We start from the raw sequence: 57,474 nt of genomic DNA on the forward strand, positions 1-57,474 counted from the left end.
CCTCGCCGGACGAGCGGGAGTTGTGGATCCATGCTCGTCCGCATCCTGCCGATCGCTTGGGGGATGCCCTGGCGCCAGGGATGCCTCTGGGGCTCCTCGGTATCGAGCTCCATACAAGGCGCCGTAACCGGGTAAACGGACGGGTTTCCCGGTGCGGAGCAGATGGCTTTGGCGTTCGGGTAGACCAGAGCTTTGGCAACTGCCCCAAGTATATTCAGGCGCGGACCCTCGACGCAGACGCAGAGGGATGGCAGTTACGCGCTAATGTTCGTATCCATCGGTCGGCGGTACTGGATGCCGATATGTGCGGGATACTGAAACGGTCGGATACGTTCTTTATCGCGACGGCTCATCCCGGTGCGCGTTCGGCAAATGATGGGGTGGCGGGGGTGGATGTTTCCCATCGAGGCGGCAAGCCGGGGTTCGTCACGCTGGAGAGCTCGACAGAGCTGACGTTCCCTGACTATCAGGGCAATTTCTTCTTCAACACGTTGGGCAACCTGCTCTTGAATCCCAGAGCAGGGCTGCTATTTGTCGATTTTGACAGTGGAGACCTGCTATCCCTGAAAGGGGAGGGGTTTGTCGTCTGGGATGAGGCCGAGATCGCAACCGTTGATAAGGCGCTGCGTCTGGTGCGGTTCCGGGTGACGGAAGCGACGCGAATGGAAGCGGTCATTCCGTGGCATTGGAGCCCGCCTGTCATTTCGCCCCACCTGCTACCGTAAGGGTTTCACACACAAAAACGCCCGCGTTCAGCGGGCGTATTCAGGTGGAGTGCGATCTTACTGGCGGTTTTTGCGGGTGAGCCGGCGAAGGCCCAGACCGACCAAACCGAGACCCAGCAGAGCAACAGTGCCCGGCTCAGGTACCTTGGTGACGTTGCGTCCCCAGAGGAACATGTTCGACAGGCCGCCGCCACCACTGGTCAGACGGTCATAAGACCAAGTGCCGCTGGTGGAATCCGGCGTGATATACCAGGCGAAATAGTCGGGGTCGCCATTGCCGTTGCCAACGTGGATCGAAATAACTGCTTCGTTGTAAAGCGACCAGAAGCTGCTGTCGATACCCCAGATACCTTCAACGTTGTTGCCCCCCCACGAGCCGCTGGTCAGCTGAGCCGACAGATAGCTATCAGAGCCATTACCGGTCAGGCTGCCGATGCTGGTCCAGGGATCTCCCGGATAGGCTGCCAGGATCGTCGCTGCGCTGGGGGTGCCGGGAGAACCGGAAAGCGCACCCGTGACACAAGCGTCTGCAGGACCCAGCGTCGCTGTGCGTTGAGTGCTGCCGCAGGTGATCTGGGTAGACCAGGCTACGGATGCCAGGGTGCTCAGCAAGAGCCCTGCGAAGATTTTTACGATAGCGTTATACATGGCACGACTCCAAGGACTCTTTGACCACGTTTGGGTACGTTGACGTGTCCTCAGCAACTACCGGGCCAATTTAAGACGGAGTTTATGAAACAAGCAGATAGCTATAGGTGGGAAGGTTGCTTTGCTTTTGAGTGTAAATAATTCCGACAATACCGCGGTTAACGTGGCGAGTGGATAGCGCGGGGTGTCGAGCTTTTTGACAATGAGCGGAAAGAGCGTACGCGGTGACATGCCGTATTCGCCAGTCGTGGTGTCGCGGGCTTTGCTTGCCAGGGAAAATGACCGAAATGGTCAGTTTTCCGATTTGGTGACCGCAGGAAGCTGGTTATGCCGGGAGCGCTGCTGATACTGCCGCGGACTGACACCGAAGAATTGATGAAAGCGGCGGCTGAAGTGGCTCAGGTTCTGATAACCCAGGGCATAGCAGACCGTGGTTACCGGCTCTCCAAGGCGTAGTCGTGCGCAAGCCTGTTGCATGCGTAGTTGCTGCTGGAATTCGGCAGGTGAACAGCCAATGTGGCTTTTGAACGCCGCGAAGAAGCGTGTGCGGCTCATACAGGCGAGCTTGCACAGGTGGTCGATATCCAGTGGCTGATCGAGATTATTGCGAAGTTCGTTCAGCGCGGCCGTCAGCCCGTTGGCGTCCGGGGCTGCCTGGCAATAGCCCAGCAGGAAGGCTCTGGTCTGATGGCGCAGCATGCGTACGACCAGTTCGCTGACGCCGAGATCGATCAGCAGGTCGCGGTCGTCGGCATTTTCGAAGAAGGTTTCGACAAGGCGTTCCAGCAAGGATTGCGTGGCGTTGGAGTGGTGAGTGTGAATCAGACTGTCGGGTCGGTATTGCCAGCCCTCGAACTCACGCTCCAGCGGTGCAGCCTGATTCAGGTTGTCGCAGATCTGGGCAATGCGCTGACGGGAGATTTCGATCGTCAGGCAGGAGGTGGGTTGCTTGACGCTGGCGTCGGGAAAATCGATGGCAATGATCTCGCCCGGAGACATGACGAACGATTCCTGGGGCAGGAACTCGGTCTTGAAATCCTTGCCTCCATGCAGAATCTTACGTCCGGCAATCATGCCACAGTACAACAGCTCTCCAGACGTCAGGCAAACCTGACTTGCCGGGGAATAGGTGTCATAGATACTGAGTTCGGCATGCGGGCCCGCCCGGCAAATCCGGTTTTCCACCATGTCCCGCAATCGTTGTTCGCCGCCAACATTCTCGCCAAGCACGGCTGACATCCTCCACAGGAACGGAGTTTAGGCTCCGTTTTTATTTTATTCTTCAGTTCCTGAATTAACAGGCAACTGATACGTACTATCAGACAAGTATCTGCCTTGTCCAGTGAATAAAGTGGTCCCAAGAACGCTCAGAAACGACTCATGGTGCCATAGGGCATCGGGTGAGCCGCGTAGTGCAGCGTTTGTGGCTGGATACTTCGGAAAGATCCGGACCGGCCGAACGTCGACCGACAAGAACAAGAGGACGATCTTTATGATATACGCACAGCCTGGACAGCCTGATTCGGTTGTCAGTTTTCAGAAGCGTTACGGCAACTTTATCGGTGGCGAGTGGGTGGCGCCGGTAAATGGCCGTTACATGCCGAATATCTCTCCGGTAAACGGAGACGTCTTCTGCGAAGTACCGCGTTCCGATGAGGCCGATATCAATCTGGCCCTGGACGCCGCTCATGCCGCCAAGGCAGGTTGGGGTAGCACTTCTGTTACCGAACGCTCCAACATCCTGTTGAAAATCGCCGATCGCATCGAAGCCAATCTGGAGAAGCTGGCGGTCGCTGAAACCTGGGATAACGGTAAGGCTGTGCGCGAAACGCTGGCTGCCGATATTCCCCTCGCCGCTGACCATTTCCGTTACTTCGCGGGCTGTATCCGTGCCCAGGAAGGCAGTTTGGCGGAAATCGATGCCAATACGGTTTCCTATCATATCCATGAGCCGCTGGGTGTTGTCGGGCAGATTATCCCCTGGAACTTCCCCATTCTGATGGCTGCCTGGAAACTGGCGCCGGCCCTCGCCGCCGGTAACTGTGTGGTCTTGAAGCCGGCCGAACAAACGCCAGCCTCGATCCTGGTATTGATGGAGCTGATCCACGACCTGTTGCCCAAGGGGGTCATCAATATCGTCAACGGTATCGGCACCGAAGCGGGCCAGGCATTAGCGAGCAGCAAGCGGATTGCCAAGATTGCCTTCACCGGTTCGACGCCGGTCGGTTCCCATATCCTCAAGTGCGCTGCGGAAAACATCATTCCGTCGACAGTGGAACTGGGCGGCAAGTCACCCAACGTCTACTTCGCCGACATCATGCGCCATGAGGACAGCTTCCTGAGCAAGTGCGTGGAAGGCCTGGTGCTGGCGTTCTTCAACCAGGGTGAAGTGTGCACCTGTCCGTCGCGTGCACTGATCGAAGCCTCCATCTATGACGACTTTATCGGTATGGTCGTTGAGCGTTCCCAGAAGATCGTACGGGGCAACCCGCTGGACACCGAAACGCAGGTGGGTGCCCAGGCTTCGAAGGAGCAGTTCGACAAGATCCTCAGCTATATCGAAATCGGTAAGCAGGAAGGGGTCGAGGTACTGATTGGCGGCGGTGTCGCTTCGCTGGGCAATGACTTCGACCGTGGCTTCTATATCCAGCCGACCCTGCTCAAAGGTGATAACTCGATGCGGGTTTTCCAGGAAGAGATCTTTGGCCCTGTGGTGGGTATCACGACCTTCCGCGATGAGGAGGAAGCGCTGCGGATTGCCAACGACACTGAGTTTGGCCTTGGCGCCGGCGTCTGGACCCGGGATATCAACCGCGCCTACCGCATGGGTCGCGGCATCCAGGCGGGTCGCGTCTGGACCAACTGCTACCACCAGTATCCGGCCCATGCTGCCTTTGGCGGTTACAAGAAGTCCGGGGTCGGTCGTGAGACCCATAAGGTGGCGTTGGAACACTATCAGCAGACCAAGAACCTGCTGGTCAGCTACGACACCAACCCACTTGGTTTCTTCTGAGTACACTCTGTCTGGACACTAGTCCCTCGGGCCTTTAGCCCTTTTGGCCACAACCCTGCCAGTCCGGCTGGGTCGTGGCCCCTTTTGGAACCCCTCGGCGACGGTTATTCGGTGGTAGCCTGACTATTAGTCGTCTTCATAGTTTGCCATCAATACTGCGCATTCGATTTAGCGCCAGTCTCCCCCTATGCTCGATGAAGTCGTTATGAGTCTCCGGCCTCATGCGCGACCGACATCATTCCTCTCTGAATAATGCCAACAAGACGGGAACAAGCGAGCACTGCCGTATTTTAAGGGCACCTTGAGGGGTTGACCCTGAAGCATCGGCTCGGAATCGCTGACTCACCCCAACGAGGAGAACGCAATGCCCTATGCAGACGTGAATGGCCAGCACCTCTATTACGAAGATACCGGCGGTGACGGGCCCGTCGTGGTTTTCTCCCACGGCTTGATGATGGACCATGAAATGTTTGCGCCCCAGGTTGCCGCGCTACGCGACCGTTACCGCTGTATCACCTGGGATGAGCGAGGCCATGGCCTGACCGCTTCCGACGAACTCCCCCCTTTCACCTACTATGACTCGGCCGACGATCTGGCGGCACTGCTGGATTATCTGGGCGTCGAAGAAGCTGTCCTGGCGGGCATGTCCCAGGGGGGCTTCCTGTCGCTGCGCTGCGCCCTGACTCACCCGGACATCGTCCGGGGACTGGTCATGATCGACAGCCAGGCCGGACCGGAGCTGGCGGAAAAGATGCCGGCCTACACACAGATGATCGATACCTTCGTCAATAAGGGGCTGACTCCCGAACTGGGGAATGCCATTGCGTTTATTATCCTCGGCCAGAATTTTGCGCAGGCTGAAGAGTGGAAGGAAAAATGGCGGGGCTTTAAACCGGTTAATATCATGGGCACCTTCCAGGCCCTGGCCAGCCGTGACGATATTACCGAGCGTTTGCCGGAGATCGACAAGCCGACCCTGATCGTCCACGGCGACGCCGATGTGGCCATCCCGCTGGAGCGCGCCAGGGTCATGGAAGAGAAGCTGCCCAATGCGCATCTGGCGGTGATTCCCGGTGCAGGGCATGCGGCCAACCTGTCTCATCCCGAGCCGGTCAACCAGGCCTTGGCGGCGTTTCTGGAAAACGTTTACGCCTGAGGCTGGGGTCAAAACCGTTGGATCATCACGGAGAAACGCCGTCATGTACGACATTCCGGAAGGGTTTGAGCCGCTGTTCCGCACCAGTCCGTTCAGCGAGCTGTTGGGGCCGATCTTCAACAAGGCGGCCGACCGCGGCCTGCTGATCGGCATACGGGCTGAGGAAAAGCACTGCAATACCCGGGGAATCGTGCATGGCGGGGTTCTCAGCAGCCTTGCCGATATGGCGCTCGGCTTTAACGCTGCCCTGGCGGAAGGCGAGCAGATCCCCCTGGTGACCGTCAGTCTCACCGTCGACTATGCCGGCAGTGCGCATCAGGGCGACTGGATTACCGTCGAGACGGATGTCCAAAAGGTGGGGCGCCATATGGCGTTTGCCAATTGTTACCTGTTTGTGGAAGAGCGGCGCATTGCCCGTGGCAGTGGCGTGTTCAAGGTGTTGGCGGCTTGAAGCTTGGCTGTCGACCGTCATCGGGTAGGCAGGTGTTGAAGCCTTTGGGTGGTCTCAACTGACCGCTTCATGCCCTCATGCATCCAACGCCAGCAGATGACGCTCGATGGCAAACACGTGAGGGTCGTCTTCCGACAGGTCCCGTAGCGCCTTGGCCAGGTTGAGCAGGTAGTCCCGGTTAGGGCCGCTGGGGCCGGTGGAATGGGCGATCTGGTGGGCGATGTCCGCTTCCGGCGCGGGTCCCAGAAAGGCGGAATTGTCCTCGCCGGCGATATAGACCAGGCCGTCGGCCTGGGTGCCGTCGCGAAAGTACAGGGGCGTCTGAATGCGGATATAGCCGTTCTTTTCCCGGTAGTCCAGATGGGTGAACACATCCGCGGTGACCAGATAGGCCATGCCTTCACACTGTGTCCCGGCTTCAGCAATCAGGGTCACGACGCGACCGGGGGCCTCCGGTGTGCCCCGGTGGTCGTGTGATCCCTGCCAGAACCGTCGGGTCCAACCCTGGATCCTGGCGGGTCTGCGTTCGATAAAGGGGAAGTCGGCCTTGAAAATCAGGGACCCATAGCCAAACACCCAGACCCTTTCGTGGGCGGCAAAGCGAAAGCGGCTCTGATTGGTGTCGATGGTGTTGGCGGTCACTGTTATCTACTCCCGGTTAACTCAGTTTACGTTGATTCAGTGGTGGCGGTGAATACTGGTACACCCAGGTTTCCGTCAGCGGCTGGTCGCCCTGTTTCAGGTACAGACGGATATCGATCGGTTCGACCGAGTCGTCCGGCACCAGATCGAACATGGCCCGGTAGCCCTTGATCTCGTGCAAGGGGCGGGCGGAGGTGATTTCCACCTTGCCGCGGCTGACCGTGATGACGGGCTCGACCTTGGCGTTATCGCCGATCATCGACAACATACCCCCGGCAAAGTCGACGGCGAAGCGCCAAGAGAAGTGTGTATGTTTCTGACCGATGACACCGCCGATACCGGTGCGGGTGGCTTGTGTGGTCGCCAGTTCGAAAGGTCTTTGGGGAGCGTTTGCCCCCCAGGTCAGGCGATAGGACAGCAGGTGCTCCTGACCGGGCGGAATGGGTTTTTCCGGATTCCAGAAAGCGACGATGTTGTCGAAGGTTTCTGTCTGGGTGGGAATTTCCACCAGCATGACGGCGCCTTTGCCCCAATCGCCCTTAGGTTCGACCCAGGTACTTGGGCGTTCGTTGTAGAAGACGCCGTCGTCCTGATAATGATCGAAATTGCGGTCCCGCTGTAACAGGCCAAAGCCGCGCGGGCTGTGGTCGACGAAGGAGTTGACCCGGAGCGCCGGGGGATTGACCAGCGGTCGCCAGATCCATTCGCCGGCCCCGGTCCACATCGCCAGACCGTCGGAGTCGTGAATTTCCGGTCGCCAGTCCTCGTCGACGCGGCGGTCGTTCTCGCCAACCAGGTACATGCTGGTCAATGGTGCAAGCCCCAGACGCTTTATCGGTTTGCGCGGATACAGGGCTGCGCTGATGTCCATCACCATATCCCGGCCCGGAAACAGGTCGAACACGTAGGCGCCGGTGGTGCTGGGCGAGTCGAGCAGGGCGTAGACGGTCACCTTGTCCACGCCGGGCTTGGGTTTGACCAGCCAGAAGGCGACGAAATCCGGGAACTCCTCCCCGCTGGGCAGGGCCGTGTCGATGGCCAGTCCCCTGGCGGACATGCCGTACTGCATGGATTCGCCCACGGCCCGGAAATAGCTGGCGCCCTGGAACGCGGCCAGGTCCCGTTTGAAATCCGTATGGAACTGGAGACGGAAGCCGGCATAGCCCAAATCCTCAGGCAACTTACCGAGCGGCTCCTTACCGCTGTAGTCAAAATAGCGGGGATCGTAGCCCAGTTCCTGCGCCTCGCCGTCGATCACCTCGTACATGGTGACCGGGGTCTGGAAATACAGGCCCAGGTGGAAAAACTGCAGGTGGAAGTCGCTGCCCTTGTCCTGCCAGAGCGATTTATCCGGACGGAAACGAATGGCCTGGTAATCGTCCCAGGAGATGTCTTTTAAGGATTTTGGCAAATCACCTTTGTGCGAGCGGTAGGGCTTGGCGGATAGCTCGCGGGCATGGCCTTTCAGCCAGGCATAGTCGAAGGGTTTTTTCGGGCCGACGGGGCGGGCCTCGGCGCGAGGGCTGTCAAGCAATACTGAGAGCGGTATGCCGAAGGCGCCCAGTGCGGCGCTCATCTTGAGAAGGGTACGTCGATCCATCTGTCAGCCTTTGAAAGGTTTCCTGGGGCCAATGGTTCCTGGCGAACGGGTGCCGTTCGAACCGTTCATGGGAGCATATGTCCAAGGAGTATAAAGTGAAAGATGCGTCTGGATATTGTGGATTTGCGCAGTGGTGACAGGGCATAGGGCATGCTAGGGGACCCCGTGGCGTCCGATGCGGGTCGTTAGGACAATACGGGTTGTCGGACCTGTGTTGGACTATAAGAGTTTTAGACTATTAGGCTGTTTATAAAATGCAAATGGAAGCTATCAACCGCCATTGGTAAAACTCATCGGGTACAGATTAAGGTGCGTATTCTCCAGTAGGGATTCGCATGCACGGTGACAATGGTGATCAGCGTCGTCTTGATTCGACGCGTGTTGACGGAATGCAGCTATGAAGGAGCGTGATATGGACGGACAAAACAGCAATAGAAGCGGTGCAGGTAAATGCCCGGTTATGCATGGGGCGATGACCAAAATTGGTGATAAGGGGACGGCTAACCGGGATTGGTGGCCGAATCAGCTCAACCTCGGCATCCTTCATCAGCATTCTCCCAAGTCCAACCCCCTGGGCGAGGACTTCAATTATGCCGAAGCTTTCAAGGCACTTGATTTGGCGGCGGTGAAGAGTGACCTTCGCGCGCTGATGACGGATTCACAGGATTGGTGGCCGGCGGACTACGGGCATTACGGTCCCTTGTTTATCCGCATGGCCTGGCACAGTGCCGGTACCTATCGCGTCGGTGACGGACGCGGTGGTGCGGGTACCGGTTCTCAACGATTTGCGCCGGTCAACAGCTGGCCGGATAACGGGAACCTGGACAAGGCGCGTCGTTTGTTGTGGCCGATCAAGCAGAAGTACGGCAACAGCCTGTCCTGGGCGGACCTGATTATCCTGGCGGGTAACGTGGCCCTTGAATCCATGGGCTTCAAGACCTTTGGCTTCGGCGGCGGCCGTGAGGATATCTGGCAGCCGGAAGAAGACATCTATTGGGGCGCCGAGGACACCTGGCTCGGCAATAAGCGGTATAGCGGGGATCGCGATCTCGAGAACCCGCTGGCTGCCGTTCAGATGGGGTTGATCTATGTGAACCCCGAAGGTCCCGACGGCAACCCCGATCCTGTGGCGTCCGCGCGCGATATCCGCGAAACGTTCGCCAGGATGGCCATGGACGACTACGAGACCGTCGCCCTGGTGGCTGGCGGTCATACCTTCGGCAAATGCCACGGTGCCGGCGATCCGGCCAATGTCGGTCCCGAGCCCGAAGCGGCTCCCATCGAAGCCCAGGGCCTCGGCTGGAAAAACAGCCTGGGAACCGGCAGGGGTGGCGATGCCATTACCAGCGGTATCGAGGGCGCCTGGACCTATACGCCGACCCAGTGGGATATGAGTTACCTGGATATCCTGTTCGGCTACGAGTGGGAGCTGACCAAGAGCCCTGCAGGCGCCCATCAGTGGACGCCGAAAGAAGCGGCGGCTCAGGGTACGGTGCCCGATGCGGAAGACCCGAACAAACGCCATGCGCCGATGATGACCACGGCAGACCTCGCGCTGCGGGAAGACCCGGCCTACCGGAAGATTGCCAAGCATTTCCACGAAAATCCGGAAGAGTTCGCGGATGCGTTCGCACGGGCCTGGTTCAAGCTGACTCACCGGGATATGGGACCGCGTGCCCGTTACCTCGGTTCGGAAGTACCGGCGGAAGAACTCATCTGGCAGGACCCGCTGCCCGCCGTCGATCACGAACTGGTGAACGATCGGGATGTTGCCGAACTCAAGCGCGAGATCCTGGCGTCCGGGCTTTCGGTGGCCGAGCTGGTATCGACTGCCTGGGCATCGGCCTCAACCTTCCGGGGCTCCGACATGCGTGGCGGCGCCAATGGCGCCCGACTCCGGCTGGCGCCGCAAAAGGACTGGGCCGCCAACCAGCCCGAGCAGTTGGCGAAAGTCCTGCCGGTATTGGAAGGCATCCAGGCATCCTTTAATGCTGCGCAGACCGGCAACAAGAAGGTGTCCCTGGCCGACCTGATCGTGCTGGGCGGCGGCGCGGCCATCGAGAAGGCGGCGCATGACGCCGGTCACACCGTGACGGTGCCGTTCACACCGGGCCGTACCGATGCGACGCAGGATCAGACCGATATCGACTCCTTTGCGCCGCTTGAACCGGCGGCTGACGGTTTCCGCAACTATCGCCGTACCGCGTTCACGGTCTCAGACGAAGAAATGCTGCTCGACAAGGCCCAGTTGTTAGGGCTGGGTGCGCCGGAAATGACGGTGCTGGTCGGGGGGCTTCGGGTGTTGGACGCCAACCACAAGCACTCGCAGCATGGTGTGTTTACCGACAGGCCGGGGACGCTCACCAACGATTTCTTCGTCAATCTGCTCGATATGGGCAACGAGTGGAAGCCGACGTCGCGTGCCGCGGAGGAGTTCGAGGTTCAGGATCGTAAGACCGGCAGGGTGAAATGGACTGCGTCGCGTGTGGATCTGGTCTTTGGCTCCAACTCGCAGCTACGTGCGATTGCGGAGGTCTATGGCTGTGCCGGAAATGAGGCGAAGTTCGTGGGTGATTTCATCGCCGCCTGGAACAAGGTGATGAACGCGGATCGTTTCGACCTGGCCTGATCGGCTGCGGAAACGCAGACAGACGGCGGCACCTGTTGCCGTTTTCAGGTGCCTAAACAACGCCCGGATACGATGTCCGGGCGTTGCTTATTTCAGGGGGAGATTTTTGCCGATGCCTCAACTCGCCCACAGTTTTCGGGCCTTTCTGTTCGGCCTGACCTTGGCGGCTGGGGGCTCCGGGAAGCGCTGTCCTGACAGGGGTTAGTCGCGATAGAGATCAAGCATCGCGTTGGCCGTGTCGCGCAGGGCATCCCGCAGCTCCTTCGGTTCCAGCACTTCGATCTCCGCGCCCAGGCGCAGCAGTTCCAGGCTCGAGTGGCGGGGATCTCCCACGGGTATTGTGGCCCGGTGCCAGCCATCTGTATCCGGTTCGGGATCGATCTCGGTGGTGGCCCGGAAGGAATTCGGATACAGGTGTTCCAGTAGGCGCATGCCTCGCGGTGTCAGCCTGACCCTTGCCTGGTGGGAATATAGCTCCGATTCCAATCGCTGGAGACTGTCGTGCCAGTACTTCGCGAGGTCGAAATCCTCCGGTCGCTCAAAGCGGCCATCCAGGACGTTGAGTTCCTGGATGCGTGAGACGCGGTAGGTGCGAATGCTCCCTTCCACCTGGCCGACGATATACCAGGCGCCGCCCTTGAGCACGATGCCCAGTGGCTCAAGTTGCCTTTCGCGTTCGCCGTTCCAACTGGTGTAATGGACCCGTATCGGTCGCTGATCCCACACTGCCTTGGCGATGGTCGGCAACGACGGCGGCTGCTCCGAGTCGGTAAACCAGGCCGGGGCATCGAGGAGAAAGGTGGCTCGGATACGCTCGGCACTGGCGCGGACATCGGGCGGCAGGGCGGCCAGTAGCTTGAGTTCGGCCATCGGCATGACCGGCCCCAGACCGAGATCGGTGGCAGGACCGCTCAACCCTGCCAGGAAAAGCGCTTCGGCCTCTTCGGAGGACAGGCCGTTGAGGCGGGTTCGGTAACCGTTGAGCAGACGATAACCACCCTCTGGGCCGCGGTCCGCGTAGACCGGAATGCCCAGCTCGCTCAGTGTTTCAATGTCCCGGTAGATGGTTCTGTGCGATACGCCACAAGCATCGGCGAGGGCGGGTGCCGTCACCAGTTCGCGGGATTGCAGTGTCATGAGGATTTTCAGTAGTCGGCCAGCGCGCACGCCAAGAAACTCCCATCCGTGTGTGACCTGTCTCCGTTCCGCAGGCGGGAATGCCCCGGGCGGATTCAGCGCTTTCCTAATATGACAGGAACTGACAGGTAAGGGGGATTATGCTGTCGAGGTCGTACTGACGACAACCCAAGGACCCCGCGAATAAGGACCGATGCCATGAGTACCGACCAGAAACTGGTGTTGTTTCATTCCCCCCAGACCCGTTCATCCGGAACCCTGTTCCTGCTGGAAGAATTGGGTGCTGCCTACGATCTGCATATCCTGAATATGAAAGCGGGGGAAAACCGCGAACCGGCCTATCTGAAGATCAATCCGCTGGGCAAGGTACCGGCGTTGCTGCATGGCGAAGCACTGATTACCGAGCAGGTGGCGATTGCCATATACCTGGGCGACCTGTTCCCTGAAGCGGGGCTGACGCCGGCCATCGGCGATCCGCGCAGGGGACCCTATCTGCGCTGGCTGGTGTATTACGGCAGTTGCTTCGAGCCCGCCATCGTCGATCGTTTCCTGAAACACGAGCCTGCTCCGCCTTCAACCTCGCCCTATGGCGATTTCGACACCATGCTATCCACCCTTGTCGCCGAGATTACCGACAAGCCCTATCTGCTGGGGGACGCACCGACGGTGGCGGACATGTTGTGGGGGACGGCCCTCAACTGGGTAACGATGTTCGGGATGGTGGAGCGAACGGCGATCATCGGCCGCTATATCGACCGTATCACGTCGCGGCAGGCCTATGTCGATGTTATGGCAAGGGACGCCGTTTTAGCCGCCGAGCATGAGGCGGCGACCAACGCCGGTAAGGGCTAGAAAGCGTCGGCGATGACGATACGATTACGGCCCTGTGTCTTGGCTTCGTAAAGCGCCGAGTCGGCCCGGTTGATGGTGTTGTCTGGCTCTTCCTCGGGCCAGTGCTCGGCGACGCCAATCGATACCGTAATCCGGAAGGCGTTATCGATGGAAGGGAACCGCAGGGTCTCGATCTGCTGGCGTACCCGCTCGGCCTTGATTCTGGCACCTTCCAGAGAGGTCTGGGGGAGGATCAGCAGGAATTCCTCGCCACCGTAACGACCAAAGCAATCGATATTGCGCAGGTCGTTCATGACTGCTTCCGCGACGCGCTTGAGCACTTCATCGCCAGCGATGTGGCCATACTGGTCATTGACCTGTTTGAAGAAGTCGATATCCAGGATGCAGACGCTGAAGGGGCCATTGGCGCGCCGCTGGCGGTTGATTTCTTTGGCCATTACGTAGAAGAGGTGGCGGCGGTTGAAGACGCCGGTCAGGGCATCGCGGCTGGCCAGTTCCTGTATCCGTGCCAAAGCGCTGTTCAACTCCTCCATGGCGCTTTGCAATTCCCGGTTGCGATGTCGCAGCTTTTCCCGCAGTCCGTTGATAAAACCGCCAATGACGGCAATTTGCGCCAGTACCAGCATCAGTGCGAATAGCTGCAGCAGCTCCAGTGGCCCGCTCAATACCTGAGGACGCTGCCAATGGAGCATGACCATGAGCGCGCCGTACAGCAGGAAAAAGATCAGTACCACTGCCAGGAACTGACGCGTATTGAGCGCGAGAATGCCATACAGGGCGGGCACAATCGCAATGAACAGGAAAATGGCCCTGGCCTGGCCCGCATCGAGAAAATACATGACGTACAGGGCGGGGAGCAGGGAGGCAACCATCTGCACCGCGGTCAGGCTGGGGTCGCGAAACCGCAGGTTGAGATTGGTCTGGAAGGCGACCAGGAAACCCAGGTTGATCGCTATGGAGAACATCAGGTAGTGCGCCAGTACCCTCAAGGGGATCATGCCCTGGTACCAGCAAAATGCGACGACCGTGAAGGTCACCATATAGGACGCGAACGACATCGCAAGACGGCGCTTGCGCAGTTGTTGTTCTGCCTGGAGTTTCTGTTTGGCTTCAGCCGCTTCGGTGGGTGTGAAAGCAGCTGTCGAGGCATCCATCGTCGTTAACTCCGGTGTCCTTTCGGGTTGACGTATTAGTGTTCTGCCAAGTCGCGGCAATTATTGCAAATTTGTGAAAGTGTAGTCGTGTTTTACGGAATGTCCCGTGAATGACGCGAATTTGTTTTCTCAACCATAATGTCGACTACCGGAACGATCGATGCCGATTCTAGTATGGGTGTGTTCCTGTTCCCGGACGTTGCCGGGACGGGACTGGGTCTTACCGAAGCAGGGATAGTCAATCATGCAGAAAGCGGCTCCGGCCTCCCGTCACAGCCTGTTCTCGTCCGGCGCCAACCGGTTGGCGTTCTATACCGCCCTGAGGGGAACGGTTGCGGCTGCAGTGCCTTTCCTGGTGCTGCGTACCTTGGGTTATCCCCTGGAGGCGATGTTTGCCACGATTGCCGTCCTGAACCTGTCGATTGCGGATTCGGGGGGACCCTACCGCCAGCGTTTGGTCGTAATGGGTACGATGGCGCTCATCATTCCGTTGATTCTGATGGCGGGTATGCGAAGCCGGGAGATCTGGTGGCTGGCCGTCGGGTTGATGTTCGTAGTGTCCATGGTGGGCGGCATGGCGCGTTTGTTTGGCCCGGCCGGGACATCGGTCGGCTTGCTGAGCGGGGTCGTCTGCCTGATCGGCATTGAAGTGCCGGGTGACTGGAAACACAGCCTGATCTGTGCCGGCAGCTATTTTGTCGGCGCTTCCTGGACGCTGCTGATGGCACTCATCGTCTGGCGTCTGCGGCCGTACCGGCGGGTACGCTACGAGATTGGCGAAAGCTTTCGTCAACTGGCGGAAGCGGTGAGTTTGCTGGGCGTACGCTGTGCGTCGCCGCAACACGATTGCGAGGCCGACCTGGCGGAGGCCCAGGTAAAGGTCCGGGCCGCCATCGAGCAGGCCGAACAAACCCTGGGCGAAACGCTCAATCAAACGGCGACGTTACCGGCTTTCCTCGACGACCTCATCGTCCTGGCGCGAGCCGCTTCCCGCATCAGCGCCTCGGCAGGTAGCCTGGCGGGCGCCTTGAATCTCGACGATATCTACAAGTATCCGCAGGAGGCCAGGGCCGAGCTGGGCTCTGTGTTGGCGGAAATCGAGGCCGGTTGCAGGGATATCGCGCAACGCCTGCTGGAGGAGCCGGATACCATCGACCCCTCGTCTGCGGAAGAGCGGGCGCAACGCTGGCGCCGGATCGACCTGACCACGGGTGAACTGCCATCGCTGGAAGAGGCAGAAGCCTTTATCAACGTGATCAGGAGACAGCTGGAAACGGCCCAGCGCGTGGTGGATCGCCTGGGGAGCCAGGGCCATGGCGTGCGAATTCTGCCTCCGTTGCATGGACCTTCCTTCCCCAACTTCCGCTGGTCGACGATTCGTTCGAACCTCTCGTTCAACTCATTGATTTTTCGACATGCCATTCGGGTTGCTGTCGCAGCTTCCGCCGGAACCGCAGCCTTTGTCATCTGGAATATTCCTCATGGGATCTGGATACCGCTGACGGTCCTGATCGTTCTGCAGCCGCAATTGGGAGCAACCCTCAACCGGGCGATGCACCGCACCGGCGGCACCTTGCTGGGCGCCATTCTGGCGGGAGTCCTGGTGTGGCTGTTTCGGGATTCTGCCGTCATCGATGCCTCTATCCTGGCGTGTTTTTTCATGACACTGTTTTTCCTGCGACGGCACTACTGGGTCGCGATGATATTCCTGACGCCGTTGATCATCCTGTTGCTCAGCTTGCTGATCGATCGCCCCTGGATCGACATAATCGAGCGCATGGCGACGACCGTCGGTGGCGCTGCCGTTGCGTTGGCGGCGGGTTACCTGTTGTGGCCGAGCTGGGAATACCGTCGGCTGCCGGATGAGATTGCCGATGCCACTGACGCCAATGCCCGCTACCTGTCGGCGGTGCTGCGAGCCGTGGATAGGGGAACCGAGGCGGGCTGGCCGCTGGCCGGCATCCGGGCCCAGGCCGAGCTGGCGACGACCAATGCACGGGCCTCTCTTGAACGCATGCTGGCCGAGCCGGTGCGTATCCATGACGACACCCGTCGGGCGATTCCGCTGGTCGCTCACCTCGAACGCCTGACCCGGCATGTCACGCGACTCTCGATCTACTTGCACGCGACAGCCCATAGCGCGGTGCCGATGGCGGCATTGGCCGACGTCTTTGAGCGCAAAATGCGAGATATCAGCGACGCGGTTCATTCCGGACAGACCTACAGGGTCGATGAAAGTGTCGAGCAGGCCTATTCGCAAAACCGGCGTGTCTGGCAGGCGGGCGATGAGAGCCCGGATATGGACTGGCAGATTGTCGATTCCCTGGTCGGCAGTGTGGTGGCTGACGTCAACAGTCTGCAGTCGGTGCTGGCCGACAGCCGGAATCCGGCCCCCTCGGTCATTAAAACTTCTTAATCTCGCCTATAATGCTGGCTGGGAAGCCTGGGCAATGGGCGCCGGGCTGTCGTCGATATTGCACGAAAAGGAGTGTTTTATGAAGGACGTATATGCGGCCCCGCAAGCCGACCTGGAGGTTCCCGTTACCCTGAAAGACTACGGGTCGGTGGAGCAGGGAATCAGTGGCCAGTATGAGCTGCGTATCGGCGACATTATTCGTGAGGCCTGGGAGAAGACCAAGGGCGTTAAAGGCAGTTTTGTCCTTGCTTTCGTGTTCTATTTCCTGATTTCGGTGGTGCTCAACGGCGCTTTTCGTCTGTTGGGATACGTCTGGCTGGGTACTCAGAATCCTGGGCTTCATGGTGACTTCCATGCAGGCTTCTTCGTGATTCAGCAACTGGTCTCTATCCTGGTCACCATGCCGCTGGCGGTCGGGCTGTTCATGATGGGGGTGCGGCGAGCGGTCGACGCCCCTGTCCGGGCGACCATGATTTTCGCGTATTACGGTAAGTCGCTGACTTTTCTGGCAGCCATTGTGTTGATTTGTGTACTGATCATGATCGGGCTTGTGTTGCTGATCGTACCGGGCATCTATCTGGCATTTGCCTATTACCTGAGTCTGCCGTTGATGGTCGATAAAGGCCTCTCGATCTGGGCCGCGATGGAAACCTCACGCAAGGCGATTTCCAAGCGTTGGTTCACCTTTGCCGGCCTGTACATCCTCTTGGGCCTGATCGGCATCCTGGCGGCGATTCCGCTGCTTATCCCCTTGATTTGGGTGGGGCCGATGATCATTATCGCCGGCGGTATCATGTACCGGAATATCTTCGGTTGTGAGGCTGAAACCGTCGCCTGATCCCCGGCGAAGGTCTGTCCAAGTTCCACTCTGTTGACCCGTGTCAAAGCTGATGGCGGGCCGTCAGCGCACACTGCAAGTCTTTAATGCAGACCCGGTTTTGCCGTTTTCGCCGGGTCCGATATGGGAAGACGATATGGCGAGCCCGCTCAACCAAAACCGCATTGCACTCTGGTGGTATGTCCTGGTGGGTGTGATGATCATGCTCACCGTGCAGAGCTATCTGCAGGAACCTTCCCGCACCACCATCCAGTACAGTGACTTCAAGGCGCTCCTCAAGGCCGGGGATATCCGGAACCTGTCGTTGGCTGAGCACCAGATTATGGGCGAGCTACGGGTCAAAGGTGCGTTGCCCTCCTCGTTATCGGCCGATACGGCCGCGGCGTTGAAGACCTTGGGGACGGGCGATCACGCCTTCGTGACCAATCGGGTTGTCGACCCGCAACTGGTTGAGAGCCTGGATAAGGCCGGGGTTGCGTATCGCGGCGTGACCCAGAACCGCTGGCTGTCGACGATCCTGGCCTGGGTATTCCCCCTGCTGATCCTGTTCGTTTTCTGGAGTTTCATGCTGCGGCGAATGGGCGGCGGCGGTGCGGGAATGATGGCGATCGGCAAGAGCCGGGCAAAGGTCTATATGGAAACCGACACCAAGGTGACCTTTACCGATGTCGCCGGTGTCGACGAGGCGAAGCAGGAACTGATGGAAGTCGTCGAGTTCCTGCGAGAGCCCCAACGATATGGCCGATTGGGCGCGAGGATTCCCAAGGGGGTGTTGCTGGTAGGGCCTCCCGGCACCGGCAAGACGCTGTTGGCCCGTGCGGTGGCCGGTGAGGCGGGGGTTCCCTTCCTGTCGATCAGCGGCTCCGAGTTTGTCGAGCTCTTTGTGGGGGTTGGAGCGGCCCGGGTGAGAGACCTGTTCGAGCAGGCGCGTTCGAAGGCGCCGGCGATCATCTTCATCGACGAACTGGATGCCCTGGGACGTGCCCGTGGCGCGATGCCGGGGGGGGGCGTTGACGAGAAAGAGCAGACGCTCAACCAGTTGCTGGTGGAAATGGACGGTTTCGATCCCAGCAGCGGCCTGATTTTGCTGGCTGCGACCAATCGACCGGAAATCCTCGATCCCGCCCTGCTGCGGGCCGGCCGTTTTGACCGCCAGGTGCTGGTGGACCGTCCCGATCGTCCGGGAAGGGTGCAGATTCTCAATGTCCATCTACGCAATATCCGACTGGCGCCGGCGTTGGATGTCGATCAGATAGCGGCGATGACGCCCGGATTTACCGGTGCGGATCTGGCAAACCTGATCAATGAGGCTGCGCTGCTGGCGACACGACGTGGGGCGGAGGCGGTGGAGCAACGGGACTTCATGGATGCGATCGAGCGCATTGTCGCCGGTCTTGAGAAGAAGCAGCGGTTGTTGATGCCGCGGGAGAAGGAAGTCATCGCGCACCATGAAATGGGGCATGCCCTGGTGGCCATGTCCCTGCCGGATGTCGATCCCGTGCACAAGGTGTCGATTATTCCCCGGGGGATCGGCGCCCTCGGTTACACGTTGCAGCGTCCCACCCAGGACCGCTTCCTGCTCACCCAGGAAGAGCTGGAGCATCGCATGATGGTTCTACTGGGCGGGCGGGCGGCTGAGTACCTGATCTTCAATCAGCTCTCCACCGGGGCCATGGACGACCTGGCCAAGGCGACGGATATTGCCCGGCACATGGTAATGCGATACGGGATGAATCCAAAGCTGGGACACGTCACCTACGATGGTGAACAGAGCGGCTATCTGCAGAATACCTTCTCGTTCAAACCGCGGGAATACAGCGAAGAGACGGCCTTCGAAATCGACGAGGCGGTTCGAGAGCTGGTCGACAGGGCCTTTGACGAGGCGGTTGCGTTGTTGAAGAAACAGTCCAACAGGCTGCGTGAGGGCGCACGACGCTTGCAGGAACATGAAACGCTGGGAGAAGCTGAGCTGGCGGATCTGGCCAATGTCGCCGAGAATGGGGCCGCAGTTAATACGCCCTAAATAGCGCTGGGACGGCTGGGCCCATCATGATGCCGGAATTCGTTCCTTACCTGTTCGTCTACGGAACCCTGCGCGAGGGGTTCGGCAACCCCTATGCTCGCCGGCTGGCGAGAGAGGGAGACTTTATGGCGGCCGCCGCTTTTCAGGGGCGCCTGTATGATGTCGGACATTATCCGGGCGTCGTTGCTTCGGAGAGTGCGAGCGATCAGGTGTTCGGCGACCTGTTCCGCCTGCCGGAGGCGACAGGGCTGTGGCGCTGGCTCGATGCCTACGAAGGTTGCAGCCCCACCTGTGCGAAACCTCATGAATATGTGCGCGAGGTGCGGACCGTGCGAATGCACGATGAAACCCCTGTTCGTGCCTGGGTCTATCTGTATAACCGCAACGTCCGGCGTTTAAAACGCATTACTTCCGGCGACTACCGGCAATGGCTGCGTAGCGCCGGCGGTCGCTCTTGTTAAAGGCTTGCCGCAGGCATCAGTCGCTCACCACCGGGCGATCCGAAGGTAATCCCCATTCACTCCAGGAACCGTCGTAAACGCTGAAATGCGAATGGCCGGCCAGATCGGCCGCCAGGGCGAGGATGCAGGCGGTGACGCCCGACCCGCAACTGCAGATCAGGTGTTGCTCTGCATCGACCTCGCTTCGCAAGCGCCGGCTCAGTTCCTCTAGTGCCTGCATGCGGCCGGCCTCCTGGACCTGGTCGAAGGGCAGGTTGCGGGCATTGGGCATGTGGCCACCGCGCAGTCCGGCGCGAGGTTCAGGGGCCTTACCCTGGAAGCGATCAGCGGAACGGGCATCCAGTACAACGCAGCCATTGTCCTCAAGTGCAGCCGCCACCTGGTCTGCGTTACTGACCAGCTCCTGCCGTAGTTGCGCCATGAAATCGCCTTGTCCTGGAGAATCCGGCTGCATCGGCTCGCTGCTGTGACCGGCCGCTTCCCAGGCCGGCAGTCCGCCGTCCAGGACCGCAACCTGATCGTGGCCCATAGCCCGGAACATCCACCAGCCACGTGGGCTGGAGTAAGTTCCGACCCGGTCATAGACCACGATCAGGCTATCCTGGTTCACACCCAGTTCCCGCACCTGCCGTTCGAAATCCTCTGCTGGGGGCAGCATATGAGGCAGCGGATTTTCCCGGTCGCAGATCTCCCGATCGAAATCAAAGCGTCGTGCACCCGGTATTCGACGAGGTGCCGTGGTGTCTGCGGCGCCGGGTAACTGGAAGGTCGCATCCAGGAGCACCAGGCGTGGGTGGCCTTGATGCTGCGCCAGCCAGTCAACCGAGACCAGTGAGCCGGGCAGGGTCGGAGTCTTCATGGCGTGCCTCCTCAGGCATTGCGGTCATGGCGCTGTCGCTTTATCTGTTTAGCGGCGGACGCGCGTCATTCTGGAAAGTTGTTCACTCTACCTAATGTTGATAGCGATCAATTCGGTGTCCGGAACGGAAGCGTAGTCTGAAACCTGTTTGGACTGACTTCGACATACTTGGACTACACAGGCGTCTGCAGGACGGACGAGGTGGATTATGACAGATGTTCGTGAACCCATGGCGGGAGTTGATGCTGCCTGGTTGCGCATGGAGCGCGATACCAACCTGATGATGATCGGCGGCGTTCTGGTTCTGGATCGTCCCCTGGACATGGCACGCTTTCGGCAAGTGATCGAGGAGCGCTTCCTCAAGTTTCGCCGTTTCCGCCAGCGTGTCGTCGACGAGTCGGACAAGGTCTGGTGGGAAATGGATCCGGCCTTTAACCTGGATAACCATATCCATCGCGTGGGATTGCCGAGCCCTGCGGACAAGGCTGAGTTGCAGCAGTTGGTCAGCGATTTGATCAGCACACCTCTCGACTTCCGGCGTCCCCTTTGGCAAATGCACGTGGTGGACCAGTTCGACGGCGGTTCAGCGTTGATCGTGCGCATCCATCACTGTATTGCGGATGGTCTTGCCCTGGTGCAGGTGCTGTTGTCCATGACCGATGAGACGGAAGAGGGAAAGCCCGCCGATGCGCCGATTGCCCGAACAGCGTCGCTTACCGATCGTTTGCTGCAACCGGCGCAAAGCCTGATCCGCGAGGGGCTGCATCTTGGGCATGAGTTGATCGAGGAGGCCTGGGATCTGGTGGAGCATCCGACGCACCTGATCGATCTCGCCAAGCAGGGTATGGATGCGGGTCTGGAACTGGCGCATATCGGCCTGCTGCCTCCCGATCCGGTCACCGTGCTCAAAGGCGGTCTCAGCGGCCGTAAGCGGGTTGCCTGGGCGGAAGCGCTGGACCTGGGGCGGGTAAAGGCCACCGCCCATGCGCTGTCGGGGACGGTGAACGATGTCCTCATGGCCACGGTTGCCGGTGCCCTCCGTCAGTACCTGATGGAAAAGGGCAACCAGCTTGCAGCAGATATCCATGTCGCGGTGCCGTTCAACCTGAGACCCAGGCATCAGCCGATCCAGAGTCTTGGCAATCAGTTCGGTCTGGTGGTGGTCAATCTGCCAGTGGGTAAAGCTGCACCGCGTGAGCGTTACCAGGCAGTCAAAGAGGCTATGGAAACCCTCAAGGCGTCCGCCCAGCCGAAGGTGACGTTCGGCCTGCTGACGGCCCTGGGGCATGGACCGGCCAAACTGGAACGGACGGCACTGGATCTTCTCAGCAAGAAGGCATCACTGATCATGACCAATGTACCGGGGCCATCCAACCTGCTTTACCTGGCGGGAGCGAAGGTGCTGCAACCGATGGTGTGGGTGCCACAGTCTGGTGAAATCGGCGTTGGCCTGAGTATCCTGAGTTATGCTGGGACGGTTCAGTTCGGTGTCGTTGCCGATCAGAAAATGATCGAAGATGCGGAAAAGGTTGCCGAGTATTTCCGAGGGCATTTTGATGAACTGGAAGCGGCGGCATCGAATGTCGCCGGCTCGGATTGAGTTCGATCAGGGACCCGGTCGATGCAGCGTCGTCTGGTGAGCGCTCGCCGGGGAGGTGGCGTTGAGTGTGATCCAGGTGAAACGTGTATATGAACCACCGGCGGAGACAGACGGTCTCCGTATCCTGGTGGACCGACTCTGGCCGAGGGGGCTGTCTCGTGAGAAGGCTGCTGTCGATTATTGGTTTAAAGCTCTTGCCCCTTCGGACACCCTGCGACGTTGGTATGATCATGACCCCGAAAAATGGCCGCTGTTCAGGACTCGTTACCTGGACGAATTGCGCGACCCCCTTCCCGATGAGTTATGTCAGCTCCAGCATTGGCTGACCGAGGGGCGGCCCGTTACGCTCCTGTTCGGCAGTCGCGAACGGACATGCAACAATGCCGTTGCCTTGAAAGGATTTTTTGACGAAGGCTTATTGTTTTGATCGTCATCTAGTACCCTAAGTCCATACTGATCTCAAGCGCATAACACCGCCGTCGCCGATGCTGTTTTACGGGTGGTGGCGGGGCTAATGCCGTATTCTTGTATGATAATGAAAACTATTCGGTGACAGGGACCATGAACCCTCAAGAATCCCGCCACTTTTCCAGGCTCACAAAACAGGTCATGCGTCAGGTGCTCCTCCCTTCGGCGCAAGTATTGGCGGTGGCTGTTGCGCTGAGCGGCTGCAGCACCTTTAAGGCCGGGTCCGCAAGCTATGGCAGCAATGCAGCCAGCCCGCCTGAACCCGCCAAGGCTCCTGTGACGACTGCGCCAGTCGAAAAGTCGACGTCGACGGTTGCGCCCCAGCCGGCGGCCAGGACGGCGCAAAAAGGCGAGACAAAGCCCGCGAGCACAACCGCTTCCACCAGTCCCCGGAAGGTGCATCACAAAACCGCCAAACCCAAGCCGAAAGTGGCCGAGGTGGAAAAGAAAACGGTGATTCACGCCCAAACCAAACCGGCTCCACCCCTGCAGCCGGTCACTACGAAGACGGCACCGGCCACATCGACAAAGTCCGCTCCACTACGGCTAACTGCCGATGAATTGCCCTTTACGCAGGGCGATTGGACGTTGGAACGGAATTGGGACAACCGGCATCCGGGTGTTTGCCGTTTGGTCAGCAAGCACCTGACGATGGAAGATGGCTACGACAAAACCGCTGTCTGGGCGGAGATCCTGCCGGACCGCATCGCCATCCATACGGGCTCCAATATCGATCTGTCCTATAAAGGCATAGGGATTCAGTTCGACGACTCGGCGCTGGTGCCCGTTAAAGGTTTGATTGGCGATAATGGGATAAATATCCCCGGTCACTTTGACAGTGCGGTGGCCGATGCCCAAACGCTGGTGGTCCACCTCGGATTCTGGCCTACATGGCCCAAGACACAGCTGCAGCAGGCTGATATTCCGTTGGGCGGCGCCCGAGCGCTGATGCCAAGCTTCCGCGACTGCAAGAATCTATAAACGACAACGACATCAACAACGACATCAACAACGACATCAACAACAAGGGACCGTCATAGAATGTCGCTTAGACTCAAGTTCAACCTCGTACTGGGGCTTGCTTCCCTGGCGGGTATCGCGCTGGCCGCCATACTGGTCTACAACCTGTTGCAGAAAAATGCACGGCAGGAGATCCTCGACAGCGCCCGTATCATGTTGCAGAGCGCGATGTCCGTGCGGGCCTACACGGTAGATGAAATTCGCCCCTTGCTGGCGCTGCAGCAAAAGCGCCAGTTCCTGCCACAGACGGTGCCGGCTTATGCCGCCAATCGGTATATCGCACATCTGCAGAAACAGTATCCGGAATACAGTTATCGGGAAGCGACGCTCAACCCGACCAATCCCACCGACAGGGCGACTGACTGGGAAGCGGATATCGTCAACTATTTCCGTAATCACAAGGATGCCAAGGAGCTGATCGGCACCCGTGACACGCCGACAGGACCCTCCCTATACCTGAGTCATCCCATTCAGATCAACGATCCGAAATGTCTGGCCTGTCACAGTGTGCCGTCAGCGGCACCGGCGACGATGATTGCCAAGTACGGTAGCGATAACGGTTTCGGCTGGAAGTTGCATGAAGTGGTTGGGTCGCAGATCGTGTCGGTGCCCATGTCGTTGCCGCTGGATCGGGCGAAAAGGACGTTTATGGTGTTTATGTCGTTGCTGCTCGGTGTTTTCGTCCTGATTGCGATATTGTTGAACGTCATGCTCGATTTCGTGGTTGTGCGGCCAGTGAAACGCCTGTCCGAAAAGGCGAATGAGGTGAGCTTGGGCGCCCTGGAAGCCGAAGAAATGCCCGTGAAGGGGAACGATGAAATATCGTCGCTGACCCAGTCGTTCAATCGCATGCACCGGAGTCTGGCCAGCGCTGTCAAAATGCTGGATGAAACGGAATAATGCGACTCTGGCTGTGACCCCGCCCTGTGGCGGGGCATCGAATGTGCACTTTGATGTAGTAATGGGTCTATGAGTAAGCGACCACCTTTTGACGTTATTGGTAAATACCGCGTCGAGGCCATGATCGGCCAGGGCGCAATGGGCGTTGTCTATAAAGGGTTCGATCCCGATATCGAGCGGCCTGTTGCGATCAAGATGCTGCACTCGCACCTGGTGTCGTCCGGCGACGAAAGCAGTTTGCTCGCCCGCTTCCGGCAGGAAGCCCAGGCGGCGGCGCGTTGCCTGCACACCAATATCGTGACCGTATTCGACTACGGTGTCATCGACCACTCGCCTTACATGGTGATGGAGTTCGTCGACGGCATCGATCTGCGCTCCTTCCTGCGAGAGTCGGTAACCCTGACCTTCAAACAGATGATGGACCTGGTGATCCAGGTCCTCGAAGCGCTCGATTACGCGCATCGACAGGGGGTAGTGCATCGCGATATCAAACCGGCGAATATCCTGCTGCTCGACTCCGGGCAGGTTAAAGTCACCGATTTTGGTGTCGCAAAACTGGATACCTCCGAGTTGACCCATGTGGGCGACGTGATCGGGACGCCCAGCTATATGTCACCTGAAGCCCTGCGTGGCGATATCGTCGATGGGCGAAGTGACCTGTATTCGGCGGGCATTGTGCTGCTGGAGCTTCTGTCGGGCGACCGCCCCCAGAAGAAGGGGGTGAACTGGGATGATGCTGACATCGCCAAGGCCGTTCAACGCAGTCACCGGTTGCCGCCTTCTTTGGATGCCGAATTTACGCGGCTGATTTCGCGTGCCCTGTCCGGCGATCCGTCGCAGCGTTTTGCAACGGGGCAGGACTTTGCGGTCGAGCTCAAGGCGTTGACGTCACCTAACCAGGTGTATGTGCCGGAGCTGAATGATCTGGCGGCGACGGTTCTGCAAAGCAAACAGACCTCCGCTTTACGCCGTCCGGCGGATGGAGGGGTGCCCACCTCCGGCACCTCTCCCTCCCAGGTATCGCTATCGCCGGAGATTTCCCAAATCCTCAGCCAGAATCTGGCGCGCTTTCTGGGACCTATGGCCAGCCACATGATTCGGGCAACGGCATCCCAGTCGGTCAGTCTCCAGGATATGATCGAGCGTCTGTCGAAACGTATTCCCAGCGAGGACGAGCGGCGGGAGTTCCTGAACAGTCTGAACAAGACCGGTGTCCATGCCATGCATTCGGACAGCCTGGCGTCGGGATCGGGTGGGTCGGGAGCTGCAGGAGCTTCGGTTCCACGGCAGCCCTCGCTGGAGCTTTCCCAGGAGAGTATCCAGAAACTGACCCAACTCCTTGCCTACCACGTTGGGCCGCTGGCATCCCGTATTGTTCGCAAATCATTGCAGGGTGCACGCAATCTGGATGAGCTGCATCAGGCGCTGGCGGAGAACATTCCGGGGATGCCTGAGCGCTCGGAATTTCTGAGTAAGGTGCGATCCCGCTAAGCCCTGCATAAAAAAAGGGAGCGAATTCGCTCCCTTTTGTCTGCTGCACTTCAGGTTACCAGGTGAAGTACCGCCACCAGCGATCCTACGCTGATGGCTCCCCAGAGGATTACGCCCATCAGCAGCGGCTTGAAACCCACTGCCTTCAGCGTGTGCCGGGCCATGCCGGTGCCGATCAGGAACAGTGTCAGCGTCAGTGCTTTCTCTGCCACTTCCGTGATCGTCGGTGCGGCAGCGGCGATAGCGGGCGACATTGTCCGGGCCAGCGAAGCCACCAGGAAAAGACCGATAAACCAGGGGATACGGATCCGGCGCTTGGGTGCAATGGCATCTGGATGCTCCAGCTGCGCCCCATTTTTTGCCTGGTTGCGGTGGTGCAGGTAGACGGCGACCATGCTGACCGGCACGATCCACAGTGCTCGCGACAGTTTTACGGCCGTCGCCACTTGCAGTGCCCGTGTCCCGTAGTGCGCGCTGGCGCCAACCACCGACGAAATGTCATGGATGGCAATGCCCGCCCAGGTCCCGAACTGGTCCTGTGTGAGTCCCATCATATGCCCCAGCGCGGGGAAGATGAACAGGGCCACGGCGTTCAGCAGGAAGACGGTTCCCAGGGCGACCGACATCTCCGCTTCACCGGCTTCGATCACCGAACCCACGGCTGCAATCGCTGAACCGCCGCAGATAGCCGTGCCCGCACAGACAAGGTTGGCTGTCTTGGGGCGCAGGCCCAGCATCCTGCCTATGACCAACCCCAGTGCCCAGGTCCCCAGTATGCTGGCGGCTGCCAGCCAGAACCCCTGTACGCCGGCTTTCATGACGGCATTCAGGTTCATGCCGAAACCGAGGGCAACGACAGAGCCCTGCAGCAGCCACTTGGCCGCGTTACGGGTGGCACCGGCGAAGGGGTTGCCCAATGCGAGCGCCAATACCATTCCGAGAGCGAGGGCCGTCGGCGGAGACAACCAGGGGGTCACGCAGGCGATAATGCCTGCAGGCAGTAACCAACGGGCGAGAGGGTGGGCATCGGGAACGGTCGGTTCCTCGGCGGCTGGTAGGTAGCCTTGCTCGGTCGCTGAATCATCCATTGGAGTATCCTCGTTATAAGGTTATGCCGCTAATGCATAACGAAAGAGTACGCCGCTTGATGATATTGATAAAATACATATATTAAATGTATCCCATAACCTAAGGTTAACCGATGAACCTCAACCATCTGGCTATCTTCCATGCAGTGGCGGAGACTGGCAGCGTCAGCGGTGCCGCATCCCGGCTCTTTATCAGCCAACCCGCCGTCTCCAAGCAGTTGCGGGAATTCGAGGGCGTCATTGGCATGCCGTTGTTCGATCGGCTCCCGAAGGGAATGCGCCTGACGGCCACGGGCGAGGTGCTGCTTGTCTTCGCGCAACGTATCTTTGCGACCGAGGCTGCGGCCGAGCGGCGCTTGGCGGAACTGCGGGATGCCCGTTCCGGGCGCCTTTCCATCGGTGCCAGCATGACCATCGGCAATTACCTGCTGCCGAAGCTTCTGGCGCGTTACCAACAGCGTTACCCCGGGGTGGATGTGCAGCTTGAAATTGCCAACACCGAGGTGATCCAGCAAAAGCTGCTGGCAAATACGCTGGACCTGGGGTTTACCGAGGGCTTTGTCGAGGAAGAGGACTTGGAGGAAGTCGTCTTTGCGCTGGACCAATTGGTCGTCATCGCGGCTCCCGGGCATCGCTTTGCGGGGCGAACGGATCTTCGGGCGGAAGAGCTTTGCAGCGAGCCTTGCCTGCTGCGTGAGCAGGGGTCAGGGACGCGTGCCGTGGTGGAGCGCACCCTCTCCGCTCGAGACCTTCATCCCATCTCGACCATGTCGTTGGGGAGTCCGGAGGCGATTAAACAGGCGGTTGCCGCCGGTGCCGGGATATCACTGGTCTCTCGCTGGACCGTAGCGACGGAACTGAGAGCCGGCACCCTGACGGTGTTGCCGGTGACGGACCTGACGGTGGAGCGCCCGCTGCATCGTCTCAGCCTGCGACATAAGCACCCGAGCCGCGCTGTGGAACGCTTTCTGGACATGCTGCTCCAGGACGAGGGGCTGAACGGTGCCGGACTCGTCCCGGACTTGCCGAAGACGATCTAGTCCTGCCCCAGGGCCTCAAGTACCTGCTGGCAGTCGTTGGCGGCCATGTATCGTGGGACGGCATAGGTGCCGTGAGCCTCGTGAAAGGCCGCCTCGATAATCGCATTGAAGTCCTCGTGCCGGACACCTGCAACGTGGTGCGGGATATTCAGCGAAGCGATCAGTTCGCGGACATGGCTGACCAGTCGGCGGGCGGCGACAGCATCGTCCTGAGCGCTGCCAGCGAGACCGGTTTCGCGGGCCAGTTGGGCGAGTCGCTTTTGCGCCGCCTGCAGGTTGAAGTCGAGCACGTAGGGTAGAACGATGGCATTGGCACGGCCATGGGGCAAACCATAGTGGGCGCCCAGTTGGTGCGCGATGGCATGCACGTAGCCCAGTCCGGCCTTGTTGATCGCCAGACCGGCATAGTGAGAGGCAAGGGCCATGGCCTCACGTGCGGCGAGGTCATGGCCGTCGGTGTAGGCTTTGGGCAGGTTGTCGAAGATCAGGCGTACGGCGGCGCCCGCATACACATCCGTATCGTGATTGGCGAATTCACTGATCCAGGCTTCCAGCGCATGGGTCAGTGCATCGAGGCCGGTGTCGGCCGTAATGGCCGCCGGCAGGTCTCGCATCAGACGCGGGTCCAGGGCAGTGGCCAGCGGTACCACCTTGGGGTCGATAATCAGCGCTTTCTGATGGGTCTTGTCATCGGAGATTACGGCGCCCACGGTGACTTCCGATCCGGTGCCTGCTGTTGTGGGAATGGCGAATAGCGGCAACGCCGGTTTCCGGGCTTTCAATACGCCGACCAGCTTTTGCGGTTTCCTGTTCTGGGTCGCGGCGAGAGCGATGACCTTGGCGGCATCGATCGACGATCCGCCGCCGACGGCCAGCACGGCATCGCAGTGATCCCGTTTCAACTGTGCCAGGCCCTGTTCCACCACACTGAACGTGGGGTCCGGGAGGACGCCGGTAAAGAGGCTGACACTGAGCTTTTGCCGTTTCAGTCGTCGCACGATGGGATCAATCATCCCCAGTTTTTCCAGGCCCTTGTCGGTCACGATCAATACATGGTGCGCGCCGAGCTGGGCGATGGTCTGACAGAGTTTGTGGGAGGCGTCGGCCCCCAGTAAAACCAGAGGGCGGGGTGAAGGCAACAAGGTCGCGGCCACTTTGAGTGCAGCGAGCTGGGCCCGGGCCTTGAGTCGGGTTCCGAGTGGATTCATGGATGCGGTCCTCAACACCAGTCGTTCTTGATGGTTGTTATGACGTTTGTCGTTGGGTGCACATCCCAAGCTTGATGTCGGGGACAAAGCTCGACTGCGGATAGACCGTCAGTCTAGTGGTTGCTGTGATTGGGGGAAAGTCGGTGGAGAAATGCGGGCACGGCGCCTTTACGAGGCTCCGAGCCCTGCTGTCGATGTCTTCAGGCGTTGGGGGCCTCAGGCATAGGCGTATTCGCCGCCCCTCAGGAGGGCACGCTGGTAGGCTGGTCTTTCCTGAACCCGTTTTACAAAGGCCTGGATCTGCGGATAGTGTCCGTCGATCAGTCCCCGTGCAACGCTGGCTTCCAGAGGGAAACTCATCTGGATGTCGGCACCGCTGAGCCGGTCGCCGGCAAACCAGTCCTGCTTACCGAGATGCGCCTCGATATAGTCCAGGTGTGTCTTGATCTGGGGGCCGATAAAACGGCTGTTGGTCTTGTCGGCGATCTGTTTTGCGATGGGTCGCGCGAAGAATGGCATGGGGCTGGTTTTGACCTTTTCGAAAACCAGACGCAGGAGCAGCGGCGGCATCAGCGAACCTTCGGCGTAGTGCAACCAGTAAATATAATCCCGATAGGCGGGGCTGCTTCTATCCGGCAGCAGGTTGCCCTGTCCATAGGTTTCCGCGAGATAGGTCACGATGGCGCCGGATTCGGCGACCGTAACATCACCATCGGTGATGACCGGTGATTTCCCCAGCGGATGGACCTGTCGGAGGCTGGCCGGTGCCTGCATCGTCTGCGGATCACGTTCATAGCGCTGAATGTCATAGTCCTGTCCCAGTTCCTCCAGCATCCAGAGAATGCGCTGCGAGCGGGAATGGTTCAGGTGGTGCACGATGATCATGGATAACGCTCCTTGTAAAAGATGCTTGGGCCTTACGCTCTGCCGGTGTTATTGGATCGCTTCCTCGGCGGATATTTCTGTCTCCGGCGGAAGGGATTCCGACAGTGCCTGGGTCAGCCATCGCCTGAATTGTTCGGCTTCAGAGCTGCCGCGCATGTGCGGCGCCTCCAGCAGGGCATAGTGATAGCCCGTCAGGACGGCATCCGCTGTCACCAGCTGCAATACACCCTGTTTCAGTTCTTCATCGACCAGGAGCGGGTCCACGACGGTGATGCCGGCGTGACCGAGCGTGGCCTGGATGGCGGAACTCATGGAGTCCATCTGGATCTTGCGGGTACCGAGCGCTTCGGTGGTCAATGCCTGTGCCTCCAGAAAAGCCCCCCAGTCGTCCTGAACCCGTGACGGGTAGATCAGGGGGCCGCGTCGGAGAATGGCTTCCGGAGCCTTGTTCGGTGCGGCGTTGAGGTAGTCTGCCGAGGCGACGCACACCAGGCGTTCCTCATAGAGCGGCGAGCCGGGCGTCTCCGGGTTATAGACGATGGCGAGGTCGAACGGCTCGTGGGCGAAATCCACTTGCTGCTGCCAGCAGGAGGTGATCGAGAAAGTGAGCCCGGTGGCCGCCTCCAGCGTCTTCAGCCGCCGCATGAACCAGCGGTCGCCGAAGGACATGGGTAGCTTGAGGTTGATGACCTGGCGCGGAGCGATGCTGCGGCAGGCTTCGCGCAGTTGCACGAATGCGGCGCCGAGACCACGTGACAGGCGTTCGCCCTCCGGCGTCAGCGTGACGGTTTGCCGGGTCCGCTGGAACAGTGAGGTCTGGAAATGGGCCTCCAGTGCGCGGATCTGTTTGCTGACCGCACCATGGCTGATATGCAGCTCCTCGGCCGCCCGGCTGAAATTCCGGTGACGTGCCGCCGCTTCAAAAATTTGCAGGGCTTTGAGGGAGGGCAGGCTTTGCGATTGCATCCGATGTTCCGAAATCTCACATGGGCGTGAAAAAAGGTCGATGTACTTGGAGGTGCCCGCGCCGTACAGTGCGTCCATTCAGCGGAGCTGTCCTCCATTTAAACACAGTTCGGGGGCGCTTGTGGCGGTTGCCCTGCGACCCAACGGAGAGGAACGTGATACGAAATCTGCATGCGGAGTACAAGGCGATGTCGCTGGTGCTGGTGGCGGTCGTTGCCGGTGTCACCGTCGACAGCCTGACAAAGTTGGCGGGAGCGTCCCTGGGTACCTGGCAGTTGCTGTTTCTGCGCTGGTTGTTCGGCTTTGCCCTGTATCTGCCGATGGCGTTGTATCGTCCGGCCGCAGTGCGCTGGGGGCGGCCGAGCGTGCACGTCATCCGGTTGGCGATCAGTCTGGTCGCCTGCTATTGCCTGTACGACGCCTTGACGCACCTGCCACTGGCTACCTGCGTGACGGTGTTTTTCGCCGAGCCACTGTTTATGTTGCCGCTGTCGGCCTGGCTGCTCAACGAGCGGGTGGCTGCCAGTGACTGGGCCGCGGTCGTTGCCGGCTTTATCGGGGTTCTGATTATTGCCCGTCCTGGTGCCGGTGGTTTGCAGGCTCCGGTGCTGGTGGCCGTGCTCGGTGCGGTGAGCTTTTCCTTCCTGCATGTGATGAATAAGCGCTGGGGAAGAACAGAATCTACGGGCGCCTTGATGTTCTGGATGGCCTTGACGATGGCCATCGCGACTGCGCCGATGGGGTTGATGCATTGGCGCCCTGTCAGTAACGTCGTCTGGTTGACGATGGTCCTGGTCGCGGTGTCCGGCTTCGTTTATGGCGTTTCCTGGATCACGGCGGTCAAGCTGGGTACGGTTTCGCGTATCGCGGCGCTCAGCTATCTGGCGCTTCCGCTATCGTACCTGATCGGCTGGCGCTTTTTCGGTGAACCGCTACAGGCTCAGGTACTGGCGGGCAGTGGCGTCATCGTCGCTGCGGTCGTCGTGGTCAGCCGACGCAATGCCCGGCGGCTGGAAGAACCGGGTCTCGCCGATACGCGACCGGCAACGGCACTCGATGCACCGTTGCCGGTATCGCAGGATCAGGCGTCAGCCCGGAGCGAGGGTGTTTCTTCGGCCGGTGCGTCTTCATGCACCAGTGAGGACAGGTGATCGCTCAGCCGTGCAAGGGGCCCCGGCTTGAGGTTGGACAGCAGGCGGGTTAGCAGGCTATGGAAAGCCTTTTGTACGGTGCGGATGCCCGCGTCTGCCGTTTTCCGTGTGAACACGCCCAGGCTGACCTGATCGACCGGCTGCCTGTAGTAATGTACCAGGCAGATATCGACCACCTTTTGCAGGTGGCGGGTCAGGTGATGGACGTCGTCGATGGAGGCTGCAGACGCCCGGGCTTGCTCAAGTCTTTCGCGGAGCAGGGGGCCGAAATCGTCCTCCAGTTCGAAAATCAGGTGCGGTAGCTCACGGCCGTTAGGTTCCACCAGCATGCTGCCGATATAGTCGGCAATCAGGACCAGTTCCGCCTGGGATAGTCCGCCGAAGAATTGATTGGTCACCATCCGGATGGCGCCAGTAATGACCTGCATACTCTTGTCAGTTGCCGCCCGCAGCGTCGGTGACAGGCCAACCAGTTCGGCAGGTATATGGTAATAGGCCTGCAATCCCTCCTTCACCAGCTGGTTGACGACTTCCGCCAGCGCCTTGTTCTCAGCGCGGGCCGATGTCTCGCCATGACGGACGCTTTCGATCGTCCGCAGGGCCTTGTCGTAGAGTTCGTTGCTCAGGGGAAAACCCCAGTGAAGCGATGCCATGTCGGTAATCCTCATGAGTGCGATGCCATCGGCTCAACTGCCGTGTCGAGGCAGTATTGCGAGCGCCAGAAACGCTGAAGCGAGGCGGCGGTCTGCAGGGGCGCTTCCAGCATCGGCAGGTGGCCGGTGTTGGGCAAAATGCACTGTTCCGCATGGGGTAACAGCCTTTTCAGCACATCTGCACAGGAAACGTCCAGAACCTGATCCTTGTCGCCCCACAGGATCAGGGTGGGGCGTTCTTCAGTTTGCCCGATCAGCTTGGCCGGATCGGTGTTGGAGTTCAGCAAATCGAGAAACAGTCGGTGATTGACACGCTCCCGGTGAATCATGTCGCGGTACAGGAGGGGTGATAGCAGCCAGGCGATCCAGTTGCGATTCCGTTGGGTGGCCAGACGGAACAGACGTATAACATCGCCAAAGCTGCCCGGAATGAGCGGGTTTTCCCCGTTGAGCAAGGACTGCTCGAATCGGCTGCGTCGGCGGCCGGATACGCCGGCGGCATTCATGAGCGTCAGGGACGACACCTGCTCCGGCGCCTGTGAGGCCATAAGGCCGGCCAGCGCGCCGCCCATGGAGCTGCCGACAAAATGCGCGGAGTCTATACCCAGTCTCCCGAACCAGTCTCGCAGGCGCCCGACCTGGATTTCCGCTGTGTAACTGTCGCCCACATTGAAGTCGCTGGCGCCGAAGCCAGGCAGGTCCGGGATGAGCAGGCGATGACGACGAGCCAGCAAGGGGATCAGCGGCAACCAGTTTTCCTTGCTGGCGCCGAAGCCATGCAACAGCACCACCGGCGACGCCTCATGTCGGCCGATGTCCCAGAACACCATGCGATGTCCGTCGACCCGGCATTCCCTTGGGTGTAACGCCGGGACCGAGCGGCCAATCCAGACTTGCAGGCCGGAGCGGCGTGGTTGCCAGCGGGCCAGTGCCTCGTCGTCACGGCCAAGAGGGTTGCCGTTGCAGTAGGCCTGCACCACCTCTTCGGCGAACGCGACTGAAACCGGGCTTTCCTGGAGGTTCATGCATTCTGCTCCTGGAGCGGTGCCTCTGCGGACAGGCTTTCGACCCTCTGTGTCAGTGAGTCGATCTGGTCGAGGAAGTGGCGATTGTCATGCATCCAGGGGTGGAAGTCCGGTCGGAAGAAGTCGAACCAGGCCGGTACGATACGACGCAAGGCGCCGGGTGTACCCCACTGGTAACGGAAGCCGCGCCACCAGCCCTTGAGATCCCGGTGCTGGCCCCCGGCGCGGACCATCCGGAAATAGTACGGGTAGAACAGCGACCAGAAAATGGCATTGGCCAGCAGGAAGGCGCCCACCCGCAGCAGGTAGGCTTTGGGGCCGCTGCCGAAGGCGCGGGTGAAGACCTCGAAGGACACCGCCTTATGCTCGGTTTCCTCCAGCGCATGCCAGCGCCACAGGGCCTGGAAGTGAGGCTCGGCATTGGCGAGGAGTTCCGGTTCGCGCAGGAGGATGTCGCCCATAATGGCCGTCAGGTGTTCCAGTGCCACAGTGGCGCCCAGCTGGAGTGGCTTGGGCAGGCGTTTGACGACTTCCAGCAGTTGGGTGACCTGGGTCTCCAGTTTGTCAGCCGGCAGCCCAGCAGCGGTCAGCGCGGCGTTGTATTCGTCGTGTTCGCGGCCATGAAAGGCTTCCTGGCCGATAAAGCCGGCGACGTCGTCGCGCAGCTGTGGGTCTTCCACGATGTCGCGATACTGGCGCAGGCTGTGAATAAAGAAGCGTTCGCCGACCGGAAAGAAAATCGACAGGGTGTTGAAGAATTGGGTGACATGGTAGCCGGCAGGGTTCCACTTTGTTACCTGTTCTGGCGGCAGGTTGAACTTAAAGTTACGGCGTACCGGGGTAGTCTTGATTGTCATAACGAACCTCCCGAGCGAGCGTCTGTAGGGTGTGCACCCGTTTTGTTTATGGCCCGGAATTCTGTGGACCAAGCTGATTCTGTGAGTCCTGTTACGTTCTTTGACATCATTTCATGTTACATCTAATCATGTGACATCAAATAACGTTACATTGAATGATGTAATAATGGTATACGAAGCCGCCTTGAGACTGTCAAGAGAAAAGTCGCAGGGACGGAAATCCGAAACGTAGAATGTGAACGGTGACGCTATGACGAGTGCGGAGACGGGTGCCGAGGCCGAAGATTCGGTGATGGCAGTGCAAATTCAGGACAAGAAGGGAGCTGCACCGATGGCGAGCTATTGTTACTGGGGCTTTGTCGTGTCGTCAGCCTTGGGGGAGGAGGCCGCGACGATGATTTCAGAGGCCCGGACGCTGGAAGCGGCAGATCTCCCCGCCTGGCAGCGCCAGGTATTTGCGCTGGCCAGTCAGTTGGTTTTTGCCGGAGTGTCCTCATACGCGGACAGCGTGCAGCTTTCGCCATTGCCACCCTTGACGCCGCAGGTGGAGCCGGACGAGGCCGTCCAGGCCGTGGGGCTGGCCCTGAGTCTCTGGGTCAGTCGAGCACTGCAGAGCCGCACGCTGCAGGAGTTCAAGGACATGGCCGATTTCCTGGGGCGTTCGCTGGTCATCCATCCGGAATCCGCGGAGACGTTACTCGCCATCCCCCTGGACGCTGCGCTGGAGCATCAGCTGCATGAATGGGTGGCGCGCGTGGGCGATGCGGAGGACTCGACGCAATGTCGCGACAGGGTTCGGCAGGCGGTCCTGAGTATGGCGCAGGCGGCTGTCGTTCACTATTACCGCAGCATCCTTGAGAAAGCGCCGGATAGCTCACACCTGGAACAGGTCATGCGTTTCACCGCCCGCGAGGTGGAAAAGCGTCTGGTAGAGTTGATGGACCAGTTGTTGCCGACCTTCCCGCAGGCGCACCTGGTGCACATGGCCCATTATGTCGAGACACAGTTGGTGCGTTCGGCGCGCCCCCTGGCAAATGATGTGGCGGCGCGAGGCCGTGGCGAGTGAAGGCCGCTTCCGTTATTATCCGGGGCATGAAAAAAACCTCTTCCAACAAGCTGTCATTGATCTACGACCGGCTCTTCCCCCAGGGCGAGGTCGCTGAGCCAGCCGTTTCCGGTCAGACCGAATATACGGTCGATGAATTGGCGCGCGCAGCGGGGACCACGGTTCGCAATGTTCGCGCCTATCAGGATCGGGGCTTGTTGCCGCCGCCGGAGAAGCGGGGGCGGGTGGGCGTCTATTCGGCCTTGCATCTGTCGCGCTTGCGCCTGATCGGCAACCTGCTGCAGCGCAGTTACAGCCTGGCCAATATCAAGGAAATGGTCACGGCTTGGGAGCAGGGTGGCGACCTGGGACAGTTATTGGGATTGGAACAGGCCATTACCAGCCCCTGGTCTACCGAGGCACCCAGTCAGGTGTCGGTGGAAGAGTTGGAAAAAATGTTCGAGGGGTCGCTCAGCGAAGCCAACCTGGAGCGTGCCATCGAGCTGGAATTGATTCAGCCGGTAAGGGACGGCTACCGCCTGCGTCAGCCTCGTCTGTTCAATGCCGGTGCCGAGCTGGTTCGCCTGGGGATTCCGCTGGAGCAACTGTTCGAAATCCTGGGCGCGTTACGCAACAACGTCGAGCAGGTGGCGGAAGAACTGGTGCGCCTGGCTGCGAAACTGATCGATCGCTACGGGGAGGATCTTCCACCCAAGGAAGACATGCCCCAGCTTGCCGACCTGATCTGGCACCTGCGTCCGCTGGCCATGGTGGCGGTAGAGTCCGAAGTTCAACGCGCCATGGAAGCCGCTGCCAACAAATTCCTGATCGAGCGGGTTGCCCGCCTGTTTCGGCACGATCATGACATGACGGAGCCGGATGGCCCGGCGGAGGCGTCAGGGGCGCCGGGAAAGGGAACCGAGTGATAAGGCGGAAGGGTTCAAGACCGCTTCCGCCTGCTCTTTGCTGCTCCTGCGTCGGTTACAGGCCGAGATAGGCCTTGCGGATCTCGTCGTTGTGAGAGACTTCCTGTGCAGGACCCTCCAGGTGGACCTTTCCTTCCGCCAGTACGTATGCGTAGTCGGCCAGTGCCAGTGCCAGGTGGACATTCTGTTCCACCAGCAGCAGGGTCAGTCCGTCGTCACGCAGCTCCTTGAGTGTCTGGAACAACTGCTGAGCCAGCAGGGGTGACAGGCCGAGAGACATCTCATCGATCATCAGTACCTTTGGCTCTGCCATCAGGCCGCGACCCACTGCCACCATCTGCTGTTCGCCGCCGGACAGTGTGCCGGCTTTTTGCTGCAGACGCTCCTTGACTCGCGGGAAGTAGTGACAGACACGCTCCAGATTGCGGTCGTAATGCGCGCGAGCCCGAGCGCCGAAGGCGCCCATTTCAAGGTTCTCTTCCACTGTCATATCGGCAAACAGCTGTCGGCCTTCCGGCACCAGAACCAGGCCAAGCTCGGCCTTGGCATGGGTCGGCAGACGCGTGACGTCCTCGCCTTCGAAGATGATCCGGCCACTGGTGGGTTTGACGATGCCGGTGATGCTACGCAACGTGGTGGTCTTGCCGGCCCCGTTCGCGCCGACGATGGTGGTCAGGTGGCCGCCCGGCACTTCCAGCGAGGTTCCCCAAAGCACTTGGACCTCGCCGTAGCCTGCCTCGACCTTTTCGACTTTCAGTATGGTTTCGCTCATTGTCTCGCCATCAACTTTTCGGCCATGTTGGGATCGCCGAGGTAAGCCTCGACCACGTGAGGATGGTTGGCGACTTCCTCCGGTGTGCCGGTGGCCAGCAGTTCACCGAAGTTGAGCACCATGACCCGATCGGACAGGCTCATAACCGCCTGCATCAGGTGCTCGATCATCAGGATGCCGATGCCGGTCTCCTTGCGAACCGTACGAATCACCTCGATCATGCCGGCGACTTCGGTCGGGTTGAGCCCCGCCAAAACCTCATCGAGCAGCAGGAGCCGTGGGTTCCCGGCCAACGCTCGCGCCACTTCCAGGCGTTTCTTGCCGGCGATAGTCAGGTGGACAGCCAGGACATCCTTGCGGTCGGCGAGGCCCACCGTATGCAGGACTTTCAGGGCGTGTTCGCGTGCCTTGCCCAGCTGCAGTTTCTCCCGACCGAAGCAGGCGCCAACCGTCACGTTTTCCAGAACCGTCATGTCATTCAGCGGTTTTACGATCTGGTGCGTGCGGGCCAGGCCTCGGTTGACCACGTTGTAAGGTGCCATGCCGGTGATGTCTTCACCGAGCATGGTCACGCGACCTTCGTCCGGCGGAATCACGCCACTAACCAGGTTGAACAAGGTGGTTTTGCCGGCCCCGTTGGGACCGATCAAGCCCAGGATTTCGCCTTCGTCCATGTAAAAGCTGACGCCATTGACCGCTTGCACACCGCTAAAGCGTTTGCTGACGCCCTCGACGTTGATTAAATGGGTCATTCGAGCACCCTCCGTGTCAGCGACCAGCGCTCATGGAGCCAGCCGGTCAGGCCGCCCGGCGCAAACAGGACGATCAGGAGTAACAGAGCGCCTGCAATGACCAGGTGGAAATTCGAGAATGTTGCCGAGGTCAGCAGGTAGCCCCGGAACTGTTCATAGGCGAAACCACCCAAGGCTGCGCCGAATACGGTGCCTTGCCCGCCCAACATCAGCATGACGATAGCTTCGATGGACAGGGTTAGTTCGAAGGCCTGGTCAGGCTGGATGACGCCATTCTTGAAGAAGAACAGCACGCCGGCCATCGCCGGCAGAATGGAGGAAACGCTGTAGATGATGGCCTTGAACAGCGGGGCCTTGACGCCCAGTACCATCGCCGCATCTTCATCCTCGCGGATGGCGAAGAGGCCGAGGCCGAACCGTGAGCGCTTGATCATATAGCCCAGCAGCAGCGATGCGGCGAGCACGGCGATCACGAGGAAGTACACGATCCATAGTGCTTCGCGGGGGCCTCCCAGTGGCTTGTAGGAGGAAAATGAAATGTACATACCGGTCGAGCCGCCGAAGGGGTCGAAGTTGGAGACGAAGGATTTCGTCGCTTCCACCACGCCGATGGTCGCCAGTGCGAAGTAGGCACCACGCAGGCGAAGAATGCCCAGGCCCAAAAGCAGTGCCAGTAAGGCAACGACGACCGCGGCGCCAATCAGCGCGGCCCAAAGTGGCCAGCCCATGACAGTGATGGCGTATATCCCGAGGGTGCCACCCAGTCCGAAGAAGACGATGCTGCCGAAGTTGACGTAGCCGGTGTAGCCGATCATCAGGTTGAGGTTCAGCGCCAGGATCATATAGACCGCGGCGAGGAACAGGCTTTCCCGCACGCCGATACCCCCGAAGATTGGCATGACGACGAAGGCGATCACGGTGGCGACCATGATCCAGAAAAAGGGTTTCTTCAACATCACTTGCCTCTCCCCACACGGAACAGTCCCATCGGGAATGCGATCAGGATGACGACGAACAGGCTGAATTCGATGACCGGCGTCCAGCTCACGTCCACGAAGGGACTGACGACGCCTTCGATAAAGCCGAGTAACAAGCCACCGAGCAGGGCGCCCGCTGGATTACCCAATCCCCCAAGAACGGTCACGACGAAGCTTTTCAGCTCGTAGCCACCGCCTGACAGTATGGTGAAGGGGAACAGGGTGGCGATCAGGGCGCCGGCGACGGCGGCGATGCCGATCCCGATACCGAAGGCTATTGCCAGTACGCGAGTGGACGGAATGCCCATCAGTTCCGCGGCCTGGCGGTTACTCGCCACTGCGCGGATGGCTTTGCCGAGTCGGGTGTAGAACAGGAACAGGTACAGTGCGGCGGCGATCAGTATCGCAATGACTGCCGCCACCAGGTGGTTACCGGGAATGGTGTAGTTACCGATAGCCACGCCTGGAATGTTGATCTGGACGTTGTAGGGACTGGTGCTCCAGAGCGCCGTGCCCAGGCCGATGATGATCATGCTGACGGCGAAGGTGGCCAGCAGGCTCATCAGTTCGGCGCGGCCGATAACACGGTGTACGCCGATCCAGTAGACGGCCACACCCCCGACGAAGCCACCGATGGCAACCAGGGGTAGCGCCAGGTAGGGATTCATGCCGCCGCTGGTGGCGAGGAAGTACAGGGCGAACATGCCCAGGGCAATCATGGCGCCGTGCGCCAGGTTGATTACCTTCATGACGCCGAAGATCAATGTCAGGCCGATGGCGGCCAGTCCATAGATCGATCCCAGCAGGAGACCATTGATGACAGAAACGAGAATACCGATCACGTGAGGACTTCCCCTTGAATGCGGATGTCGGGGCCGCGATTGCGGCCCCGTCAGGCCGTTACTTGCTGATCGGGTAGATCAGGGGTGCAGTGCCTGCGGCGGCAGGCCAGACAACCTGCTTGCCCAGTTTGCCTTGACTGTCTTTCTGCCATTGGGCGAGGACCATGTCGTGACCGATCTGGAGGCCATGGTCGCTCTTATCGGTGGCGAACTGGATGTTGCCGTAGAAGGTGGTCGCGTTCATCTTGTTCAGTGCGGCAGCGACCTTGTCGGTATCGAGCGAGCCGGCTTGCTCGATGGCATGCTCCAGAACGATACCGGATGCGTAGCCGCCTGCAGCATGGTAGCCCGGCGTCACGTGGTACCTGGCTTTGTATTCCTTGGTGAACTGGGCTGCCGTCGGGCCGAAGTCCGGGGTGAACTTAACTTCCGGTTCCCACTGCGAGGGCACAGAAACGCCGTAAGCGGCATCGCCCAGTTCGACGAACTTGGGTACGTCGGGCGCCACCAGCAGCGAGATCATCTTGAGCTTCATGTTCTGCTCGTGCAGCTGGCGAGCCAGGGTGCTGCCGTCGGCGAAGTGACCGCCGCCGATCAGCACGGTTGCGCCGGAGGTGACGACTTTGTTCAGGATCGGGCTGAAGTCGGTAGTGGACGGATCATAGGCTTCGTCCATAACGACATTCAGGCCCAGCTTGCCGGCGTATTGCTTGGCCCCTTTGGCCACGGCCTTGGCGAAACCGCCGTTCTCATAGATCAGGGCGATCTTGGCGCCAGGGTCTTTGGCCTTCACGGCGTCCAGGGCACTGGCCAGGTAGAGGTTGGCGGGGGTGTACATCTGGAACAGGTACTGGTTGCCCAGCTCGTAGGTTTTACCTTCGGCGGCACCGGTGGTGATCATGACCTTGCCATACTGCTCGGAGATGATGGCGGCAGTGGCAGTCAGGCCCGAGGAGTAGGGGCTGAACAGGAAGTTTGCGTTGTCCTGGGTGACCAGCCGGACATACAGCTGCTGAACGCGACTGGCTGTGGACTGGTCATCGTACTTGACGAATTTCACCTTATAGTGGTCGTTACCGACCTTGATACCACCGGCGGCATTGACCTGATCGCGCCACAATTCGAAGCCCTGCAGCTGCGGGGTGGAGTCAGCATTCAGTTTACCGGTTTCGGAGGTGGTGAAACCGATCACGATATCTTTGGCATAGCTGATGGCCGGGGCGGTCAGGCTGGCGGAAATTAACAGGCTCAATGCGAGCTTTTTCATGGTAGCAACCCTTTTTGTTGTCGGTCGTTGATTGGTGGTTGATCTGTGCTTCTAGGAAAGTCCGTTGACCCGGTAACAGCGCGAGTCAGCAAGGCAGGATGAAAAAACGGCGACGCCACAGGCGACACCCGTGGCACTGACGTGGGGGGAGAGTAGAGCCAGGGCGTTCGTCACGTCAGGGACGTGGCGGGAGAGACAATGAAACATCGTATGACTCCTCACGGAACTTTTTTGTCGTTGTAGGTCGCCGTGGGTCCGCCAGTCAGGACGAACCCGCTCCTGTATTTGCAGGAAGGGTGCCAAGTTGGTCAAAGCGGGCTGGATGCCCGTTGGCTGTGGTGTAGCGATCGGTATCGATTTTCGGGGCGGGGATTAAAATGGCGGATATGCGCACATAGGTGGTGTTACCTATGGCGGAAATCCGCCATTTTCAGGCGGGGCTCAGGTACGGAACTGGCGGCGGTCGAGTCCGTATTTACGGACCTTGTCGTGCAGTGTTTTGCGCGGTATGCCAAGCGCCTCCGTGGCTTCGCTGATATTGCCCCTGCAGCGGTTCAGCGCCTGTTCGATCAGGCTCTTCTCGAACTGTTCCACCTGCTCTTTCAGGTTCATTGCGCCGACGTTGCCGGCGCCGGGCATGAGCCGTTCCAGGTCGTATCCGCAGTTCTCGCCGAGCAAGACGTAACGTTCTGCCAGGTTGCGCAATTCACGGACGTTGCCCGGCCAGGTGTGCGCCAGCAGTATCGGTACCTGTTGCGTGGACAGCGCCGGGATTTCCTTTTCATAGCGGGCACTGGCGACCAGCGCAAAATGCTGGAACAGCAGGGGGATGTCCTCGCGTCGCTCTCGCAGGGGGGGGATGTCCAGCGTAACCACGTTGAGTCGGTAGTAAAGGTCTTCGCGGAACTCCCCTTGATCGGCGGCTTCGCGTAAATCCACCTTGGTGGCCGCAACTACCCGCAGATCGATGGCAATTGGTTGGTTGGAACCCAGTCGTTCGACGTTGCGCTCCTGCAGCGACCGCAGCATCCGGACCTGCAGCGGTAACGGCATGCTTTCAATTTCGTCAAGAAAGAGGGTGCCGCCACTCGAGTGCTCCAGCTTGCCGATGCGTTTGCTGCGGGCGCCGGTGAAGGCGCCGGCCTCATGGCCGAACAGCTCGCTCTCAATCAGCTGCTCGGGAACGGCGCCACAATTAACCGCGACAAAGTTGCCGTTACGGCGGCGGCTGTACTCGTGTAGCGAGCGGGCGACCAGCTCTTTGCCTGTACCGGTTTCACCCAGGATCAGGACATCGGCAGCGGTGTCGGCGACCTGGCGGATCAGCAGGCGCAGCCGCTGCATGGCGGGTGTGCGTCCGATGATCCGTGGGCCAGGAACGCTCTGCGCTTCCAGCTCCTGGCGTAAGGTGCGGTTTTCCAGGGTCAGCCGGCGTTTGTCCAGAGCGCGGCGTACAACCTCGGTCAACGTGTCCGGGGAATAGGGCTTTTCCAGGAAGTCATAGGCCCCTTCGCGCATCGCTCCCACCGCCATAGCAATATCCCCGTGGCCGGTCACCAGGATGATGGGGAGATCGCGGTCCAGCGACAGCGCCTTCTCCAGAAAGGCGAGACCGTTCATGCGAGGCATCTTGATGTCGCAGACCACGACGCCGGGGAAATCCGCCGGCAGCTTTTGCAAGGCGGCCTCCGCATTTTCGAAGCAGGCCACCGAGATGTCCGCGAGTTCCAGGGTCTGGCTGGCGGCCATGCGGATATGGGCTTCATCATCGATGAATATCACTTGATTCGGCATGGTCATTCTGAGTCTCCTGGGGTCGACGCGGCAGGGAGCTCAATGATGAAGACAGCTCCTCCTTCTTCGTGGTTGTTAGCATGCATTGTGCCACCCAGTTCCTCGATGATTCTCATCGATATCGACAGTCCCAGACCAAGCCCTTCGCCAGCTTCTTTCGTGGTGAAGAACGGGTCGAAGATCTGTGCCAGGTCGTCGTCGGCGATACCTGGCCCACGGTCGCGCACGGCGGTACGGATACGGTTGCCTGTGCGGCGAATATCAATCTCGAGATGGGGGCTTTCCTGATCCTCCATCGCCTGCAGGGCGTTGCTCAGCAGGTTTACCAGGACCTGTTCCAACCGCACCATGTCACCCATGCACAACTGATCGCCGTCCGGCAGGTGGCGGTCGACCACCACGCCGTCCCGCTGCAGGCGCGGTGCCAGCAGCGTCAGGGCGCCGTCGACCACGGCTGTCATGGAGACGGGAACCGGCGTTCCCGAGCTTTTGCGTGCAAACAGTTTGAGCTGGGTGATGATGCGCCCCATGCGCTCGGTCAGACCGTCGATATGAATCAGGTTGTCATGAACATCCTGTAACCGGGCCTTCTCGAGAAAGGCTTTGGCATTGCCCGCATAAAAACGAATGGCGGTCAGCGGCTGATTCAGCTCATGGTTGATGCCGGCCGAGAGCTGACCGATGGCGGCGAGCTTGGCGGCCTGGATCAGCTCGTTGCGGGTTTGGCGTAATTCCGCCTCGGTCCGCCGGTGTTCCTCGATTTCACGGGTCAGGCGACGGTTGGTGTCGACCAGGTCGCTGGTTCGTTCGGCCACACGGTGTTCCAACTGGTCGTAAGCCTGCTGCAGCGCAGCCTCATGCTCCTTCCGCTCGGTAATATCGTGCAGGGTGACGATATAGTGCATGCCCTCGGTGCTGGGCATGCGATTGACCGAGGTTTCCAGGGGGAAGGTCTGGCCGTCCTGCCGCTGGCCGGTCAGTTCCTCCAAGGGGGGGGGTGTATGCCGGCCAGCATCGTGCAGCATGATAGTGAAGCGTTCGAATGACGCCGGTGAGAGCAATCCAGCCAGCGAATGGCCGGTCACCGTATTGGCGGGGCGGCCGAACAGGATTTCCGCGGTGGGATTGAACGACTCGATGGTGCCCTTGCCATCCAGGGTTACCAGGCCGGCCCGGGTGCTGTCGATAATGGCGCGAATGCGGGATTCACTGGCTTCGGCGGCTTCCATGGCGGCGTGTTCGTATCGTACCCGTTCGTCCAGCCGAGCGCGGCGCTGCAACAGAATCAGCGATCCGAGGATCAGAACACCGACGACGAAGGCCGCCAACACTTCTGCGTGGAAGACGTCAGCGGCAACAGGCGCGACATTGAGCAGTATATAAACGCGCCAATTGGCTTGCGGCATATTCAGGCCGCGCAACAGGTAGGTCTGGCGGCTACCCTTGCCTTCCAGCGCCAGCAGCCTGGCATCCTGGCTGAAAGGAACGCTGCGCACGATGGGCAGCGGATTAAGGGGATATTGCAGGTAACGGCGGCTGGCTTCGATACGGTGGCGCACGTCGGCGGTCAGGGGGGATAGGGTCTGGTAGCGCCACTCCGGTCGCGTCGAGAGAAATATCACCCCGTCAGGGTCGGTCACGACGAATTCGTAATGAGCGCCACCGCGTTCCTTCTCCAGCGAAGCCAGCGACACCTTGACAGCAATGGCGCCGAGGATCCTGCCATTGTCGCGCACGGGATAGGCAAAGTAATAGCCGCGCTGGCCGGAGGACATGCCCAGGGCAAAATAGTGGCCCAGGTGACCTGCGATGGCTTGCTGGAAGTAGGGACGGAAGCTGTAGTTGTCACCGATGAAACTATCCGACTGGTTCCAGTTGCTGGCGGCCAAAGTAACGCCCTTGGCGTCCATCAGGTAGATGTCGGAGGCTCCGGAGGATTCGGCGACAAACGCCAGGTAACGGTTGAGGTCGACGCGGTCCTGGACGTTCCAGGGCTTCGACAGCAAGGCCTTGACGCGGTAGTCGGCGACCAGCAGTTTAGGCAGGTACTCGTAGCGATCCAATTCGCGGCGAATATTGGCGATGTACAGGCGTAGATCCTGATTGCCGCGACTGAGCAGTTGTTCGAGTGACGAAGCCTCCGTTACCCGAGCGGTGACCCAGAGGACACCGGACAGCAATATCGCCAGCGCGACGAGGGCGGTCACAATGGTTCGCCGGCGCAGGGAAAGGGCCGTGGCAACGCCTTTGAGAAGATGCGATGGTAGCAGGAACTTTAGGGTCATTGACTGAAGGAACGTCGGTGGAGAGTCGCCGTCAGTCTAGCAGAACGCGAAGCCGGGCGTTCGGTGTGAATGCCCGGACCGGATAGGGGGTTCGCTGCTGTTGCCGCGTGATCAGGCTTTAATGTTCAGCAGGGTGCCAAGCTGATGACTGCCAGCCTCGATGACCTTGGCATTGGCCTTGGCGGATTGGCTGTACAGTTTGAGGTCTACCAGCGAGGATGTCAGGCTCTTGTCGTCGGAGCGGTTGGTATCGACATTGCCAGCATCATCCGTCCGATTGGTTTCACCGGCCTGGGCGATATTGGTGGCTGCCTTGTTGGCACCCTGAATACTGTGTTGCAGGCCCTGCAAACCCGTGTTGATTACAGAATTGATCATCGCGCCACCCTCTGTGCCGACAGGCTATAGTCGGGTTGGTGAATTAAGACTATTTTCCCATTGTACGTTGGGACAAAAGCGCCGACTGTCGGTTTTTTGTAAGCGTCGGTGATAATTGTTGCCGACACAGGATCATTGTTGGAGGCCACGCATGAGTAAAGGTATTCGAATCCAGAAGAACGGCGGCATCGAAGTCCTGGAATACGTCGACATCGTGCCGGGCGAACTCGGGCCCCATGATGTGCGAGTCAGGAACCACGCTGTCGGCGTGAACTTTATCGATATCTATTTCCGCACCGGGCTTTACCCGGCGCCATCCTTTCCCACCGGGTTGGGCGCTGAAGGGGCCGGTGTCGTCGAGGCTGTCGGCGAGGCGGTTACCGAGTTCAAACCGGGTGATCGCGTGGCTTATGCCAACGCGCCGCTGGGTGCCTATGCGGACGTGCATGTTATACCCGAATCGGTATTGGTCCCCTTGCCAGAGGCCATTGGCTTCGATGAAGCCGCTGCCGTGATGCTGAAAGGCCTGACGGTACAGTACCTGTTCCGGCGGCTGTACGCGTTGAAGCCGGGGCAGACGATTCTGTTCCACGCGGCAGCCGGCGGTGTCGGTCTGATCGCGTGTCAGTGGGCCAAGGCGCTGGGGGTGCAGTTGATCGGTACGGCCGGGAGTGATGAGAAGGCCCGCAAAGCCAAGGAGCTGGGTGCCTGGGAGACAATCAATTATTCGACCGAGTCCATTGTGGACCGGGTTTTGGCATTGACCAACGGCCAGAAGTGTCCGGTCGTCTATGACTCTGTCGGTCAGGCAACCTGGGAAGCCTCTCTGGATTGCCTGCAGACGCGGGGGCTGATGGTCAGCTTCGGCAACGCCTCGGGGCCGGTGACCGGCGTTAACCTGGGGGTACTGGCGGCGAAAGGCTCGCTCTACGTCACGCGTCCTTCACTGAAGGATTATGTGGCGAAACGGGAGGAGTTGCTGTCATCTGCGGCTGAATTGTTCGATCTGATGCAACAGGGCAAGATCCGGGTCGAGATCAATCAGCGACTGCCCCTGGCAGAGGCGGGCAAAGCCCAGCAGGCCATCGAAAGCAGGCAGACGACTGGAGCAACGATACTGCTGCCGGATAGCTAACGGACTAGGTTGTCATGCCTTCCCGGCTTTCTTCGTCATTGGTCGGAGGTTGTCGCTGTGCAAAGGCGCTGCCTCCGGCACTGAACCAGGATTCCAGATCGTTGGCGCTCTGAGGGCGGCTGTAGAAGTAGCCCTGCACGACTTTGCAGCCCTGATCGGTCAGGATGCGCAATTGCTCGGCGGTCTCTACGCCCTCGGCGACCACGCGCAGCTGGAGTGCCTGGCCGATACCAATGATGGCCCTGGCTAACTCCCGGTCATCGGAATCGATGCCGAGGTCGCGGACAAAGCTTTGGTCCAGCTTCAGAATATTGACAGGGAAGCGTTTCAGGTAGGACAGGCTGGAATAGCCTGTGCCGAAGTCATCGACTGCCAGTCCAACCCCACTGGCTCTGAGCGTCTGCAGTTGTTCCAGGGTCGGGGAAGCGGTGTTCAGCATAAGGCTTTCTGTAATCTCGATCGTCAGGCAGTTCGCTGCCAGACCGTGCCGGGTCAACGTATCAGTGACCCGTTGGGTAATGTCTCCGCGACGGAAGTCGTCTGCAGACAGGTTGACGGACACTGTCGGTACCGGCCACCCACTACGCTGCCAGGTGGCAAGTTGCGCGCAGGCCTGATCCAGGACGAATCGGTCGATGTCGCCGATCAGGCCGCAATCCTCGGCCAGTGGAATGAACGCAGCTGGCGAGATCATTCCCCATTCAGCATGTTGCCACCGAACCAGGGCTTCGACACCGTATAGCGCGTTATGCTCCAGATCGATCTGCGGCTGATAGTAAACGCTTAGCTCACCGGCGCTGATCGCCTGGCGCAATGCCGCTTCCAGCGACAACCTGCGGTTGGCCGCTTCGTTCATCTGTGGTTGGTAAAAACGCATGGCGTTGCGCCCGGCCAGTTTTGCCTGGTGCATGGCCATATCGGCGTTTTTCAGCAGGGTATCGAAGTCCTTGCCGTCGTCCGGAAAAATGCTGATGCCGATGCCGGCTGTAACGCAAAGGTCAACGTCATCAATGGTGACCGGGTGGGTCAGGGCATCCAGCATTTTCTCTGCCAGAAGACTGGCGGAATCGGCATTGCAGTTGAGGGTCAGCAATGCGAATTCGTCGCTGCTCAGCCGGCACAGGGTGTCGGTTTCATGGACGAGGTTTTTTAGCCGCTCAGCCACCGCTTGTAGCAAGCGGTCGCCAACACTGTGGCCGAGCGAGTCGTTGACGGTCTTGAAGCGGTCGAGGTCGATAAACATTAGGGCGACAGAGCGCCCGCGGGCCTGTGCACGGGTGATCGCTTGCCGTCCACGATCGGACAGCAAGGTGCGGTTGGGGAGGCCTGTCAGTGTGTCATAGAAGGCGAGCCGGTGGATCTCCGCCTCCGCTTCCTGGTGTTCGATGGCAAGGCTGCACAGGTGAACGCAGGCGTTCACCATCTGTCGATGGAAAAAACTGGCGCTGCGAACTTCCCGATAGTAGAGCGCAAAAGTGCCCATGACTCGCCCATTAGCGGCCTTGATCGGTGTCGACCAGCAGGCGGCCAGCCCCAGAGGAAGGGCCAGGGCCTTGTATTCCTCCCAGAGCGGATCGTTGGCAATATCGGTGACTTCGACGGGCTCCCCGCGATAGGCTGCCGTTCCACAGGAGCCGGCCTTGGGACCTATGGGCTCTCCGTCGATAGACTGGCTGAAAATGGGGGGCATGCTTGGTGCTGCGCAGGGGTGAACCCGGCCTTCTGAATCGACCAGGAGCACGGTGCAGATGACGTCGGGCGCCAGAGATTCCACGCGCCGGCACATCATGTCCAGAACCGTATGCAGTGGGTGGCCCGAGGCAACGGCTTCGAGCACCTCGTATTGCAGATGCTGGATATCTTCGGTCTGGCGTTGTGCCAGGATGTTCCTGACGCGTAATACGCCAATTTCCCGGTTGCCGGAATGCATTCGCTGCAGGGTAAGTTCGACCGGGCAGGTGGTTTCACTCGGCAATAACAGCTTGTCGCGGAGCGTTCGTACTTTGTTGCCGGCGGTGGAAACCCAGATGTCCCGCCAGCGATCCGCGGTCAGACCGGGTAAAAGGTCGCCGACGATTTTCCCCGCCACGAGGTGGGTTTTGCTTTCAAGCCATTCCGCAAGGCTTTGATTGGCCTCCAGGACTCGGCCCTGATCGTCGACCCAGGCAAGAGCGCCGACGGCCGTCGTCAGGGTCTGACGATAGAGGCTGTCGTCGAAAGGCGCGGCAGCATGTCCTGAAGATGCAGTTATCTCGTTCATTGCTTTTGTAGTTGCCTTGGCAAACCATCGTTGGACGAGGACCTGAGTCTCCAGTATAGATCAGTGAACGCAAGAGGTTGAATCTGCCAAGTCTAAGATAAAAGAGTCCGCGCCCGGCCGCCCATACAACGCCGGACGCAGACAAACAGGCCGTACGGGAGCCCTGGCTCAGGCGGCAACCGTCAGGGCGTTTGGTGTACAAACGGCATGCATCAAAGCAATAACTTCACTGGCAACCAGCGCTTCCGCCTTGTTGTGAGCACCCCTGGTATTGATATGGTCGATCAGGTCCTTGGTTGAAATCATGCCAGCGGAATGTCCTTCGCCGTCAACGACCGGAATGCGCCGGATGCGATGGTCGGCCATAAGCTTCAGCGCCTTATGGATGTCGTCCTCGGCGTTGCAGGTATACACGGGCCTGTCGTGCAGGACGTCGGCGACGAAAATCTCCCAGAGGGGTTGGTGCTTGAGCGCTGCGGCCATGGCAATGTCCCGGTCGGTAATAATGCCGATCACGACCTGCTGGTCATCGACGACCTGTACTGCGCCACAGTCTTCGTTCCACATCGTTGAGGCAACACCTTCCAGGCTGTCCCCGGCCTGACAGGTGAATGCGCCTTTATGCATCACGTCTTTGACTAACATGGTGGATACCTCCTTGGGTGAGGGTTGCACCGTCCGACCATGTTAGCGGCGCGGCTATCGAGGGCGCTTGATGTAAGTCAACGGAATACGCGAGCCTGTACCTGACTGGACCTTTTCCGAAAAGCCCGATAGAGTAGCGGGGTCTTTGGGGAGTAGCCTGCCTCCGGCTGCGGAGGTGATCGCGTCAACATCCTTGGCTTTTGCCGTGGCGCGTTCGACCATCTGGTTTGGCGAGACCATAGACGCAGTGCTCCGCAATGGGTCGGTGTGGGCAGTGCGTCTTTGGTGAAACGTCCGGCCCCATGGAGTATCCCCGTGTTCCCATTCTCTTTATCCGCCTTTGGTGCGCCCTCTCCCGCTTTCGAGCCTGTTAGTCGAGAGGAGGTCTGCGCATGACGACGCTTGTTCTCGAACTGGTTGCGATGTTGCTGATCATCCTGGCGGCATCCGAGCTATTCACCAATGCCCTGGAGCATTTAGGAGAACGCCTCGGTATTTCGGAAGGTGTTACCGGGTCATTGTTTGCAGCGGTTGGTACCGCGTTGCCCGAGACCATGGTGCCGTTGTTGGCGATCCTTGCCGGAACCGCCAATGTGCAACTCAATCAAGAAGTGGGGGTCGGCGCTATCCTGGGCGCGCCGCTGATGCTGTCCACCTTGTCGACAGCATTAATGGCACTGGCGGTTCTTCGTCGCCGCAAACTTGGCGGTTGGGTTCATGCGGAAGCGACAGGCCTGAAGCGGGATCTCCATTTCTTTTTGTTTGCTTTCCTGTTAGCGGCAGTTGCCATGTACATCCCACCGGAAAGCCGTTATCTGCGGGCGACGCTCAGCCTCGCCCTGGTGCTGACCTATTTCGTTTATATCCTGTTGACGCTCAAGGCTTCTGGCAAACTGGTGATGGACGGACATGGCACTGAAGCTGAAGAGCCCATGTATCTGTCCCGGTTGGGCCTGCGTACCAATGGCTTTACTATCCTTATCCAGCTCGCGGCGGGGCTCGCCTTGCTGGTGTTTGGCGCCAAGGGTTTCATCGATGGTGTCGAAGGAGTATCGCATATCCTGCATATCTCACCCCTGCTGCTGTCGCTGCTCATCATTCCCATCGCCACCGAGCTGCCGGAAAAGGTCAACAGTATTCTCTGGATTCGTAAGGGGCGGGATACGATGGCGTTCGGCAACATCACGGGTGCCATGGTGTTTCAGGGAACCTTGCTGCCTGCCATCGGCATCATGCTGACCCCCTGGCAGCCCAGGGTGGAAGTGTTGACCGGTATTCTGGTGACGTTGTTTGCAGCCGGCTGGATTCGATTCTGGATGCGGGGGCAGGGCATTCCGGTGTGGAGTCTGTTGTTCAGCGGCGTTTTCTACATCGGCTATCTCGCCATTACGCTGACGCGATAAGGGAAAAGGCCGCTATCGGGAAACCTGTGCCGCCTTTCACGCTGGTTTTAGGGGGGAAGGCGGAGTAAATTGATCAAGGAATGATCGATTTTATTCTCTTACATAAAAACAACAAGGAGAGTTCCATGCGCTGCCACGATGGCCGGCTATCTGCCGTCAAATCCTCACGTCTTTCATGTTGTTTCCTGTTCTTCATCGCCGTCGCTGTTATCCCTCAGGCTTTTGCAAGTCCGGCCATTGCCGGGTTGTGGGCGCCGGTTAATGTGACCCGCGATGTCGATGGTATCGCCCATGTGTCTGCCCTTAACGAACACGATATGTTCTTTATGCAGGGGTGGGTTCATGCGGAAGATCGCCTGTTCCAGATGGATACCAACCGGCGCCAGGCCAGTGGGACGCTCGCGGAGCTGCTGGGCAAGGGGGCTCTGGCCGGGGATGTGCAAATCCGAACGATCGGATTGCGACGTTCCGCAGAACGCACCTGGAGCGCGTTGCAAGCCGCTGCGGCGAAGGGCGACAGGGATGCCGCGGGGGCTGTCGCCGCGCTCAAGGCTTATTCCGATGGGGTCAATGCCTATGTGTCGCAACTGTCCCAACTGCCGCCGGAATACGGTGCGCTCGGTTTAACGCAGTTTGAACCCTGGACGCCGCTGGACAGCATCGTTGTCGGCAAGCTGATTGCGTTTGGCCTTTCATTCGATCTCGGCGATATCGATAACAGCATCCGCTTGCAGGCTTATGCCCAGGTCCTGGGTGCGCAGGCCGGGCAGGCGCTGTTCTTCGATGACCTCTTCCGCAGCCAACCATTCGATCCGGCGAGTACCGTGCCGGATAGTGGGGGCAGTGGCCCGCTGGGGCACGGCCATCACCGGGTCGCGATGGTATCTTCTTCGTTGAATGCCGGTCGTCTGCAGGCGCTGAATGAGGCCGCCAAACTGGGGAAACGCTATCTTCAGCGGGCTCGGCAGTCGCCGGTGCTGGCCCGTATTATCAAACACGACCGCACGGCTCTGGGATCGAACGAGTGGGGCGTCAGCGGCAAAGTGTCCCTGTCGGGCGATCCCATGATCGCCAATGACCCACATCTGTCGTTGGGCGAGCCGAGCACCTTCTATCCCATGCAGATCCGTGCGCCAGGGTACGCGGCGATGGGCAGTGGTTTTGCCGGCACCCCCTTCATCATCGTTGGCCGGAATCGGGACATCGCCTGGGGGCCAACCACCAATCCCATGGATGTGACGGACGTTTTTCAGGATAAGGTGGTTCAGGATGCAACGTCTCCCAGTGGCCTGGCGATCGTGCTGCCGGATAACCAATTGGGAGTTATCGTCCCTGTGCCAGAAACCTATCGGGTTAACGCGGATACGAACGGTGACGGCAAGCCGGACGGCGTGCTGGTCACGGTACCGCCCGGGGGGGCGATTCCCGCCCAGACCCTGACGGTGCCTGCCCGGAACAACGGCGCCATCATCGATTTCGATACCACGGCCATGACCGCGTTGACGGTGCAGTACACTGGCTTTGCGCCGACCCGTGAGCTGGAGACCTTTTATATCTGGAACAAGTCCCGTGACCTGACGGATTTCAAGCGTGGCTTGTCGTTCTTCGATTTTGGCTCCCAGAACTGGAGCTACGCGGATCGCAAAGGCAACCTGGCGTACTTTGCCAGTGGCGAAATGCCGGTTCGGACCGATCTGGAAACCCTGGGGCATGCAGCCGGCCTGCCGCCCTGGTTTATTCGCCAGGGGGATCTGGCCCTGAATCAGTGGATGCCGCGCCGTCACACCTATCCGAATCAGGTGCTGAACTACGAGATATACTCGCCCAGCGAGATGCCGCAGGTACTGAATCCTAAGAACGGCTGGTTCGTGAATGCCAACAATGACCCTGTCGGTACGACACTGGATAACAATCCGCTCAACAGTTTCCGCTCGACCGGAGGCGTCTTCTACCTGAGCAACAGTTATTCGCCGGGCTTCCGGGCGGGGCGGATCACTCAGGGAATACGGCGCCTGCTGGCCACCGGCGACCGCAAGATCTCCTTTGCCGAGATGCAGGCGCTGCAGGCCGACGTCGGTTTGCGTGACGCGGAATTCTTTGTCCCCTTGATGGAAAAGGCCTACCAGGAAAGCCAACAGGAGGGTGTCGATCCGGCGTTGGCCTCCGCGGGACAAGACCCGCGACTGGAGAAGGTCATGCAGCAGCTACAGGGGTGGGCGAGTGACGATTATCAGGCCAAGACCGGCATCGCCCAGGGCTATGATTCTGAAGATGTCGACGGTAATCCGGCCGGGAGCCTCTCGCCGAAGGAGATCGAGGAAAGCCGTGCGACGGCCATCTATAGCATGTGGCGTTCACAGTTTATCCGGCGGACGATCGATCAGACCCTGAAAAGTATGGGCCTGGGTGGCGAGCTTCCTGGTTCGTCGCAAGTGGTGGTGGATCTGCGGCATTTGGTGGAAAACGGTGGGCAATCGGCATCGGGCGTAGCCTTTTTCAATGAAGGTGCGGCAACGCCGGCAGCCAATGTCCAGGCTGCCATGCTGCGTGCGATCAGTGCTGCCCTGGACCGGTTCGAGGACGCGTCATTCAAGGCGGCTTTCAGTGCCTGTGACGGCAATGCCGACGATTATCGTTGGGGTTGCCTGCATCGCATCGTCTTTGCCTCGCCGCTGGGAGCCCCCTTCAGTGTGCCGGATGGATTCGGTGTGTTCCCGGCGCCGTTTGCCAGCCTGCCGGGTATCCCGACCGATGGCGGTTTCGGTACTGTCGATGCTGCGTCACATAACTCCCGGGCTAATGATGTCAACGGCTTTATGTTCAGTAGCGGGCCGACCAACCGTTTAGTGGTTCGTGTCGATCGCCATGGCATGAAGGCGCAATCGGTGTGGCCGAGCGGCACCAGTGCCATACCCGGCTCGCCCTTCTATATCGAACCCATGTTGCCGCGTTGGTTGACCAACGATGCTGATCCATTGCGCTTTACCCTGGCCGAAGTCGCACGAGGCGCCTATTCGTCCGACTGGTACTGGCCTGCGTGGTTTGGGTTTTACGGTAAAAGGTTCCCTGCTCCATAGGTGAACCTGGTGTCCTGGCGCAGGCGTTCAGGTCCTGGGCGCATCCGGCTGTTGTGACGGATGTGCCCGGGAAAATGCGTCCAGCGTTTCGCAGTGGCTGCCGATCCGGACCAGTGTCGGGTAGGGCGAAAGGTCGCAATCGAAGCGCCGCGCGTTGAATAGCTGCGGTACCAGGCAGGCATCGGCTAATGTCGGCTGGTCGCCGTGGCAGAAATATCCCGTTTCCGGAGTCGTCAGCAGAGATTCCAGTGCTCGAAAGCCTTCGTGAATCCAGTGCCGGTACCAGTCGAGCTTATCCGCTTCGCTAACGTCCAGAATGCCTGTCAGGTAGCGGAGGACCCGCAGGTTATCCAGAGGATGGATATCGCAGGCGATGGTCTGCGCCAGGGCGCGAACCCGGGCGCGTCCTTCGGCATCGGGCGGCATGAGCGGTGGCTGGGGATAGGCTTCGTCAAGATATTCGCAGATGGCCAGGGACTGCCGCAACATCAGGCCGTTATCCAGTTCAAGTGCGGGTACCAGACCCTGTGGCTGGCGGGCGAGATGGCCCGGGGCGGATTGTTCGCCCCGGACCAGGTTCACCGGCACTGACTGATAGGGCAAGGACTTCAGGTTCAGGACGATGCGTACCCGGTAGGCGGCGGACGAACGGTAGTAGTCATACAGTTTCATCGCCAAGTCCTCGGCTTAGGGTCCTTCGTAGTGCTGAACCTGTTGGTCGATGGCGCCGAACAGGCTTTCGCCCTGTGCATCGAACATCTCGATCCGAACCCGGTCTCCAAAGGCCATAAAGGGTGTCGAAGGTTTGCCGTCGGCGAGGATTTCCAACATGCGGCGTTCCGCAAGACAGCAGGAGCCCTTGCTTCTGTCCAGATTGGACACGGTACCGGACCCGATGATGGTGCCGGCGCCGACATGGCGGGTTTTCGCCACATGGGCGATCAGCGTCGGGAAGTCGAATGTCATATCGACGCCGGCGTCCGGTTCTCCAAACAGGGTGCCGTTCAGGTGCACGGTCAGTGGACGATGGACCTTGTGCCCATCCCAGGCCGAACCCAGTTCGTCGGGCGTGATGGCCACCGGGGAAAAGGCGGACGCCGGCTTGCTCTGGAAGAAGCCAAACCCCTTGCCGAGCTCTGCGGGAATCAGGTTGCGTAAGGAAACATCATTCACCAGCATCATCAGCTTGATGTGTTCCCCGGCCGCTTCCGGCGTCACGCCCATGGGTACATCGTCGGTGATGACGGCGATTTCGCCTTCGAAGTCGATGCCCCAGTCTTCGCTGCCGGCAAGGATGGCATCGCGAGGGCCGAGAAAACCGTCGGACATGCCCTGATACATGAGCGGGTCCGTCCAGAACTGCGGGGGCATTTCCGCACCCCGTGCCTTACGTACCAGCTCGACGTGGTTGACGTAGGCACTGCCGTCCGCCCATTGGTAGGCGCGTGGCAGGGGGGCGGCGCAGGCGGCAGGATCGAAGTCCTGCATGCCGTGGCGGACGCCGGCATTGAGTTCTTCGTAGATGGCCTGCAGGCGCGGCGCCGTTTCGGCCCAGTTATCCAACGCCTGTTGCAGCGTTTCTGCAATCTCCGGCACCGGCAGGACGTGTTGCAGGTCTCGGGACACGACGACCAGTTGGCCGTCCCGGCCCTGTTTCAGGGAAGCGAGTTTCATGAAACGGTCTCCGTCGATGACGCCTTACTTGACGCCGGGCGATTTCCAGGAATCCACATAGGCGCGATTTTCCACGGCATCCGGCAATTCATTCACGATAACCGGATAGCGCGTGTCGATCATGACCGCGACTTCGTCGGTTTCCTTCCTGGCGGCTTTGGCGCCGGTTTGGAGGGCCTTCGGATGGGGGCCGTGCGCGAAACCGCAGGGGTGCAGTGTCAGCATGCCGGGATGAATGTTGTCCCGGCTGAAGAATTCGCCCTGGTGATAGAAAATGATTTCGTCATAGTCATCGTTGTTATGGAAGAACGGCACCTTGAGGGCGCCAGGATCGCTTTCGATGGGGCGCGGTACAAAGGTGCAAATGACGAATCCCTGCGCCACAAAAGTGGTGTGCGCCGATGGGGGAAGATGGTAGCGGTGGCTCATCAGCGGACGAATATCGCGCCAGTTGATCTTCACCGGTACCAGGTCGCCCTGCCAGCCGACGGCATCCAGCGGGTTGTAGGGGAATGTGATCGTACTGTACTGGCCGCGGCGCTTGACCACGACCCTCCAGGTGTCTTCGGTCTGCTGGGCGCGGAAGCTGTCATCGATGTGCGGTGTTTCCAGCAAGGCCGGGTCGAATATGGCGTGCTGGCCAACCAGCCCTTTGTCGGGAAGTTGGTAGGCGCTGTCGGTCGCTTCGATCAGGAGCAGGGTAATGGGTTCCCGGCAGGTGATGCGCCATAGGGTGCCGCGAGGAATGACGATGTAATCGCCTTCGCGGAAGCTCATGTGGCCGTAATCGCAGAACAGCTCGCCAGCACCCTGGTGGACAAACAGCAGCTCGTCGCCGTCGCTGTTGCGCACAAGGTGATCCATATCCTCGGCCGTACGCCATTGGCGCAAGCGCACGTTGGCGTTGTGCAGGATTTCGCGAGCCAGCCAGGGCGAGTTATTGCTGTCCTCAAGTCGTGTCAGGTCGAGAGCACGGGGGCGTAGCGGGCCTTCCCAGTCGATCCAGCCGGTAGGCGGGTGTTTGTGCAGCATATGGGACGCCGGGCCAAAAAAGCCCTCCCGACCGAGTTCGCGTTCATAGGTGTCCGGGGGCAGGTCGCAGTGGGCCTGGCGGGGGGCAACACCCTCAACGCGAGGAAAGCGGATCCAGTTTCTCATCTCAGGCTCCTTGATAGTCGAATGCCCGGCGCGACGTATGCGGGCCGGGCAGCAAACACCTGACGGTCTGGGCTCAATCGGCTTTCAGTACACCGCGGCGGATCTGGTCTTCCTCAATGGACTCGAAC

General features: G+C 59.7%; 49 protein-coding genes, 1 pseudogene and 1 riboswitch (2 of these 51 running past the window's edge). Of the genes and pseudogenes, 22 read left to right on the forward strand and 28 right to left on the reverse strand.

Features of this window, described 5'->3' with window-relative positions; all coding sequences use genetic code 11:
• Positions 1-725: the 3' portion of a pyridoxamine 5'-phosphate oxidase family protein gene (locus tag CLR77_RS07220; RefSeq protein ID WP_097459970.1), read on the forward strand. It extends 241 nt beyond the left edge of the window; only the last 725 of its 966 coding nucleotides appear in the window; the start codon falls outside the window, past its left edge; it ends in the stop codon at positions 723-725.
• A 57-nt stretch (positions 726-782) separates the two neighbouring features.
• Here the strand turns inward: CLR77_RS07220 and CLR77_RS20555 are convergent.
• A pseudogene (locus CLR77_RS20555) lies at positions 783-875 on the reverse strand (PEP-CTERM sorting domain-containing protein); the annotation flags it as partial.
• A 789-nt stretch (positions 876-1,664) separates the two neighbouring features.
• Entirely contained in the window at positions 1,665-2,603 is a 939-nt protein-coding gene (locus CLR77_RS07230; RefSeq protein WP_227519842.1) for a helix-turn-helix domain-containing protein, read from the reverse strand.
• Positions 2,604-2,865: 262 nt separating this feature from the next.
• Between CLR77_RS07230 and exaC the strand changes: the two genes are divergently transcribed.
• The 3 genes from exaC to CLR77_RS07245 all read left to right on the forward strand — a co-directional run bounded on the left by exaC (position 2,866) and on the right by CLR77_RS07245 (position 5,993).
• Positions 2,866-4,386 carry an acetaldehyde dehydrogenase ExaC gene (exaC, locus tag CLR77_RS07235; protein WP_097459973.1) on the forward strand — a complete coding sequence of 507 codons (1,521 nt, stop codon included), beginning with the start codon at positions 2,866-2,868 and terminating at the stop codon, positions 4,384-4,386.
• Positions 4,387-4,750: 364 nt separating this feature from the next.
• Positions 4,751-5,542 (forward strand): alpha/beta fold hydrolase, encoded by a 792-nt coding sequence (locus CLR77_RS07240; protein ID WP_097459974.1) that lies wholly within the window; start codon positions 4,751-4,753, stop codon positions 5,540-5,542.
• A 43-nt stretch (positions 5,543-5,585) separates the two neighbouring features.
• Positions 5,586-5,993 carry a PaaI family thioesterase gene (locus tag CLR77_RS07245; protein ID WP_097459975.1) on the forward strand — a complete coding sequence of 136 codons (408 nt, stop codon included), beginning with the start codon at positions 5,586-5,588 and terminating at the stop codon, positions 5,991-5,993.
• A gap of 75 nt (positions 5,994-6,068) precedes the next feature.
• Here the strand turns inward: CLR77_RS07245 and CLR77_RS07250 are convergent, their stop codons facing one another.
• Both CLR77_RS07250 and CLR77_RS07255 read right to left on the reverse strand, forming a co-directional pair.
• The gene (locus CLR77_RS07250) at positions 6,069-6,635 is read right to left on the reverse strand and encodes a gamma-glutamylcyclotransferase (RefSeq protein ID WP_097459976.1); all 567 of its coding nucleotides are present in this window, start codon (positions 6,633-6,635) and stop codon (positions 6,069-6,071) included.
• A gap of 16 nt (positions 6,636-6,651) precedes the next feature.
• Positions 6,652-8,235: a glucan biosynthesis protein gene (locus tag CLR77_RS07255; protein ID WP_097459977.1), complete on the reverse strand. Its 1,584-nt coding sequence runs from the start codon at positions 8,233-8,235 to the stop codon at positions 6,652-6,654.
• A gap of 397 nt (positions 8,236-8,632) precedes the next feature.
• Between CLR77_RS07255 and katG the strand changes: the two genes are divergently transcribed.
• On the forward strand, positions 8,633-10,864 hold the full coding sequence (gene katG, locus CLR77_RS07260; RefSeq protein ID WP_264754683.1) for a catalase/peroxidase HPI: 2,232 nt from the start codon (positions 8,633-8,635) through the stop codon (positions 10,862-10,864).
• Between the two features lie 201 nt (positions 10,865-11,065).
• On the opposite strand, the gene CLR77_RS07265 is transcribed toward katG, so the two are convergent.
• Complete coding sequence (locus CLR77_RS07265) at positions 11,066-12,031, reverse strand: helix-turn-helix transcriptional regulator (RefSeq protein ID WP_097459979.1); 966 nt, start codon at positions 12,029-12,031, stop codon at positions 11,066-11,068.
• 168 nt (positions 12,032-12,199) lie between these two features.
• Here CLR77_RS07265 and CLR77_RS07270 point away from each other — a divergent pair, with 168 nt between their 5' ends.
• On the forward strand, positions 12,200-12,853 hold the full coding sequence (locus CLR77_RS07270) for a glutathione S-transferase family protein (RefSeq protein WP_097459980.1): 654 nt from the start codon (positions 12,200-12,202) through the stop codon (positions 12,851-12,853).
• On the opposite strand, the gene CLR77_RS07275 is transcribed toward CLR77_RS07270, so the two are convergent.
• Positions 12,850-14,007: a GGDEF domain-containing protein gene (locus tag CLR77_RS07275; protein WP_097459981.1), complete on the reverse strand. Its 1,158-nt coding sequence runs from the start codon at positions 14,005-14,007 to the stop codon at positions 12,850-12,852. The two genes, CLR77_RS07270 and CLR77_RS07275, sit on opposite strands and share 4 nt — an antisense overlap.
• A gap of 244 nt (positions 14,008-14,251) precedes the next feature.
• Here CLR77_RS07275 and CLR77_RS07280 point away from each other — a divergent pair, with 244 nt between their 5' ends.
• The 4 genes from CLR77_RS07280 to CLR77_RS07295 all read left to right on the forward strand — a co-directional run bounded on the left by CLR77_RS07280 (position 14,252) and on the right by CLR77_RS07295 (position 19,745).
• Positions 14,252-16,423 (forward strand): FUSC family protein, encoded by a 2,172-nt coding sequence (locus CLR77_RS07280; protein WP_097459982.1) that lies wholly within the window; start codon positions 14,252-14,254, stop codon positions 16,421-16,423.
• Between the two features lie 79 nt (positions 16,424-16,502).
• Complete coding sequence (locus tag CLR77_RS07285; RefSeq protein WP_097459983.1) at positions 16,503-17,261, forward strand: DUF2189 domain-containing protein; 759 nt, start codon at positions 16,503-16,505, stop codon at positions 17,259-17,261.
• Positions 17,262-17,397: 136 nt separating this feature from the next.
• Positions 17,398-19,284, forward strand: a complete 1,887-nt coding sequence (ftsH, locus tag CLR77_RS07290) for an ATP-dependent zinc metalloprotease FtsH (RefSeq protein WP_097460461.1) — start codon at positions 17,398-17,400, stop codon at positions 19,282-19,284.
• A gap of 26 nt (positions 19,285-19,310) precedes the next feature.
• A complete protein-coding gene (locus CLR77_RS07295) occupies positions 19,311-19,745 on the forward strand; it encodes a gamma-glutamylcyclotransferase family protein (protein WP_198962711.1) in 435 nt (144 codons plus the stop codon).
• A 16-nt stretch (positions 19,746-19,761) separates the two neighbouring features.
• On the opposite strand, the gene CLR77_RS07300 is transcribed toward CLR77_RS07295, so the two are convergent.
• Positions 19,762-20,604, reverse strand: a complete 843-nt coding sequence (locus tag CLR77_RS07300; protein ID WP_097459984.1) for a sulfurtransferase — start codon at positions 20,602-20,604, stop codon at positions 19,762-19,764.
• 208 nt (positions 20,605-20,812) lie between these two features.
• Here CLR77_RS07300 and CLR77_RS07305 point away from each other — a divergent pair, with 208 nt between their 5' ends.
• The 5 genes from CLR77_RS07305 (at position 20,813) to CLR77_RS07325 (ending at position 26,083) form a co-directional block, all read left to right on the forward strand.
• A complete protein-coding gene (locus tag CLR77_RS07305; protein WP_097459985.1) occupies positions 20,813-22,204 on the forward strand; it encodes a WS/DGAT/MGAT family O-acyltransferase in 1,392 nt (463 codons plus the stop codon).
• Between the two features lie 76 nt (positions 22,205-22,280).
• Entirely contained in the window at positions 22,281-22,631 is a 351-nt protein-coding gene (locus CLR77_RS07310; protein WP_198962712.1) for a DUF488 domain-containing protein, read from the forward strand.
• A gap of 134 nt (positions 22,632-22,765) precedes the next feature.
• Positions 22,766-23,653, forward strand: a complete 888-nt coding sequence (locus tag CLR77_RS07315; protein WP_143269374.1) for a hypothetical protein — start codon at positions 22,766-22,768, stop codon at positions 23,651-23,653.
• Between the two features lie 60 nt (positions 23,654-23,713).
• Complete coding sequence (locus tag CLR77_RS07320; RefSeq protein WP_097459987.1) at positions 23,714-24,592, forward strand: c-type heme family protein; 879 nt, start codon at positions 23,714-23,716, stop codon at positions 24,590-24,592.
• A gap of 69 nt (positions 24,593-24,661) precedes the next feature.
• Complete coding sequence (locus CLR77_RS07325; protein ID WP_097459988.1) at positions 24,662-26,083, forward strand: serine/threonine-protein kinase; 1,422 nt, start codon at positions 24,662-24,664, stop codon at positions 26,081-26,083.
• A 50-nt stretch (positions 26,084-26,133) separates the two neighbouring features.
• Here CLR77_RS07325 and CLR77_RS07330 read toward each other — a convergent pair whose 3' ends face one another.
• Positions 26,134-27,171 carry a YeiH family protein gene (locus CLR77_RS07330; RefSeq protein WP_097459989.1) on the reverse strand — a complete coding sequence of 346 codons (1,038 nt, stop codon included), beginning with the start codon at positions 27,169-27,171 and terminating at the stop codon, positions 26,134-26,136.
• Between the two features lie 113 nt (positions 27,172-27,284).
• Here CLR77_RS07330 and CLR77_RS07335 point away from each other — a divergent pair, with 113 nt between their 5' ends.
• Positions 27,285-28,211, forward strand: coding sequence for a LysR family transcriptional regulator (locus CLR77_RS07335; protein WP_097459990.1), 927 nt, complete (start codon positions 27,285-27,287; stop codon positions 28,209-28,211).
• Here CLR77_RS07335 and CLR77_RS07340 read toward each other — a convergent pair.
• From CLR77_RS07340 to CLR77_RS07350, 3 genes are all read right to left on the reverse strand, one after another.
• Complete coding sequence (locus CLR77_RS07340; RefSeq protein WP_097459991.1) at positions 28,208-29,419, reverse strand: iron-containing alcohol dehydrogenase; 1,212 nt, start codon at positions 29,417-29,419, stop codon at positions 28,208-28,210. The genes CLR77_RS07335 and CLR77_RS07340 overlap by 4 nt on opposite strands.
• A 216-nt stretch (positions 29,420-29,635) precedes the next feature.
• Entirely contained in the window at positions 29,636-30,304 is a 669-nt protein-coding gene (locus tag CLR77_RS07345; protein WP_097459992.1) for a glutathione S-transferase, read from the reverse strand.
• Between the two features lie 48 nt (positions 30,305-30,352).
• The gene (locus tag CLR77_RS07350; RefSeq protein WP_158227139.1) at positions 30,353-31,270 is read right to left on the reverse strand and encodes a LysR family transcriptional regulator; all 918 of its coding nucleotides are present in this window, start codon (positions 31,268-31,270) and stop codon (positions 30,353-30,355) included.
• Positions 31,271-31,425: 155 nt separating this feature from the next.
• Here CLR77_RS07350 and CLR77_RS19995 point away from each other — a divergent pair, with 155 nt between their 5' ends.
• Positions 31,426-32,421: a DMT family transporter gene (locus CLR77_RS19995; protein ID WP_158227140.1), complete on the forward strand. Its 996-nt coding sequence runs from the start codon at positions 31,426-31,428 to the stop codon at positions 32,419-32,421.
• Here the strand turns inward: CLR77_RS19995 and CLR77_RS07360 are convergent.
• The 3 genes from CLR77_RS07360 to CLR77_RS07370 are packed head-to-tail and all read right to left on the reverse strand — an operon-like array spanning position 32,352 to position 34,956.
• Positions 32,352-33,074, reverse strand: coding sequence for a hypothetical protein (locus tag CLR77_RS07360; protein ID WP_097459994.1), 723 nt, complete (start codon positions 33,072-33,074; stop codon positions 32,352-32,354). The genes CLR77_RS19995 and CLR77_RS07360 overlap by 70 nt on opposite strands.
• An 11-nt stretch (positions 33,075-33,085) precedes the next feature.
• Positions 33,086-34,099, reverse strand: a complete 1,014-nt coding sequence (locus CLR77_RS07365; RefSeq protein ID WP_097459995.1) for an alpha/beta fold hydrolase — start codon at positions 34,097-34,099, stop codon at positions 33,086-33,088.
• Entirely contained in the window at positions 34,096-34,956 is an 861-nt protein-coding gene (locus tag CLR77_RS07370) for a metal-dependent hydrolase (RefSeq protein WP_097459996.1), read from the reverse strand. The genes CLR77_RS07365 and CLR77_RS07370 overlap by 4 nt, the downstream gene beginning before the upstream one ends.
• A gap of 250 nt (positions 34,957-35,206) precedes the next feature.
• On the opposite strand from CLR77_RS07370, the gene CLR77_RS07375 reads away from it, so the two are divergent.
• Both CLR77_RS07375 and CLR77_RS07380 read left to right on the forward strand, forming a co-directional pair.
• Entirely contained in the window at positions 35,207-36,022 is an 816-nt protein-coding gene (locus CLR77_RS07375; protein WP_097459997.1) for a hypothetical protein, read from the forward strand.
• Positions 36,023-36,048: 26 nt separating this feature from the next.
• Complete coding sequence (locus CLR77_RS07380) at positions 36,049-36,927, forward strand: MerR family transcriptional regulator (protein ID WP_097460465.1); 879 nt, start codon at positions 36,049-36,051, stop codon at positions 36,925-36,927.
• A 55-nt stretch (positions 36,928-36,982) separates the two neighbouring features.
• Here CLR77_RS07380 and CLR77_RS07385 read toward each other — a convergent pair whose 3' ends face one another.
• The 8 genes from CLR77_RS07385 to CLR77_RS07420 all read right to left on the reverse strand — a co-directional run bounded on the left by CLR77_RS07385 (position 36,983) and on the right by CLR77_RS07420 (position 45,994).
• The gene (locus CLR77_RS07385) at positions 36,983-37,699 is read right to left on the reverse strand and encodes an ABC transporter ATP-binding protein (protein ID WP_097459998.1); all 717 of its coding nucleotides are present in this window, start codon (positions 37,697-37,699) and stop codon (positions 36,983-36,985) included.
• Positions 37,696-38,451, reverse strand: coding sequence for an ABC transporter ATP-binding protein (locus CLR77_RS07390; RefSeq protein ID WP_097459999.1), 756 nt, complete (start codon positions 38,449-38,451; stop codon positions 37,696-37,698). The genes CLR77_RS07385 and CLR77_RS07390 overlap by 4 nt, the downstream gene beginning before the upstream one ends.
• Complete coding sequence (locus tag CLR77_RS07395; RefSeq protein WP_097460000.1) at positions 38,448-39,407, reverse strand: branched-chain amino acid ABC transporter permease; 960 nt, start codon at positions 39,405-39,407, stop codon at positions 38,448-38,450. The genes CLR77_RS07390 and CLR77_RS07395 overlap by 4 nt, the downstream gene beginning before the upstream one ends.
• Positions 39,407-40,270, reverse strand: a complete 864-nt coding sequence (locus tag CLR77_RS07400; protein ID WP_158227141.1) for a branched-chain amino acid ABC transporter permease — start codon at positions 40,268-40,270, stop codon at positions 39,407-39,409. Before CLR77_RS07400 ends, CLR77_RS07395 begins: the two co-directional genes overlap by 1 nt.
• A 58-nt stretch (positions 40,271-40,328) precedes the next feature.
• Positions 40,329-41,537: an amino acid ABC transporter substrate-binding protein gene (locus tag CLR77_RS07405; RefSeq protein WP_097460002.1), complete on the reverse strand. Its 1,209-nt coding sequence runs from the start codon at positions 41,535-41,537 to the stop codon at positions 40,329-40,331.
• A gap of 441 nt (positions 41,538-41,978) precedes the next feature.
• Positions 41,979-43,337 (reverse strand): sigma-54-dependent transcriptional regulator, encoded by a 1,359-nt coding sequence (locus CLR77_RS07410; RefSeq protein ID WP_097460003.1) that lies wholly within the window; start codon positions 43,335-43,337, stop codon positions 41,979-41,981.
• Entirely contained in the window at positions 43,334-45,616 is a 2,283-nt protein-coding gene (locus tag CLR77_RS07415) for an ATP-binding protein (protein WP_097460004.1), read from the reverse strand. The genes CLR77_RS07410 and CLR77_RS07415 overlap by 4 nt, the downstream gene beginning before the upstream one ends.
• 111 nt (positions 45,617-45,727) lie before the next feature.
• Positions 45,728-45,994, reverse strand: a complete 267-nt coding sequence (locus CLR77_RS07420; RefSeq protein ID WP_097460005.1) for a flagellar biosynthesis protein FlgE — start codon at positions 45,992-45,994, stop codon at positions 45,728-45,730.
• A gap of 151 nt (positions 45,995-46,145) precedes the next feature.
• On the opposite strand from CLR77_RS07420, the gene CLR77_RS07425 reads away from it, so the two are divergent.
• The gene (locus CLR77_RS07425) at positions 46,146-47,129 is read left to right on the forward strand and encodes an NADPH:quinone reductase (protein ID WP_097460006.1); all 984 of its coding nucleotides are present in this window, start codon (positions 46,146-46,148) and stop codon (positions 47,127-47,129) included.
• Positions 47,130-47,133: 4 nt separating this feature from the next.
• Here the strand turns inward: CLR77_RS07425 and CLR77_RS07430 are convergent, their stop codons facing one another.
• Together CLR77_RS07430 and CLR77_RS07435 are read right to left on the reverse strand one after the other, a co-directional pair.
• Complete coding sequence (locus CLR77_RS07430) at positions 47,134-49,389, reverse strand: sensor domain-containing protein (protein WP_097460007.1); 2,256 nt, start codon at positions 49,387-49,389, stop codon at positions 47,134-47,136.
• A 168-nt stretch (positions 49,390-49,557) separates the two neighbouring features.
• A complete protein-coding gene (locus tag CLR77_RS07435) occupies positions 49,558-50,034 on the reverse strand; it encodes a CBS domain-containing protein (RefSeq protein ID WP_097460008.1) in 477 nt (158 codons plus the stop codon).
• A gap of 135 nt (positions 50,035-50,169) precedes the next feature.
• Positions 50,170-50,346: riboswitch (yybP-ykoY riboswitch) on the forward strand.
• An 80-nt stretch (positions 50,347-50,426) separates the two neighbouring features.
• Between CLR77_RS07435 and CLR77_RS07440 the strand changes: the two genes are divergently transcribed.
• Positions 50,427-51,437, forward strand: a complete 1,011-nt coding sequence (locus CLR77_RS07440; RefSeq protein ID WP_097460009.1) for a sodium:calcium antiporter — start codon at positions 50,427-50,429, stop codon at positions 51,435-51,437.
• A gap of 125 nt (positions 51,438-51,562) precedes the next feature.
• A complete protein-coding gene (locus CLR77_RS07445) occupies positions 51,563-54,514 on the forward strand; it encodes a penicillin acylase family protein (protein ID WP_158227142.1) in 2,952 nt (983 codons plus the stop codon).
• 27 nt (positions 54,515-54,541) lie between these two features.
• Here CLR77_RS07445 and maiA read toward each other — a convergent pair whose 3' ends face one another.
• The 4 genes from maiA to hppD all read right to left on the reverse strand — a co-directional run.
• Entirely contained in the window at positions 54,542-55,186 is a 645-nt protein-coding gene (gene maiA / locus CLR77_RS07450; protein ID WP_097460011.1) for a maleylacetoacetate isomerase, read from the reverse strand.
• Between the two features lie 15 nt (positions 55,187-55,201).
• Positions 55,202-56,188, reverse strand: a complete 987-nt coding sequence (locus CLR77_RS07455) for a fumarylacetoacetate hydrolase family protein (RefSeq protein ID WP_097460012.1) — start codon at positions 56,186-56,188, stop codon at positions 55,202-55,204.
• A 24-nt stretch (positions 56,189-56,212) separates the two neighbouring features.
• Positions 56,213-57,346 (reverse strand): homogentisate 1,2-dioxygenase, encoded by a 1,134-nt coding sequence (locus CLR77_RS07460; RefSeq protein WP_097460013.1) that lies wholly within the window; start codon positions 57,344-57,346, stop codon positions 56,213-56,215.
• A gap of 73 nt (positions 57,347-57,419) precedes the next feature.
• Positions 57,420-57,474, reverse strand: the final stretch of a protein-coding gene (gene hppD, locus CLR77_RS07465; protein ID WP_097460014.1) for a 4-hydroxyphenylpyruvate dioxygenase. 1,037 nt of this gene lie beyond the right edge of the window; the window shows 55 of its 1,092 coding nt (coding positions 1,038-1,092); the start codon falls outside the window, past its right edge; its stop codon occupies positions 57,420-57,422.

Source organism: Mangrovitalea sediminis (assembly GCF_002514725.1).
GTDB lineage: Bacteria > Pseudomonadota > Gammaproteobacteria > Pseudomonadales > Oleiphilaceae > Mangrovitalea > Mangrovitalea sediminis.

Excerpts from the sequence above, each read along its gene's own strand:
- CLR77_RS07445 (WP_158227142.1), top strand. The coding sequence starts at position 51,563 with ATGCGCTGCCACGATGGCCGGCTATCTGCCGTCAAATCCTCACGTCTT.
- CLR77_RS07350 (WP_158227139.1), bottom strand. The coding sequence starts at position 31,270 with ATGCAATCGCAAAGCCTGCCCTCCCTCAAAGCCCTGCAAATTTTTGAA.
- CLR77_RS07380 (WP_097460465.1), top strand. The coding sequence starts at position 36,049 with ATGAAAAAAACCTCTTCCAACAAGCTGTCATTGATCTACGACCGGCTC.
- CLR77_RS07275 (WP_097459981.1), bottom strand. The coding sequence starts at position 14,007 with ATGGATGCCTCGACAGCTGCTTTCACACCCACCGAAGCGGCTGAAGCC.
- ftsH (WP_097460461.1), top strand. The coding sequence starts at position 17,398 with ATGGCGAGCCCGCTCAACCAAAACCGCATTGCACTCTGGTGGTATGTC.
- exaC (WP_097459973.1), top strand. The coding sequence starts at position 2,866 with ATGATATACGCACAGCCTGGACAGCCTGATTCGGTTGTCAGTTTTCAG.
- CLR77_RS07315 (WP_143269374.1), top strand. The coding sequence starts at position 22,766 with ATGAACCCTCAAGAATCCCGCCACTTTTCCAGGCTCACAAAACAGGTC.
- CLR77_RS07410 (WP_097460003.1), bottom strand. The coding sequence starts at position 43,337 with ATGACCATGCCGAATCAAGTGATATTCATCGATGATGAAGCCCATATC.
- CLR77_RS07335 (WP_097459990.1), top strand. The coding sequence starts at position 27,285 with ATGAACCTCAACCATCTGGCTATCTTCCATGCAGTGGCGGAGACTGGC.
- CLR77_RS07395 (WP_097460000.1), bottom strand. The coding sequence starts at position 39,407 with ATGTTGAAGAAACCCTTTTTCTGGATCATGGTCGCCACCGTGATCGCC.
- katG (WP_264754683.1), top strand. The coding sequence starts at position 8,633 with ATGAAGGAGCGTGATATGGACGGACAAAACAGCAATAGAAGCGGTGCA.
- CLR77_RS07320 (WP_097459987.1), top strand. The coding sequence starts at position 23,714 with ATGTCGCTTAGACTCAAGTTCAACCTCGTACTGGGGCTTGCTTCCCTG.
- CLR77_RS07425 (WP_097460006.1), top strand. The coding sequence starts at position 46,146 with ATGAGTAAAGGTATTCGAATCCAGAAGAACGGCGGCATCGAAGTCCTG.
- CLR77_RS07435 (WP_097460008.1), bottom strand. The coding sequence starts at position 50,034 with ATGTTAGTCAAAGACGTGATGCATAAAGGCGCATTCACCTGTCAGGCC.
- CLR77_RS07240 (WP_097459974.1), top strand. The coding sequence starts at position 4,751 with ATGCCCTATGCAGACGTGAATGGCCAGCACCTCTATTACGAAGATACC.
- CLR77_RS07420 (WP_097460005.1), bottom strand. The coding sequence starts at position 45,994 with ATGATCAATTCTGTAATCAACACGGGTTTGCAGGGCCTGCAACACAGT.
- CLR77_RS07375 (WP_097459997.1), top strand. The coding sequence starts at position 35,207 with ATGACGAGTGCGGAGACGGGTGCCGAGGCCGAAGATTCGGTGATGGCA.
- CLR77_RS07270 (WP_097459980.1), top strand. The coding sequence starts at position 12,200 with ATGAGTACCGACCAGAAACTGGTGTTGTTTCATTCCCCCCAGACCCGT.
- CLR77_RS07245 (WP_097459975.1), top strand. The coding sequence starts at position 5,586 with ATGTACGACATTCCGGAAGGGTTTGAGCCGCTGTTCCGCACCAGTCCG.
- CLR77_RS07365 (WP_097459995.1), bottom strand. The coding sequence starts at position 34,099 with ATGAACCTCCAGGAAAGCCCGGTTTCAGTCGCGTTCGCCGAAGAGGTG.
- CLR77_RS07440 (WP_097460009.1), top strand. The coding sequence starts at position 50,427 with ATGACGACGCTTGTTCTCGAACTGGTTGCGATGTTGCTGATCATCCTG.
- CLR77_RS07330 (WP_097459989.1), bottom strand. The coding sequence starts at position 27,171 with ATGGATGATTCAGCGACCGAGCAAGGCTACCTACCAGCCGCCGAGGAA.
- CLR77_RS07455 (WP_097460012.1), bottom strand. The coding sequence starts at position 56,188 with ATGAAACTCGCTTCCCTGAAACAGGGCCGGGACGGCCAACTGGTCGTC.
- CLR77_RS07405 (WP_097460002.1), bottom strand. The coding sequence starts at position 41,537 with ATGAAAAAGCTCGCATTGAGCCTGTTAATTTCCGCCAGCCTGACCGCC.
- CLR77_RS07325 (WP_097459988.1), top strand. The coding sequence starts at position 24,662 with ATGAGTAAGCGACCACCTTTTGACGTTATTGGTAAATACCGCGTCGAG.
- CLR77_RS07305 (WP_097459985.1), top strand. The coding sequence starts at position 20,813 with ATGACAGATGTTCGTGAACCCATGGCGGGAGTTGATGCTGCCTGGTTG.
- CLR77_RS07280 (WP_097459982.1), top strand. The coding sequence starts at position 14,252 with ATGCAGAAAGCGGCTCCGGCCTCCCGTCACAGCCTGTTCTCGTCCGGC.
- CLR77_RS07345 (WP_097459992.1), bottom strand. The coding sequence starts at position 30,304 with ATGATCATCGTGCACCACCTGAACCATTCCCGCTCGCAGCGCATTCTC.
- CLR77_RS07460 (WP_097460013.1), bottom strand. The coding sequence starts at position 57,346 with ATGAGAAACTGGATCCGCTTTCCTCGCGTTGAGGGTGTTGCCCCCCGC.
- CLR77_RS07390 (WP_097459999.1), bottom strand. The coding sequence starts at position 38,451 with ATGACCCATTTAATCAACGTCGAGGGCGTCAGCAAACGCTTTAGCGGT.
- CLR77_RS07430 (WP_097460007.1), bottom strand. The coding sequence starts at position 49,389 with ATGAACGAGATAACTGCATCTTCAGGACATGCTGCCGCGCCTTTCGAC.
- CLR77_RS07340 (WP_097459991.1), bottom strand. The coding sequence starts at position 29,419 with ATGAATCCACTCGGAACCCGACTCAAGGCCCGGGCCCAGCTCGCTGCA.
- CLR77_RS07360 (WP_097459994.1), bottom strand. The coding sequence starts at position 33,074 with ATGGCATCGCTTCACTGGGGTTTTCCCCTGAGCAACGAACTCTACGAC.
- CLR77_RS07300 (WP_097459984.1), bottom strand. The coding sequence starts at position 20,604 with ATGAAGACTCCGACCCTGCCCGGCTCACTGGTCTCGGTTGACTGGCTG.
- CLR77_RS07255 (WP_097459977.1), bottom strand. The coding sequence starts at position 8,235 with ATGGATCGACGTACCCTTCTCAAGATGAGCGCCGCACTGGGCGCCTTC.
- CLR77_RS07415 (WP_097460004.1), bottom strand. The coding sequence starts at position 45,616 with ATGACCCTAAAGTTCCTGCTACCATCGCATCTTCTCAAAGGCGTTGCC.
- CLR77_RS07370 (WP_097459996.1), bottom strand. The coding sequence starts at position 34,956 with ATGACAATCAAGACTACCCCGGTACGCCGTAACTTTAAGTTCAACCTG.
- CLR77_RS07385 (WP_097459998.1), bottom strand. The coding sequence starts at position 37,699 with ATGAGCGAAACCATACTGAAAGTCGAAAAGGTCGAGGCAGGCTACGGC.
- CLR77_RS07295 (WP_198962711.1), top strand. The coding sequence starts at position 19,311 with ATGATGCCGGAATTCGTTCCTTACCTGTTCGTCTACGGAACCCTGCGC.
- CLR77_RS07285 (WP_097459983.1), top strand. The coding sequence starts at position 16,503 with ATGAAGGACGTATATGCGGCCCCGCAAGCCGACCTGGAGGTTCCCGTT.
- maiA (WP_097460011.1), bottom strand. The coding sequence starts at position 55,186 with ATGAAACTGTATGACTACTACCGTTCGTCCGCCGCCTACCGGGTACGC.